At 66.3% G+C, this 55833-nt stretch carries 58 protein-coding genes, 4 tRNA genes and 1 pseudogene; 28 read left to right on the forward strand and 35 right to left on the reverse strand.

Features of this window, described 5'->3' with window-relative positions:
- The first annotated feature begins 135 nt into the window (after positions 1-135).
- Entirely contained in the window at positions 136-1752 is a 1617-nt protein-coding gene (locus A5781_RS06405; RefSeq protein ID WP_067202895.1) for an FAD-dependent oxidoreductase, read from the forward strand.
- A gap of 16 nt (positions 1753-1768) precedes the next feature.
- Here the strand turns inward: A5781_RS06405 and A5781_RS06410 are convergent, their stop codons facing one another.
- Complete coding sequence (locus tag A5781_RS06410) at positions 1769-2989, reverse strand: sensor histidine kinase (RefSeq protein WP_067203139.1); 1221 nt, start codon at positions 2987-2989, stop codon at positions 1769-1771.
- A gap of 113 nt (positions 2990-3102) precedes the next feature.
- Between A5781_RS06410 and A5781_RS06415 the strand changes: the two genes are divergently transcribed.
- Positions 3103-3756: a response regulator transcription factor gene (locus A5781_RS06415; RefSeq protein ID WP_067202898.1), complete on the forward strand. Its 654-nt coding sequence runs from the start codon at positions 3103-3105 to the stop codon at positions 3754-3756.
- Here the strand turns inward: A5781_RS06415 and A5781_RS06420 are convergent.
- The 3 genes from A5781_RS06420 to A5781_RS06430 form a co-directional block, all read right to left on the reverse strand.
- Positions 3749-4660, reverse strand: a complete 912-nt coding sequence (locus A5781_RS06420; protein ID WP_067202901.1) for a thiamine pyrophosphate-dependent enzyme — start codon at positions 4658-4660, stop codon at positions 3749-3751. The genes A5781_RS06415 and A5781_RS06420 overlap by 8 nt on opposite strands.
- Before the next feature lie 157 nt (positions 4661-4817).
- On the reverse strand, positions 4818-5696 hold the full coding sequence (gene meaB, locus A5781_RS06425) for a methylmalonyl Co-A mutase-associated GTPase MeaB (RefSeq protein ID WP_067202904.1): 879 nt from the start codon (positions 5694-5696) through the stop codon (positions 4818-4820).
- Entirely contained in the window at positions 5697-6836 is a 1140-nt protein-coding gene (locus A5781_RS06430; protein ID WP_067203142.1) for a thiolase family protein, read from the reverse strand.
- Positions 6837-7027: 191 nt separating this feature from the next.
- Between A5781_RS06430 and A5781_RS06435 the strand changes: the two genes are divergently transcribed.
- Positions 7028-7897 (forward strand): proline iminopeptidase-family hydrolase, encoded by an 870-nt coding sequence (locus A5781_RS06435; RefSeq protein ID WP_067202908.1) that lies wholly within the window; start codon positions 7028-7030, stop codon positions 7895-7897.
- A 6-nt stretch (positions 7898-7903) separates the two neighbouring features.
- On the opposite strand, the gene A5781_RS06440 is transcribed toward A5781_RS06435, so the two are convergent.
- Genes A5781_RS06440 through A5781_RS06455 form a run of 4 tightly spaced genes read right to left on the reverse strand, consistent with a single transcriptional unit; the run spans position 7904 to position 12043 of the window.
- Entirely contained in the window at positions 7904-8671 is a 768-nt protein-coding gene (locus tag A5781_RS06440; protein WP_067202911.1) for an enoyl-CoA hydratase/isomerase family protein, read from the reverse strand.
- A 1-nt stretch (position 8672) separates the two neighbouring features.
- Complete coding sequence (locus A5781_RS06445; protein WP_067202913.1) at positions 8673-9770, reverse strand: acyl-CoA dehydrogenase family protein; 1098 nt, start codon at positions 9768-9770, stop codon at positions 8673-8675.
- The gene (locus A5781_RS06450) at positions 9757-10662 is read right to left on the reverse strand and encodes an acyl-CoA dehydrogenase family protein (RefSeq protein ID WP_067202916.1); all 906 of its coding nucleotides are present in this window, start codon (positions 10660-10662) and stop codon (positions 9757-9759) included. Before A5781_RS06450 ends, A5781_RS06445 begins: the two co-directional genes overlap by 14 nt.
- Positions 10640-12043, reverse strand: coding sequence for a class I adenylate-forming enzyme family protein (locus tag A5781_RS06455; RefSeq protein WP_067202919.1), 1404 nt, complete (start codon positions 12041-12043; stop codon positions 10640-10642). Before A5781_RS06455 ends, A5781_RS06450 begins: the two co-directional genes overlap by 23 nt.
- A gap of 124 nt (positions 12044-12167) precedes the next feature.
- On the opposite strand from A5781_RS06455, the gene A5781_RS06460 reads away from it, so the two are divergent.
- From A5781_RS06460 to A5781_RS06470, 3 genes are read left to right on the forward strand one after another with little or no spacing between them, the layout of a single operon-like run.
- Positions 12168-12503, forward strand: a complete 336-nt coding sequence (locus tag A5781_RS06460) for a 2Fe-2S iron-sulfur cluster-binding protein (protein WP_067203143.1) — start codon at positions 12168-12170, stop codon at positions 12501-12503.
- Between the two features lie 23 nt (positions 12504-12526).
- A complete protein-coding gene (locus A5781_RS06465; protein ID WP_067203144.1) occupies positions 12527-12841 on the forward strand; it encodes a DUF4286 family protein in 315 nt (104 codons plus the stop codon).
- A gap of 6 nt (positions 12842-12847) precedes the next feature.
- The gene (locus A5781_RS06470) at positions 12848-14113 is read left to right on the forward strand and encodes an amidohydrolase family protein (protein WP_067202923.1); all 1266 of its coding nucleotides are present in this window, start codon (positions 12848-12850) and stop codon (positions 14111-14113) included.
- 76 nt (positions 14114-14189) lie between these two features.
- Here the strand turns inward: A5781_RS06470 and A5781_RS06475 are convergent, their stop codons facing one another.
- The 6 genes from A5781_RS06475 to A5781_RS06500 are packed head-to-tail and all read right to left on the reverse strand — an operon-like array spanning position 14190 to position 19193.
- A complete protein-coding gene (locus A5781_RS06475; protein WP_067202927.1) occupies positions 14190-14792 on the reverse strand; it encodes a carboxymuconolactone decarboxylase family protein in 603 nt (200 codons plus the stop codon).
- Positions 14789-15544, reverse strand: coding sequence for an SDR family NAD(P)-dependent oxidoreductase (locus A5781_RS06480; RefSeq protein WP_067202930.1), 756 nt, complete (start codon positions 15542-15544; stop codon positions 14789-14791). Before A5781_RS06480 ends, A5781_RS06475 begins: the two co-directional genes overlap by 4 nt.
- A gap of 4 nt (positions 15545-15548) precedes the next feature.
- Positions 15549-16826, reverse strand: a complete 1278-nt coding sequence (locus A5781_RS06485; RefSeq protein ID WP_067202933.1) for a cytochrome P450 — start codon at positions 16824-16826, stop codon at positions 15549-15551.
- On the reverse strand, positions 16823-17296 hold the full coding sequence (locus A5781_RS06490; RefSeq protein WP_082939232.1) for a hypothetical protein: 474 nt from the start codon (positions 17294-17296) through the stop codon (positions 16823-16825). The genes A5781_RS06485 and A5781_RS06490 overlap by 4 nt, the downstream gene beginning before the upstream one ends.
- Entirely contained in the window at positions 17293-17817 is a 525-nt protein-coding gene (locus A5781_RS06495; protein ID WP_067202937.1) for a hypothetical protein, read from the reverse strand. The genes A5781_RS06490 and A5781_RS06495 overlap by 4 nt, the downstream gene beginning before the upstream one ends.
- Positions 17814-19193, reverse strand: a complete 1380-nt coding sequence (locus A5781_RS06500) for an SRPBCC family protein (protein WP_067203146.1) — start codon at positions 19191-19193, stop codon at positions 17814-17816. Before A5781_RS06500 ends, A5781_RS06495 begins: the two co-directional genes overlap by 4 nt.
- 290 nt (positions 19194-19483) lie before the next feature.
- Here A5781_RS06500 and A5781_RS06505 point away from each other — a divergent pair, with 290 nt between their 5' ends.
- Positions 19484-20092 (forward strand): TetR/AcrR family transcriptional regulator, encoded by a 609-nt coding sequence (locus A5781_RS06505; RefSeq protein ID WP_067203152.1) that lies wholly within the window; start codon positions 19484-19486, stop codon positions 20090-20092.
- Here A5781_RS06505 and A5781_RS06510 read toward each other — a convergent pair whose 3' ends face one another.
- Positions 20093-20941, reverse strand: coding sequence for an LLM class flavin-dependent oxidoreductase (locus tag A5781_RS06510; RefSeq protein ID WP_082939237.1), 849 nt, complete (start codon positions 20939-20941; stop codon positions 20093-20095). It abuts the gene before it with no gap.
- 53 nt (positions 20942-20994) lie between these two features.
- Positions 20995-21888, reverse strand: a complete 894-nt coding sequence (locus A5781_RS06515) for an SDR family oxidoreductase (protein ID WP_067203154.1) — start codon at positions 21886-21888, stop codon at positions 20995-20997.
- A 167-nt stretch (positions 21889-22055) separates the two neighbouring features.
- Here A5781_RS06515 and A5781_RS06520 point away from each other — a divergent pair, with 167 nt between their 5' ends.
- Positions 22056-22961, forward strand: a complete 906-nt coding sequence (locus tag A5781_RS06520) for a LysR family transcriptional regulator (protein WP_067202942.1) — start codon at positions 22056-22058, stop codon at positions 22959-22961.
- Between the two features lie 26 nt (positions 22962-22987).
- On the opposite strand, the gene A5781_RS06525 is transcribed toward A5781_RS06520, so the two are convergent.
- The 7 genes from A5781_RS06525 to A5781_RS06555 form a co-directional block, all read right to left on the reverse strand.
- Positions 22988-24019 (reverse strand): CaiB/BaiF CoA transferase family protein, encoded by a 1032-nt coding sequence (locus tag A5781_RS06525; protein WP_369817688.1) that lies wholly within the window; start codon positions 24017-24019, stop codon positions 22988-22990.
- Positions 24020-24021: 2 nt separating this feature from the next.
- Positions 24022-24978: an LLM class F420-dependent oxidoreductase gene (locus A5781_RS06530; RefSeq protein WP_067202947.1), complete on the reverse strand. Its 957-nt coding sequence runs from the start codon at positions 24976-24978 to the stop codon at positions 24022-24024.
- Positions 24963-25388: a cobalamin-dependent protein gene (locus tag A5781_RS06535; protein ID WP_067202949.1), complete on the reverse strand. Its 426-nt coding sequence runs from the start codon at positions 25386-25388 to the stop codon at positions 24963-24965. Before A5781_RS06535 ends, A5781_RS06530 begins: the two co-directional genes overlap by 16 nt.
- Positions 25388-26965: a methylmalonyl-CoA mutase family protein gene (locus A5781_RS06540; RefSeq protein ID WP_067202952.1), complete on the reverse strand. Its 1578-nt coding sequence runs from the start codon at positions 26963-26965 to the stop codon at positions 25388-25390. Before A5781_RS06540 ends, A5781_RS06535 begins: the two co-directional genes overlap by 1 nt.
- A 110-nt stretch (positions 26966-27075) precedes the next feature.
- A complete protein-coding gene (locus A5781_RS06545; protein ID WP_067202954.1) occupies positions 27076-27888 on the reverse strand; it encodes a class I SAM-dependent methyltransferase in 813 nt (270 codons plus the stop codon).
- Between the two features lie 55 nt (positions 27889-27943).
- Positions 27944-28582 (reverse strand): M15 family metallopeptidase, encoded by a 639-nt coding sequence (locus tag A5781_RS06550; RefSeq protein WP_231990655.1) that lies wholly within the window; start codon positions 28580-28582, stop codon positions 27944-27946.
- Positions 28583-28672: 90 nt separating this feature from the next.
- The gene (locus A5781_RS06555) at positions 28673-29272 is read right to left on the reverse strand and encodes a TetR family transcriptional regulator (RefSeq protein WP_067202959.1); all 600 of its coding nucleotides are present in this window, start codon (positions 29270-29272) and stop codon (positions 28673-28675) included.
- 61 nt (positions 29273-29333) lie between these two features.
- On the opposite strand from A5781_RS06555, the gene A5781_RS06560 reads away from it, so the two are divergent.
- On the forward strand, positions 29334-31052 hold the full coding sequence (locus A5781_RS06560) for a CocE/NonD family hydrolase (RefSeq protein WP_067202962.1): 1719 nt from the start codon (positions 29334-29336) through the stop codon (positions 31050-31052).
- On the opposite strand, the pseudogene A5781_RS26090 reads toward A5781_RS06560, so the two are convergent.
- A pseudogene (locus A5781_RS26090) lies at positions 30988-31203 on the reverse strand (hypothetical protein); the annotation flags it as partial. The gene A5781_RS06560 and the pseudogene A5781_RS26090 sit on opposite strands and share 65 nt — an antisense overlap.
- Positions 31204-31219: 16 nt before the next feature.
- Here A5781_RS26090 and A5781_RS06565 point away from each other — a divergent pair.
- A complete protein-coding gene (locus tag A5781_RS06565; protein ID WP_231990650.1) occupies positions 31220-31399 on the forward strand; it encodes a hypothetical protein in 180 nt (59 codons plus the stop codon).
- A 154-nt stretch (positions 31400-31553) separates the two neighbouring features.
- Complete coding sequence (locus tag A5781_RS06570; protein ID WP_067202967.1) at positions 31554-32213, forward strand: class I SAM-dependent methyltransferase; 660 nt, start codon at positions 31554-31556, stop codon at positions 32211-32213.
- A gap of 97 nt (positions 32214-32310) precedes the next feature.
- On the opposite strand, the gene A5781_RS06575 is transcribed toward A5781_RS06570, so the two are convergent.
- The 3 genes from A5781_RS06575 to A5781_RS06585 form a co-directional block, all read right to left on the reverse strand.
- Positions 32311-32387, reverse strand: a tRNA-Phe gene (locus tag A5781_RS06575).
- A gap of 26 nt (positions 32388-32413) precedes the next feature.
- A tRNA-Asp gene (locus A5781_RS06580) sits at positions 32414-32490 on the reverse strand.
- Positions 32491-32519: 29 nt separating this feature from the next.
- Positions 32520-32592 (reverse strand) — tRNA-Glu (locus A5781_RS06585).
- Positions 32593-32716: 124 nt separating this feature from the next.
- Between A5781_RS06585 and A5781_RS06590 the strand changes: the two genes are divergently transcribed.
- Positions 32717-32792 (forward strand) — tRNA-Lys (locus tag A5781_RS06590).
- Between the two features lie 29 nt (positions 32793-32821).
- On the opposite strand, the gene A5781_RS06595 is transcribed toward A5781_RS06590, so the two are convergent.
- Complete coding sequence (locus A5781_RS06595; protein ID WP_067202970.1) at positions 32822-33721, reverse strand: class I SAM-dependent methyltransferase; 900 nt, start codon at positions 33719-33721, stop codon at positions 32822-32824.
- Between the two features lie 89 nt (positions 33722-33810).
- Here A5781_RS06595 and A5781_RS06600 point away from each other — a divergent pair, with 89 nt between their 5' ends.
- Genes A5781_RS06600 through A5781_RS06610 form a run of 3 tightly spaced genes read left to right on the forward strand, consistent with a single transcriptional unit; the run spans position 33811 to position 35007 of the window.
- The gene (locus A5781_RS06600) at positions 33811-34311 is read left to right on the forward strand and encodes a nucleoside deaminase (RefSeq protein ID WP_067202972.1); all 501 of its coding nucleotides are present in this window, start codon (positions 33811-33813) and stop codon (positions 34309-34311) included.
- Between the two features lie 46 nt (positions 34312-34357).
- On the forward strand, positions 34358-34768 hold the full coding sequence (locus A5781_RS06605) for a metalloregulator ArsR/SmtB family transcription factor (RefSeq protein ID WP_067202975.1): 411 nt from the start codon (positions 34358-34360) through the stop codon (positions 34766-34768).
- 38 nt (positions 34769-34806) lie between these two features.
- A complete protein-coding gene (locus A5781_RS06610; protein ID WP_067202976.1) occupies positions 34807-35007 on the forward strand; it encodes a zinc transporter Slc39a7 in 201 nt (66 codons plus the stop codon).
- A 6-nt stretch (positions 35008-35013) separates the two neighbouring features.
- On the opposite strand, the gene A5781_RS06615 is transcribed toward A5781_RS06610, so the two are convergent.
- On the reverse strand, positions 35014-36024 hold the full coding sequence (locus tag A5781_RS06615) for an oxygenase MpaB family protein (protein WP_067203157.1): 1011 nt from the start codon (positions 36022-36024) through the stop codon (positions 35014-35016).
- 94 nt (positions 36025-36118) lie between these two features.
- On the opposite strand from A5781_RS06615, the gene A5781_RS06620 reads away from it, so the two are divergent.
- The 5 genes from A5781_RS06620 to phoU all read left to right on the forward strand — a co-directional run bounded on the left by A5781_RS06620 (position 36119) and on the right by phoU (position 42045).
- Positions 36119-36724, forward strand: coding sequence for a TetR/AcrR family transcriptional regulator (locus tag A5781_RS06620; protein WP_067202978.1), 606 nt, complete (start codon positions 36119-36121; stop codon positions 36722-36724).
- A 184-nt stretch (positions 36725-36908) separates the two neighbouring features.
- The gene (locus A5781_RS06625) at positions 36909-37931 is read left to right on the forward strand and encodes an acyl-ACP desaturase (RefSeq protein WP_067202980.1); all 1023 of its coding nucleotides are present in this window, start codon (positions 36909-36911) and stop codon (positions 37929-37931) included.
- Between the two features lie 7 nt (positions 37932-37938).
- Positions 37939-39072, forward strand: a complete 1134-nt coding sequence (gene dusB, locus A5781_RS06630; RefSeq protein WP_067202983.1) for a tRNA dihydrouridine synthase DusB — start codon at positions 37939-37941, stop codon at positions 39070-39072.
- 218 nt (positions 39073-39290) lie between these two features.
- The gene (locus A5781_RS06635) at positions 39291-41318 is read left to right on the forward strand and encodes an LCP family protein (protein WP_067202985.1); all 2028 of its coding nucleotides are present in this window, start codon (positions 39291-39293) and stop codon (positions 41316-41318) included.
- 58 nt (positions 41319-41376) lie between these two features.
- Entirely contained in the window at positions 41377-42045 is a 669-nt protein-coding gene (gene phoU, locus A5781_RS06640; protein WP_066957929.1) for a phosphate signaling complex protein PhoU, read from the forward strand.
- 17 nt (positions 42046-42062) lie between these two features.
- Here phoU and pstB read toward each other — a convergent pair whose 3' ends face one another.
- The 6 genes from pstB to A5781_RS06670 all read right to left on the reverse strand — a co-directional run bounded on the left by pstB (position 42063) and on the right by A5781_RS06670 (position 47789).
- Complete coding sequence (gene pstB / locus A5781_RS06645; RefSeq protein ID WP_067202987.1) at positions 42063-42839, reverse strand: phosphate ABC transporter ATP-binding protein PstB; 777 nt, start codon at positions 42837-42839, stop codon at positions 42063-42065.
- Between the two features lie 13 nt (positions 42840-42852).
- On the reverse strand, positions 42853-43767 hold the full coding sequence (pstA, locus tag A5781_RS06650; RefSeq protein ID WP_067203159.1) for a phosphate ABC transporter permease PstA: 915 nt from the start codon (positions 43765-43767) through the stop codon (positions 42853-42855).
- Positions 43764-44798 carry a phosphate ABC transporter permease subunit PstC gene (gene pstC, locus A5781_RS06655; protein ID WP_369817686.1) on the reverse strand — a complete coding sequence of 345 codons (1035 nt, stop codon included), beginning with the start codon at positions 44796-44798 and terminating at the stop codon, positions 43764-43766. Before pstC ends, pstA begins: the two co-directional genes overlap by 4 nt.
- Positions 44799-44846: 48 nt before the next feature.
- Complete coding sequence (gene pstS, locus A5781_RS06660; RefSeq protein ID WP_067202989.1) at positions 44847-45977, reverse strand: phosphate ABC transporter substrate-binding protein PstS; 1131 nt, start codon at positions 45975-45977, stop codon at positions 44847-44849.
- A 127-nt stretch (positions 45978-46104) separates the two neighbouring features.
- Entirely contained in the window at positions 46105-47016 is a 912-nt protein-coding gene (gene mshD / locus A5781_RS06665; protein ID WP_067202992.1) for a mycothiol synthase, read from the reverse strand.
- Positions 47013-47789 (reverse strand): response regulator transcription factor, encoded by a 777-nt coding sequence (locus A5781_RS06670; protein ID WP_067202995.1) that lies wholly within the window; start codon positions 47787-47789, stop codon positions 47013-47015. Before A5781_RS06670 ends, mshD begins: the two co-directional genes overlap by 4 nt.
- Before the next feature lie 177 nt (positions 47790-47966).
- Here A5781_RS06670 and lmeA point away from each other — a divergent pair, with 177 nt between their 5' ends.
- The 8 genes from lmeA to A5781_RS06705 all read left to right on the forward strand — a co-directional run bounded on the left by lmeA (position 47967) and on the right by A5781_RS06705 (position 55671).
- Positions 47967-48779, forward strand: coding sequence for a mannan chain length control protein LmeA (gene lmeA, locus A5781_RS06675; RefSeq protein ID WP_067202997.1), 813 nt, complete (start codon positions 47967-47969; stop codon positions 48777-48779).
- 84 nt (positions 48780-48863) lie between these two features.
- Positions 48864-48953: an Ms5788A family Cys-rich leader peptide gene (locus tag A5781_RS26510; RefSeq protein WP_369816355.1), complete on the forward strand. Its 90-nt coding sequence runs from the start codon at positions 48864-48866 to the stop codon at positions 48951-48953.
- A gap of 102 nt (positions 48954-49055) precedes the next feature.
- Positions 49056-49523, forward strand: coding sequence for a DUF4395 domain-containing protein (locus tag A5781_RS06680; protein ID WP_067203000.1), 468 nt, complete (start codon positions 49056-49058; stop codon positions 49521-49523).
- A 35-nt stretch (positions 49524-49558) separates the two neighbouring features.
- A complete protein-coding gene (locus A5781_RS06685; RefSeq protein ID WP_067203002.1) occupies positions 49559-50392 on the forward strand; it encodes a sulfurtransferase in 834 nt (277 codons plus the stop codon).
- A gap of 1 nt (position 50393) precedes the next feature.
- Positions 50394-50696, forward strand: coding sequence for a DUF1416 domain-containing protein (locus A5781_RS06690; RefSeq protein WP_055403506.1), 303 nt, complete (start codon positions 50394-50396; stop codon positions 50694-50696).
- Positions 50697-50841: 145 nt separating this feature from the next.
- Positions 50842-51498, forward strand: coding sequence for an FABP family protein (locus A5781_RS06695; RefSeq protein ID WP_067203004.1), 657 nt, complete (start codon positions 50842-50844; stop codon positions 51496-51498).
- A gap of 129 nt (positions 51499-51627) precedes the next feature.
- Positions 51628-54003 carry a hypothetical protein gene (locus A5781_RS06700; protein ID WP_067203007.1) on the forward strand — a complete coding sequence of 792 codons (2376 nt, stop codon included), beginning with the start codon at positions 51628-51630 and terminating at the stop codon, positions 54001-54003.
- A 141-nt stretch (positions 54004-54144) separates the two neighbouring features.
- Complete coding sequence (locus A5781_RS06705) at positions 54145-55671, forward strand: sensor domain-containing protein (protein WP_067203009.1); 1527 nt, start codon at positions 54145-54147, stop codon at positions 55669-55671.
- Positions 55672-55833 lie beyond the last annotated feature (162 nt).

Below are 55833 nucleotides of genomic sequence, written 5' to 3' on the forward strand. Positions count from 1 at the left end.
GATGTGTATAAGAGACAGACCCACGTGCATCAACCTCATCTCCCACCGAGAAGACGTCGTGATGCGTGGAAAAGATGCGGTCATCAAAGCCGCGAAGCAGTTGTCCGAGCTGCTGGGCTGAAGGGATAACGATCAATGTCGTGGGACATGCAAGTCGACGTCGTCGTGCTCGGCAGTGGTGGCGCCGGGCTTACCGCCGCCCTCACCGCGGCCGCATCCGGGGCCTCGGTGGAGGTCTTCGAGAAGGCGCCGACCGTCGGGGGAACCACCGCGGTGTCGGGTGGCGTCGTGTGGATCCCCGCCCATAACCGTTCGCTCGACGGCGAATTGACGCCCGCCGACGCGTTGCGATACCTGCGCGCGCAGTCCCTGGGCTCGATGGACGACGAGTTGGTCGAGACATTCGTGCACACCGGCCCGGCGATGCTCGACTTCGTCGAGGCGCACAGCGGTTTGCGCTTCGAGATCGCCACCGGCTTCCCCGACTATCGGCCCGAATTGCCGGGAGGGCAACCGGCCGGCGGCCGTTCACTGAGTGCCGCTCCCTTCGATCTGGCGCAGTTGGGCGAATGGGCCACTCGGATCACGTCGTTTCCGGCCGACTGGTCCAACGTCGGATTCGATGCCGAGACCAGAGCCCGTCTGCACGCGGCGATCGACGAACGAACCAGCCACCTGTGCGTCGCAGGCACCGCGCTGATCGCGGGCCTCCTCAAGGGACTGCTGGATGCCGGTGTCACCCCGCACACCAACGCGCGGGCCGAACGACTCATCGCCGACGACGGAGAAATCACCGGCGTGCGGATCGGCTTGCAGGGACACAACATCAACGTTCGCGCCCGGCACGGCGTCATCCTGGGCACCGGCGGCTTCGAGTGGGATCCCGCCCTGGCGCAAGCCTTTCTGCGCGGCCCGATGCACGGCGCGGTCTCGCCGCCCAACAACACCGGTGATGGCCTGCGCATGGCGATGGCACACGGTGCGGACCTGGCCAACATGGGCGAAGCCTGGTGGGTGCCGATCGTCCAAATCCCCGGCGACACCATCGAAGGCGAGCCACGCAGCCGCAGCGTACGGCTGGAACGGACGCGGCCAAGGAGCATCATCGTCAACGCGGCGGGCAGGCGATTCGTCAACGAGGCCTGCGACTACAACTCGATGGCCGGCGCATTCCACTACCTCGATCCCCGCGGCGGGTACGTCAACGACCGCGGGTGGATGGTGTTCGATTCAATTCACCTGCAGCGCTATGGGTTCCTGGGCATCGAACCGGGGCAGCCCGTTCCAGACTGGTTCTGTGAGTCGGCGGACCTCGCCGAGTTGGCCGCCAAGACCGGCATCGATGCGGACGGCTTGATCCGCACCGTCGAGGCCTGGAACCGCCACGTGGGCGCCGGCGCCGATCCCGACTTCGGGCGCGGCTCCAGCGCGTACGACGGCTACTGGGGCGACGAGAGCGCGACGACACTGGCCGGCAAAACCCTCGGCCCGATCGACACCGCCCCCTTCTACGCGGTGCCGGTGCGCATCGGTGCGATGGGCACCAAGGGCGGTCCCCGGACCGATCGCGACGGGCGCGTGCTGCACGTGGGCGGTGAGCCGATCCCGGGTCTTTACGCCGCCGGCAATGCGATGGGCGGTGTGACCGGACGCGCCTACGGCGGTGCCGGCGGAACGTTGGGTCCCGCAATGGTTTTCGGTTACCGCGCCGGCTACGCGGCCGCCACCGGGAAGTCCATCGACCTGAAGTAGCCGTCCGCCGATCGGTCTATTTCGCGATCGGCAGCTCGACACAGATGTGAGTTCCGACCGGGACATCGAGGAAGACGAAACCTCCCCCGGCGGCGTCCACGCGCGCCCGGTGCGACGCCAATCCGATGTGTCCCTCTCCGAGGCGGCGGGCCACGGTCCCGACGTCGAATCCCACGCCATCATCGACCACGTGCAGGACGCACCTGTCGTCGGTAATTCCAAGCATGACCGAAGCGCTGCGAGCCCGTGAATGTTGCACGACGTTGGACAGCAATTCGCGCACCACACCGAACACGATCGGGTCGATCGCATTGCGAATCGGGTAATCGATGTCGGTGGAGATCTCGATGCCGGAACGCTGGGCGGCGAAGACGGCCAGCTGCTGCACCGCGGCCGCGAGGCCGACCTGCTCGAGGACGGCGGGATGCAGCTCGAAAGTCGCCTGCCGCAGGCGTTCCGACGCCATCTGAAGGCCGGTGAGCGCCCGTCCGACACGATCATCGCCGGGCAATTCCGCGCCCAACTCGACGAGTTCTTGGCGCACCGCCAAGATGTCCTGCAGCGGCCCATCGTGGATGGATTCCGAGATCCGCCGCTGCTCGACGTCGGATGCGGTCATCGTTTGAGCGAGCAACTCCTCACGCAGTGTGCTCAGGCCCGCGACTGATCGCACGTGTCGCTCCTCGATCCGGACGACGACGAATGCGGTGGCGCACAGAAACCCGTAGAGCCCGAGCAGAAATACCGTGCTCGGCCAGTGTCCCGGACTCATCAGCACCCCGTCGTGAATGCCGGCGATGGCGAAGCCGACGAGCGTGAAGGTGAGCACCACCGCCGCACGCCGCGACGACACATCCACGCCCACCAGAACCGGCAGCAGCACCATGATCAGCAGCGGCAGGATCCCAAGGGCGGACAGCAATTGAAAGCCCGTCAACGCGACCACGTCGAGGATGGTGAAAGTAAACGGCTCCAGCCGGCCGACCCCGGCCGAGCCGCCCAACCCGACCCATCGGCGCACGGGGGTGAAAGCCAGCACGAACGCGCAGAGCGCAACGAGTGCGTACGCGACGACGAGAGCGCTTTGTTGCGGCCATTCCCATCGCGGGGTGTCGACGACCATGGCGGCAACCATGAGGCCCACCACACAGATCCGGAGCACCGAAACGATTCGATACGAGCGCAACTGGTGGACGCTGCGGACCCGGTCCAGTTCTGTGTCGCTGCCTTCGGTCATCCGATCACCGTAGTAATCCGCGTCGGCCCCGCCGAAGCAAACCGGCAGATTCCCCATCAGATTGCCCGGAAATTGAGAACGGCGCTTTTGAGCAGACCGCTACACTCATCGCCATGGCCGGGCCAGCAACGCCAGAAAAGGTGCGGGTGGTTGTCGGCGACGACCACCCGCTCTTTCGCGAAGGCGTGGTGCGAGCGCTTTCGTCGAGCGGTTCGGTGCATGTCGTCGGTGAGGCGGAGGACGGCTCGGCGGCGCTGGAATTGATCAAGGAGCACCTGCCCGACATCGCTCTGCTCGACTACCGAATGCCCGGCATGGACGGTGGTCAGGTGGCGGCGGCGGTGCGGAGCCAGGAGTTGCCGACCCGCGTGCTGCTGATCTCGGCGCACGACGAGCCCGCCATCGTGTACCAGGCGCTGCAGCAGGGCGCAGCCGGATTCGTGCTCAAGGACTCGACCCGCAGCGAAATCGTCAAGGCCGTGCTCGACTGCGCGCAGGGCCGCGACGTGGTGGCACCGGCTCTGGTGGGAGGCCTTACCGCGGAGATCCGGCACCGGGCGGCGCCGACGGGTCCGGTACTCAGTGCGCGAGAACGCGAGGTGCTCAACCGGATTGCGCGTGGTCAGAGCATCCCGGTGATCGCGGGTGAGCTGTACGTGGCTCCGTCGACGGTCAAGACCCACGTGCAACGCCTGTACGAGAAGCTCGGCGTCAACGATCGCGCGGCCGCCGTTGCCGAGGCGATGCGGCAAGGTCTGCTCAGCTAGCGGCCGACCGGTGGTCGGGTCCGACCGACGCCGGCCCGTCCGCCCGCAGCAGCGCGTTCGCGAATGCCGCGGCCTCGGCCACCAGCCGGCGAGCCCGGTGTTCCACCTCGTCGAGGTGTCCGGCGCTCACCCCGGCACGGGTCAGCTGCCGCTTGGAGGAGACCAACGGATCGACCGCTGCGGGGTGGTTGGTCCGGAAGGTCACCGCTTCCACCATCGCAGGACCGCCGCCGGCGCTCGCTCGTTCCACCGCTTCGGCGACCGAGTCATGCACGGCCGCAACGCTGTTGCCATCCACCGACAGCACGGGCAGGCCGTGGTGCTCGCGCGGGCCCCGTCGCACGCCGGACGCATCGCGGATGTTTTCGACGACGAACACCACCGGGAGTCGCCAAGACAGCGCGATCTGCGCGGCCGACTTGAACTCGGCGGAGTTCACGGCTTCATCCCCGATGGCACACAGGGTCACCTTCCCTTCACCGGCATGCCGCTGCGCATACGCATCACCCAACGCGAACAAGATCGACTGCCGCACGGGGTCCGTGGTGGCGAACAACTGCTTCCATTCCGTCGCGAACGGGCTTTCCTTCGCACCGCCGGCCGCAGCCCGGCTCGGGACGATCATCTCGGCGATGGCCGGACCCAGCGGAAGGGCGAGGCCGACCCGCTGGGCGTGCTCGAAGTGGTGGATCGCGGTGCTCATGACGTCGCCCGGCCGCAGCGCCGCGACGGCGCCGACGGCCACCGCCTCCTGGCCGAATGCGGCGACCGTTGTCGCCTTGAGCAGACCGCCGATGCGCCGCTCTTCCAGCGCCATGTCGAGCAGTCGCATAACCCACATCCGGCGGTACAGCTCCAGCTGTTCACCGAGGTTTACGGCCGACAGTTCGGGTGTGCGAGCCATGTGCGGGTCTCCTAACTGATCCTGGGTGGCGGCGTCGAGGTGACCGCCGTGTTGTACACAAGATCAACGTAGGGAGAGTGACGCGCCCGGACCTCCGCCGATCGGTCCGCAAAGGGGATGAATCCCCATTCCCCCGATCGGGGGACAAGACGGATGGTCAGTCCTGCGGGCCATCGGTCGGTGACAGCAACTGCTCGGCCGCCGAGTAAGGGTCCTGTTTGCCGTCGACGACCGTCTCGGCCAGCCGGTCGAGGTCCGGCCGGCTCCGCAGCCGGGTTTGCGCCAGCGACAGGATCTGCGCGCGGGCGCGGGCCAGTCGACGGGCACGACTGTCGGCACGGTCGTGGGCCTCGATGGCGGCCATCAACTCCGCGATGCCCTCGCCGCGAGCGGCGATGAGACTGACGATCGGGGCATCAGTCTCCTCCCGCAGGTCCCGCACGGTCCGTTCGGCACCTTCGCGGTCGGCCTTGTTGACCACCACGATGTCGGCGACTTCGAGCACCCCCGCCTTCGCCGCCTGAATCGCGTCGCCCGCACCGGGATTGAGGATGACGACGGTGGGGTCGGCGACTGCGGCTATCTCGATCTCGGATTGCCCCACCCCCACGGTCTCCAGCAAGACGACGTGGTAACCGATCGCCCCCAGCAGCCGGATGGCTGCGGGGACCGCGGCGGCCAGCCCCCCGACGTGACCGCGGGTCGCCACCGACCTGATCAACACGTCGGAGTCGTTGATATGCGCGGCCATTCGTATCCGGTCGCCCAACAGCGCACCACCGCTGAACGGCGACGACGGATCCACCGCCAACACCGCCACCCGGTCCCCCCGCTCGCGGTAGGCGCCGACCAGGGCGGCGATCGTGGTGGACTTGCCCGCGCCCGGCGGCCCGGTGATGCCGATAACGCTCACCGATGAGGGCTCGATACCGGCCAGCACCTCGTCGCGGCGCTCGCCCTCGACGAGAGACAGTAGCCGACCCACCGCGCGCGGAGATCCGTTGCGCGCGCCGGCGATCAAGTCGGCGATCTCCATTTAGGGAGCTGAGACCTCGATGACCGTGGCGGACCCCATGCCGCCGCCCGCACACATGGCTGCGACCGCGATTCCGCCGCCACGGCTGCGCAATTCGTGGATCAGCGTGACGAGCATCCTCGCTCCCGTCGCCGCCACCGGGTGGCCCAGCGAGCATCCGCTGCCGCTGACATTGACCTTGTCCGGGTCGAGGTCGAGCAGCTTGACGGTGGCCACGCACATTGCGGCGAAGGCCTCGTTGATCTCGAACAGGTCCACCTCCGAGAGCGAGAGGCCGGCGCGGGCAAGAGCTTTCGGGATGGCTTCCACCGGCGCCAAACCGGTGATCGCCGGGTCCACCCCGACGGACGCCCAGGACCGCACCGTGGCCAGCGCCGGTAGCCCAAGCTCGTCGCTCGCGATCGTCAGCGCCGCCGCGCCGTCGTTGGCGCCGCAGGCATTGCCGGCGGTGATGGAAAAGCCCTCAATTTCGGGATGCAGCGGCTTGAGGGCGGCCAGCTTTTCCATGGTGGTGTCGCGGCGGGGGTGTTCGTCGACGGCGAACAGTCCGTGCGGCGTTTCGATCGGGACGATCTCTTGTTTGAAGCGGCCCTCGTCGATCGCGGCGATGGCGTTGCGGTGCGACCGCAGCGCCCACGCGTCCATCTCTTCGCGGCTCACACCGGCTTTGACCGCGGCGTTCCAGCCGACGGTGATCGACATGTCGAGGTTGGGCGCCTCGGGACTGTCTGGATGGGTCGGGGGAAACCAGTCGACCCATTCGCCGTCCACCTGCATCCGGGATCGTGGGGACGTGGAGGCGGAGTTCACACCACCGGCGATGACGAGCTGATCCATCCCGGCACGCACGCTTGCCGCCGCGCTCTGCACCGCCGCCTGCCCGGCCGCGCAGTGGCGATTGTTCGCCAGACCGGGCACCTGGGTCAGGCCGGCGGTGATGGCCGCATGCCGTGCGATCACGCCGCCGCCGAAGAGCCCCTCCCCCAGGATCACGTCGTCAACCTGTGCCGGGTCCAGGTCCTTCGCCGCTTCGGAGACCACGTGGTGTGCCAGGTCGAAGGCGCTGGTGTCGCGCAGCGTGCCCTTCCGGGCGGTGCCAATGGGAGTGCGCAGGGCGGACACGATGACGGCTTCGGGCACGGTCTTCTCCACTTCGGCGAGCGCGACGCGAGTGCTCGAGAGCCCCCGCAGCTTATGAGAACAATATTCTCTCATTGCGAGAGTCAGCGTTGCAAGGAGCGGCGAACTCGCGAACAGACGGAAAATTGCATGAACCGGCATCGTAGGCTGCGATTTTGCGTCTGCTCGCCAACCAGGAGGCATCGTCGGCAATGGAGGGAACGATCGCGGTCCCGGGTGGCACCGTGTGGTTCAAGCGGGTCGGCGCCGGAGAGGGCCTTCCCCTGCTGGTGGTGCACGGCGGTCCCGGTCTGCCCCACACCTACCTGCGTTCGCTGGAGCGGTTGGCTGACGAGCGCGAGGTCATCTACTGGGATCAGCTCGGTTGCGGCAAGTCCGAGCGCCCGTCGAACCGCGAACTGTGGACCATGCAACGGTCGGTGGCCGAAATGGATGCCGTCGTAGCTGGCCTCGGCCTCAACCGTTTCCACATCTTCGGCAATTCGTGGGGCGGGATGATGGCTCAGCAGTACGCGCTCGACGTGCCGTCGCGGGCGGTCAGCCTCACCATTTCGAACAGCATCGCGTCGATACCGCAGTTCTCGGAGATGGTGGCGCGGCTGAAATCGGAGCTCGATCCGGCAACGCAATCCGCCATCGGACGTCATGAAGCCGCGGGGACCACGTACACGGCCGAATATCAGGACGCGATCCGCACCTGGAACGAAACCTATCTGTGCCGCGTGCGCCCCTGGCCGCCAGAGCTTTTGGAAGCCTTCGCCGCGATGGGCACCGACATCTTCGAGACGATGTTCGGCCCCAGTGATTTTCACATCGTCGGAACAATCAAGGAATGGGACGTGTTCGACCGGCTGGCCGAAATCACGTTGCCCACCCTGATTCTCGCGGGCAGGTTCGACGAATGCGTACCCGAACACATGTGGGACATGCACCAGCGCATCGCCGGCTCACGGTTCGTGTTTTTTGAAGAGAGCGCTCACATGCCCTTCATTGAGGAGCCGGCCAAGTTCGACTCCGTGATGCGCGACTTCCTGCGGCAACACGATTCGTCGCACGCGTAACCGTGATCAGTTCTTGCCGGCCGCCAGCTTGGTGACGATCGACCGGAAGTCTTCGGTCAGGAACGACTGGCTCTCAGCGGAGAGCGCGTAGTCGAGGCTGGCCAAGACCGCCCGCTCCAGATGGATATTGAGCACCCGCTTGGTGCTTTCGACCGCCTGCTGGGGCAGCTCCAGAATCTTTTTGGCGCAGGCGATCGCGTCCGCGACGGGGTCGGCCGCCACGTGGTTGGCCAGCCCGAGCTCGACGGCACGCTGCGCGCTGATGCGGGTGCCCGTCAATGCGAACTCCTTGGCGAGCAGCAGGCTGATGTGCAGCGGCCAGGTCAGCGGGCCGCCGTCGGCGGCCACCAGTCCCACTTGAACGTGCGGATCGGCGAGGTAGGCCTCTTCGGCGATGTAGACGATGTCGCTCAGCGCCACCAGGCTGCAGCCCAATCCGACGGCCGGACCGTTGACCGCGGCCACCACGGGAATTCGGCAGCGCGCCATGCCCAAGACGATCTCGCGCCCGTCCCGGATGGTCTTGGCGCGCAGGTCGGCGTCGGCCGACAGCTCCTTGAGATACGAGAAATCGCCGCCGGCCGAAAACGCCCTGCCGGCCCCGGTGATCACCGCCGCGCGAGCCGCGGGGTCGTCGGTCAATCGCTGCCACAGTCGCGCGAGGCCCACGTGCAAATTGTCGTTGACCGAGTTGAGCGACTCCGGCCGGTTCAAGGTGATGATCCGCAGCGGGCCGTCGGCTTGGACGTCGATTTCGGCAGGCATGTCGTACATGTCAGACTCCCAATCCCAAGATGCGTGAAGCGATGATGTTCTTTTGAATCTGCGATGTCCCGCCCATCACGCTCTGTGCGCGGCTGTACAGATAGGCGCTGAGCAGGTCCGCATCGCGGGTGCCGGTGACCGCCAGCGCGGCGTGTCCGACGGATTGCTCGACCCAGGTCATCAGCAGCTTGTCGAGCGACCCTTCGGGTCCGTGCGACACCCCGTCGAGCTGCTCGGACAGCCGCCGCCGGACATGATGCGTCAGCATCTCCGACTGGACCGCAGCCCACGCGAGCTCCTCGGGAACCGGACCACCAGAGCTCCCGTTGCGGGCGTAGAGGCTTCGCACCAGCTTGCCGTATCGCGCCGCGTAACCGAGCGTGGACGGCTCGCGCTCATGCCCGACGACGGTCATGGCGACCGCCCAGCCGTCACCGGGCGCGCCGACCATCCGGTCGGCCGGCACCTTGGCGCCGTCGAAGAACACCTGACCGAACTCGTTGGTCACCCCGTTGATCATGCGCAGCGGGCGCTGTTGCACGCCAGGTTGTTTCATCTCCAATACGAAAGCCGACAGTCCGCGGTGGCGTTTGGCCTCTGGATCGGTGCGGGCCAGCAAAAGGCACCAGTCCGCGACATCGGAGTAGCTGGTCCAGATCTTGTGCCCGTTCACCACATAGGTGTCGCCCTCGAGACGAGCGGTGGTGGTGAGCGAGGCCAGATCGGAACCGGCGCCGGGCTCACTGAAGCCTTGGCACCAGCGCTCGGTGCCGTTGATGATGCCGGGCAGGAACCGTTGCCGCACTTCGTCATTCGCGTGGCGACCGATCCCATAGATCAAGTAACCTACGCTTGGCCGAGGCGGGGCACCGGCTCGAGCGAGTTCCTCGTCGACGATGACGTCATATACGGGCGGCAATTCCTGTCCGCCGTATTCGCGGGGAAACGACAACCCGAAGAAGCCCTCTCGGTACAAGGCCTGGTGCCATTCGGCCTGCCGGGCCCAGTACTCGTCGCCGGATCCGGAGAACCCCTTGGCGTACACGGAAAGCCAGGACTTGAGCCGCTCCCGGAAGGCTGCTTCGTCTGGCGAGTCACGAAAGTCCAAGATCGATCTCCTTCAACGCGACGGGCCACAGCTCGGTCGATGTCAGGGCGCGGCGCAGGTAGACGTGCACCAGGCAGTCCCAGGTGTTGCCGATCCCACCGTGCACCTGAATGGCCGTCTCACAGACGGTTCTCGCGGCGCGGGCGCAATACACCTTCGCTACCTGCGCGGCCCGGATGGCTTCGGGGGGCGACAGCTCGTCGACCGCCCACGCGGCGTGCCGCGATACGCTGATCGAACCTTCAATCAGCGCAAGGCTTTCGGCGAGCAGGTGGGCGATCGCCTGATGGGACCCGATCTGCTTGCCGTATTGCTCCCGGATTTTGGCGTAGTCGCACGCGACGGCATGGGCGCCCCGCGCGATGCCCACCAGGTCCGCCGTCGTGGTGACGAGCGCGAGCGCTCGCCACTGCCCCGCCACGTCGGAAGAGACTTCGCCCAGTGTCGCCGCCGTTTCCGCGATTGTGGCATCGCTCCGGGTCAAGTCCGCGCCGTCGGTCACGTCGCGCACATCGGCGGCCAGAACCCGCCCGCCCGTGAGGCTCAGGGCCCGCTGGGCGCCGCGCGCGTCGAGGGCACGATCGTCGACCGCTATCGTCGCGCCGGCGCTGTCGGCGCCGACGCGGCGGGCGAGGTCGTCGGCGAGCACCGGGCCGAGAAACGGTGTGTCGACCAGCCGGCGTCCGAATTCCTCAGCGACAATGGCGACTTCGACACCCGACGCGCCGTCGGAGCGCAGCGACCTCCAGCCGGTCCCCGCGATTTGCCTGTCCAGGCGCGCAATCCGGCCCCGGTCGTCGAGGTCTTGGACCGCCGAAGGACCAAGGTCGTCGGCCAGCTTGGCGGCCGCGTCACGCAATTGCTGTTGTTCAGCTGTCAGACGTACATCCATAGCGCTCCTTTAGGACTCGGCGCAATACCTTGCCCGACGGCAGGCGCGGAATGTCGGGCACGAACACAACCCGGCTCAGCTGTTTGTAGGAAGCCAGCCGCTGATCGACCCGGGCGGTGAGCTCGCCGGCGTCGACGGGTGCGCATGTCGCGACCGCGGCGACGACCGCTTCCCCGTTGATCCCGTCGGGTACGCCGAACACCGCGCAGTCTTTGACGGCCGGATGACCGTGCAGCACCGTCTCGATTTCGGCGGGCGCAACCTGAAAGCCGCGCACCTTGATCATTTCTTTGAGTCGGTCGGTGATTCGCAGCCAGCCTCCGGTGTCGATCCACCCGACGTCGCCGGTCCGGTACCAGCCATCGCGAATCACCTCGGCGGTCGCTTCGGCCGGGAGGTAGCCGGCCATCAGCGACGACGACCGGGCCTGGATCTCACCGATCTCTCCAGGACAGACCAGCTCACCGGTCTCCAGCGAGACCACCCGCAGGTCGACGCCCGGTACTGGACGCCCGACGGCGTCCAACCGGGCGCCTTCGATCGGATTGCATGCGATGACAGGCAGTTCCGTGGTCCCGTACGCCGGCACCCAGCCGACGCCGGTGCGCCGGGTGACGGTCTCCGCGACGTCGGCACTGACCGGCGTCGCCCCCCACATGATGTAGCGCAGCGAGGACAGGTCGTAGGACTCGAGCCTGGGATGCGAGGCGATGGCCAGCGCGATGGGCGCGACCGCCATTTCAACTGTGATGCGGTCGCTTTCGATGTGATGCAGCATCCGGTCAATGTCGAACCGGGTATGCAGACGCACGCAGGCACCCGTGCGCAGCGCCGTGACAATGTTGAGCAGCCCGAGGATGTGCGAAGGCGGCGTGGCGATTTGAATCCGATCGCGCGGCGTCAGCCGCAGCGCTCCGCACCAGTGCCGCACGGCCTCTTCCAGCGCCGCGTGGGTATGCCGGACCGCCTTGGGCAGCCCGGTGGTGCCGGAGCTGAACACCAGCACCGCGTCGGACCGGGGCGGTGGCGGGCCGGCCATCGGTTCCCCCGGCCCGGTCGGTTCGTCGAGGTGCAGCATCGGCATGGCGCCGGCCAGTACGGGATGGTCCCCGACGGCGTGGGCGGGATCGGTCAGCGCGAGCGCGTGGTCGACCTCGTCACGCTTGTATGCCGGGCTGATGAGTACCGCCGTTGCGGCCAGGCGCCAGATCCCAAGCAAGGCGGCGACGAATTCCGGGCGGTTGGACGCCATCAGAGCGACCCGCTGACCGGCTGAGACACCCTTTTTTGCCAGGGTCGCGGCCCAGCCGTCGGCCAGCGCGTCGAGCTGGGGCAGGCTCAGTCGCCGCTCCTCGAACACGACCGCGGCCGGCTCGGTCACGTCCCGTCCTTCCCTGACAGGCCGGGCCGACCTGACATCCGCGCAAACTTGAGAAGATCCTATCGCTCTGTGAGAATAGTATTCTCTACAGTGAAGAATGCAAGTACGGGAGGGGGCGGTGGCAGTGACAATCGCCCGAAGCATCGAGGAGACCCCACGGGTGACAAATCCGTCAAACGGCTCCGAGGCGGGCACGGTGACCATCCACATGGACCGGAAGAAGGTCTCGGTGCCGCTGGTCCCCGGCGAAACGCTATTGCAGAGCGCGCGGCGGGCCGGACTGGAACCGCCGTTCAGTTGCGAGGCGGGCAACTGCGGCACGTGCATGGCCAAGCTCGAAGAAGGCCATGCCACCATGCGGGTAAACGACGCTCTTGAAGAAGACGAGGTCGCCGAGGGCTACATTCTGACGTGCCAGGGCGTGCCGGACACGGTTTCGGTAACGGTGCGTTACGAATAGCAGCCCGAAGAGAGGTGACGGCGATGGCCAAGGGAATCATGTACGTCGAAAGTCGGCCCAGTTCGCCCGATCGCGAACAGGAGTACAACACCTGGTACGACGAAGTCCACATACCCGAACTGCTGGCGCTCGACGGAATCGTCGCCGCTCGCCGGCTGCGCCCGATTGACGGGCAGGGTCCCTATGTCGCCATCTACGAACTCGAAGGCGACGATCTGCAGGCCATCTTGGACAACATGATCGCCAACGCCGGCCAGCTGCACATGTCCGATGCGTTGCTGTTAGATCCCGCGCCCATCCCCCGATTGCTCGAGACGACCAGCGAGCAGAGCCGCTGAGTCTGCATGAATGTCGATGACCTGATCCTGGTGAGCATTGACGACCACGTCGTCGAGCCGCCGGACATGTTCCTGCGCCACGTGCCCGCCAAATACAAGGCAGAGGCCCCGATCGTCGTGGTCGACGACAAGGGCGTCGACCAGTGGATGTACCAGGGCAGGCCGCAGGGTGTGAGCGGGCTGAACGCGGTGGTGTCGTGGCCGCCCGAAGAATGGGGGCGCGACCCGGCCGGTTTCGCCGAAATGCGCCCGGGCGTCTACGACGTCCATGAACGCGTCCGGGATATGAACCGCAACGGCATCCTGGCCTCGATGTGCTTCCCCACCTTCACCGGCTTCTCCGCGCGCCACCTCAACATGCACCGCGAGGAGGCGACCCTGGTGATGGTCTCGGCATACAACGACTGGCACATCGACGAGTGGGCCGGCTCCTACCCGGATCGGTTCATTCCGATCGCCATCCTGCCGACGTGGAACCCGGAGGCGATGTGTGCCGAAATCCGCCGGGTGGCGGCCAAGGGCTGCCGGGCGGTGACCATGCCGGAACTGCCGCACCTGGAAGGACTTCCGAGCTATCACGACGACGAGTACTGGGGACCGGTGTTCCGCACCCTGTCCGAGCAGAACGTGGTGATGTGCCTGCACATCGGCACCGGATTCGGGGCTATCAGCATGGCCCCCGACGCGCCGATCGACAACCTGATCATCCTGGCCACCCAGGTCTCGGCGATGTGCGCGCAGGACCTGCTCTGGGGGCCCGCCATGCGCAAGTACCCCGACCTGAAGTTCGCGTTCTCCGAAGGCGGCATCGGCTGGATCCCCTTCTATCTGGACCGCAGCGACCGCCACTACACCAATCAGAAATGGCTGCGCCGCGACTTCGGGGACAAGCTGCCCAGCGAGGTCTTCCGCGAACACTCGCTGGCCTGCTATGTCACCGACAAGACGTCGTTGAAGCTGCGTCACGAGATCGGCATCGACATCATCGCCTGGGAGTGTGACTACCCGCACTCGGACTGCTTCTGGCCGGACGCGCCCGAGCAGGTGCTGGCCGAGCTGAATGCCGCCGGCGCCGACGACAACGACATCAACAAGATCACCTGGGGCAACGCCTGCCGGTTCTTCACTTGGGATCCGTTCGCGCGAACCCCTCGCGACAGGGCGACCGTGAAAGCCTTGCGCGCCAATGCGGTTGACGTGGACGTGTCGATTCGGTCACGCGCCGAATGGGCCCGGCGCTATCAGGAGAAGCAACTCGCCAAGCGGCCGTAGCCGGGCGGCTACCCACGCGCAGGTGACGCCGAGTGTGCGGCTAGCTTCACACTCGCGCGGTGGCGGCCTTTTTGGTTCAGGGCAGCGGCGCGCTGCCAGGCGGGGGTGCGAGGCCCCAGGTCTGGAAGGCCATGGCCAACATGGCGTATGTGCCGACGACGAAGATCAATTCCATTGCGGCGTGGGTATCGAGTATGGCGACCAGCCGCTCCCACGTCCCGCCGTCAACACGGCCGCCGGCGAGCATTTCGTCGGTAGCTTGCAGGACAAGCAAGTCGGCACCGGAGAACCCCGCGTTGCCTTCGGCGAGCCTCGCGATGTCCTCCTCCGGGACACCGCTGTCGATGGCGAGTCTGGCGTGCTCGCCCCAGAAGAAGGCCGAGCGGCGATTGTTGGCGACACGAAGGATCGCCAACTCACGTAGGCGCGGCGACAGCTCGCCGCGCCGCAACAGGAAGCCGTTGAAAGTCAGGAAGGCTTGAGCCATCGCGGGATGGCGGGCGAGCAGCCCGATGATGTCGAATTTCAACGGGTCCATGGCGTGACCCGACCCGGCACGCGGAACCCTGTCCCCCGGAATGCCCAGCAGCACACCGAAAGCCGAATACTCGGCATCCCCCCACTGGTCGGCGGCCAGGGGCGTCAGCGTTTGCCGCAGGCCGCTGTCCTCGTCGGTCATGTTCTCCGCCCTCCGTTGACGCCGATGACTTGTCCGGTGATGTACGACGATTCGTCTTGACAGAGGAACACCGCCGCGTTGGCGATATCCTCCGGCCGGCCGGCCCGGCGCACTGGCGTGATGCTCGCGAAGTGCTCCAGGCTAGCGGTAAACCTGCCCTCGGCGATCGCCTTCTCGAGCATCGGTGTCACCACCATGCCGGGCGGAATCGTGTTGACGGTGATGCCCTTCGGGCCTAGTTCCAAGGCCAAACTCTTCGTCAGTCCAATCACACCGGCCTTGGAGCTGACGTAGGCAGCCATCCGGGCCTGACCGCCCTGGGCGCTGGACGACGAGATGTTGACGATGCGGCCCCATCGAGCGTCGACCATATCGGGCAGCACCTCCTGCGTGCAGATGAACGGGCCACGCAGGTTCACCGCCATGACGCGGTCCCACTGCTCGTCCGAGATCTCCGCGAACTTGCCGAATTGCTCAATGCCGGCGTTGTTCACCAGGATCAGCACCGGCCCAAGCTCGGTGCGGACCTTGGACACCGCGGACTCGACCTGCGCGCGGTCGGACACGTCGACGACGTAGCCTCTGACGTCGGCGCCGTTTCGATTCAGCCGAGCCGCTTGCGTCTGCACCGACTCGGCGGCGACGTCGAACATCGCAACCTTGGTTCCGCGCGCGGCGAGTGCCTCCGTGATGGCCAAGCCCAGTCCCATGGCCCCGCCGGTCACGATTGCGGTTGTCCCCTGAAACGGCATCGCACTACTCGAATCGGATGTGCAGCCGGGTGAGCCCCCGCAATATGAACGTGGGCAAGTACCGGTACCGGCGGTCGCCGGGAGGGCCGTGCTTTTCCTCGTCGATTCGAATGTGCTTGGTGCGGACGAGCATTCGCTCCAGACTGACCCGTGCCTCGGTGCGCGCCAGCGGCGCTCCGGGACAGGCATGCGGACCGCGGCCGAACGCGACATGACTGCGCGCGTTAGGACGGTGGATGTCGAACACATCGGGCTCGGGGAATTTGCGAGGGTCACGGTTGAGCGCCGCATTGACGAGCATCACGGTGGTGCCCGCCGGAAGGTCGACCCCGCCGACAGCCACCGGGCACTTGGACAAACGAAAGTCACCGCGGACCGGACTCTCGTAGCGCAAGGCCTCCTCGATGAAATCGGGAACGAGTTCGCGGTTGGCCCGTAACTTGTCTTGCAGTTGCGCGCTTTCGGCGATCATCATCGCTGCGGCGCTGAGCAGGCGCACCGTCGTTTCCTGCCCGGCCGCGAACAGATTGGCCGCTACGCGCACCGCGTCTATCACTTCCGGCGTGCTGCCGTCCGGGAAGGTGGCGGACGCGACCCCGGTCAGCACGTCGCCGCGCGGATTTCGCCGCCTGTCCTCGATGTAGGCGGTGAACTTGCCATAGAGGTATTCCAGCGGAGAACGACGCATGGTGTCACCCTCGCTGCTACCGATCGTGCCCGCTTCGGTGAGCAGCGCGGCACGGAATTCCTCGTGATCCGACTCGGGAACACCCAGCAAGTCCGCGATCACCAGCATCGCGAATGGGGAGGCGAAATCCCCGATGAATTCGCACCGTTCGCCGCTCAGAGCGACGTCCAGCTGACGATCGGCGAGGCGCCACATGAACTCTTCGTTCTCCTTGAGCCGCTTGGGAGTGATCATCCGGGACAGCAACGCGCGGTGCGCCGTGTGCACCGGTGGATCGAAGGTGGGCAACTGGTCGTTGAACGGCAATTCGTCACGCCGCGCCGCGATCAGCTCGCCGATGTCGTCGTCACCCCGGTCGTCCAGCGCCACGGGGAACCCGGGGAACGGGCCCGTCACCGAGTTGCATGACGAGAACCTCTTGGTGTCGTTGTAGATCGCGACGCCCTCGTCGTATCCGGTGACCATCACCACGTCGTGGTGTTGCTCGCGCCGCAGCGGACAATCCTCGCGCATCGCGGCGAGATAGCCGTATGGATCGGCCAGCAACTCGTTGTCGGTGAAGAAGTCCCTCGTGTCGATGTCGTCGGCCTTCACTGCGGCAGTTCCACTCCCTCAAAGCTTTTGAACATCTCCGGTTGCGGCGGCGTCATCTGCAGGTAGAGGTCGATGTGCCGAATCCTGTCATCGTCGGTGAACTCGTATACCGACAGCGAGTTGACCACGCTGCTGAAATCGTCTACTTCGCTGCGCTCCTCCAGCTCGAGGAACACCCGGCCGCCGGACTCCGTGATGTGTTTGAACGAGCACTCCCACTTCGACGACGTCGCCCAGTTGGTGAGGAATTCGACATAGTCCGGCCAGTTCATCACCTCTTTGAAGGCGCCGACTCGTTCGAACTCGCCGACGGCGACCAGTTCAGCCAGCGGCCCCCAACTGTCTGCCGAGAACCCCGGCTTCTTCGCCTCGTCGACAAGACGTTTCGTGACTTTGCAGTACTGCAGTACCGCGCGCGGTCGACCGGTGTGCGCGCCGATGACGTCCTCGACCTTGAGCAACACCTTCACACCGACACCCCGGCCTTCGCCAGGCAACGTTCGAGCGCCTCGACGTACTCCCCGGTGCCGTGGAAAGGACCATGCACTCCGATGGCGACGTCCAAGAAGGCGTTGTATTCGTCATTGACGTGGGTCTCCCAGCGCGTCAACTCCCCCACCTCGTTGGTCTCGATGAAGCTGTATGAGTAGAAGCCCATCCGGACACCGTCCTTGGTGTGGCCTTCCCATCGGGTCTTCATCACCACACCGTTTTCGGCCGGCCAGTAGTTGAAGTCGGCGGGTTTCCAGTCCGGGAAGGTCAGCGAGTAGGCCTTGGCCTCCATCGTCGACGCGCGTGCGGTGTCCTCGGGGAACTCACTGAACTTGAACACCTGATCGCCGGTGAAATACGGCGATACGTAAATGCCGTCGACGGCGAATTTCCAAGCGTCGGCGAATGCTTCGCCGTCCTGGACTCCCTGGCGCAGGTAGGCGTCGCGGTAAGCCTCGGCCATCCGGCGGTGGTGGGCGATGCGTTCGTCGATGTTCATTGGACTTCCTCCCGGTTCACCGCACCATTGGCCATGTAGCGATCCACCACGGAGTGGTAGTGGCCGATGACGACTTCCTCTTTGACCAGCGACATGTGGTCGAGTCTGCTGTTGCGCAGTCCGAGTTGCTGTCGTGGCATCTGCTCGTAATCCTGTTGCAGAGCTTCGAAGTACTTGTAGCTGCCGGGCTCCTCGACTTCGGTCAGCGGGACCCTGAAGGCGTCACGGTGTTCCTGCGGCAGGTACATATAACTGCTGACGTGCCAGATGCACCGGTTCGGGTCGCCGTCCGGATGGGGCACCGCCATGATGACGTGACATTCGCCGGCGCGGATCGTCATGAAGTAGTTGGGGAACAGCACCCAGCCCTGGTTGTCGCTCATCTGGTCGTCGGTAAGGCCACTGACGTCGAGACCCATGCCGGTCAGGGTGTCGCGGGTCGCCCGCTGAAGCAGCTTGCGCGCGGTGACGCCCTCAGGAAACTCGACCGAGCCGTCCGGCGCGCGGTATTCGTCGACCAGCTCCTGGAAGCGCGGGATGACCGCGACGGTCGAAGGAAAGGTGTCAGGCAGGTTCAGAATGCCCTCGATCTGCTTCTCTGCACTGGCACCCTTCACTTCGAACGGAGCAACCGCGACGCTGTGGTTTTCGAAGAACCGGTATCGGGCCGTCGTCGGATCGATCACGAGCACGGTGAGGAGTTGCGGGTGGATGCCGTTGATGTGGTAGCCCTCTTCGAAGGCGTCCATGACGACCTTCCAGTTGCACTCCAGGGGCTCTCGGACATTCATCACGGTGACCATGTCGTTGAGGTGGTATGGGGTGAGCAGTTCAATGACGTCGGGGCCAAGGAAGTCGCTGAGCGGCTGAGCATCTGGGTCCGGGTTGACGAAGATGAATCCACCGAAGGTGTCGACCGGCACTTCCAGGAGGGAGTTCTCGTTCTTGTCGATCGGGCCGGCGAGGTTCTCCCGCAGCATCCCGCGCAGCTTGCCATCCAGGTCGTATGACCAAAGGTGGTACTGGCACAGGAAGCCGCGCTTGGCGTTCCCGGCGGCGGCGTTGCACAGGATGTTTCCGCGATGACGACAGGCGTTGACGAATCCGCGCAGTTTCTCGTCCTTGCCGCGGACGATCACGAACGATTGGTTGAGGATCCGATATTGCTTCCAGTCACCCGCGTTCGGAAGCTCGTCGACTCGCCCGGCGATCTGCCATACCCGCATCCAGATGCGTTCGTGCTCCTGCTGGGCGTAGTCGCGCGACGTGTAGCGGTCGGTCGAGATGGACATGTTGAAGGCTTCGAGGTCGTGTTGGTGGAGCCCCACACCTGCGTCGCGCTCCACCCACTGCCCCGGTCGTGTCACTTGGCTCATGCCGATCTCCTCATCGTGGCGACAGTCGGACGCGAGCGGACTGCGGCACGGCATCCTGTGACGGGTGTCACCATATACATCACTGTATTAGATATACAAGAGTGTATTAAAGTGGCTCATGTCACACGTCGGGGCTCGCACCCCGCGGCCACTCGATCGAGACGTGGCGGCGGTAGGAGGGTGTTCCGGATCGTGGACGAGCGGTCAATACTGTTGTGCAACAGATCTTTTAGGTAGACCGCGCGGTATAAAAGGGCCGCAGGCGTGCTGCCGTGTGGGAGGATGAGCGGGTGGCGGAACGGTGGACGAGGGAACGACGCCTCGAACACACCCGCGGCCTGCTGTTGGATGCCGCGGAGGAGATCTTCGCGCGCAAGGGCCTGAGCGGCGCCGCGCTCGAGGACATCGCCGACGCGGCCGGATACACGCGCGGCGCGATCTACTCCCACTTCGGCGCGAAGGAAGAGTTGTTCCTTGCGGTCACTGACCGTCAACGGCAGCGGTTTCTCGACGGCTTCACCGAGGTCATCCAGTCCTTCCATCGGCTCGGCGACATCGATATCGACGAACTCGCCGAGCGGTGGAGCCAAGCCAGCAACGACCCGAACCGTGCCGCGCTCAACTACGAACTCACGTTGTTCTTGCTGCGAAGCCCGGAGGCCCGCGACCGGCTCGCCGCACAGCGATTGGAGACCGTCCGCTCGCTGGCCGATTTCATCGCCAAAAACGTAGCCAGACTGGGGGCGTCGCTCACGATGCCGGCCGATGCGCTGGCCCGCGTCATCCTTGCCGTCAACGACGGCGTCACCCTCGGCAGCCAACTCGACGGAGTGAATCTCTACCGCCCGTATCTGCAGCTGGTGGTGTCGGCGGTTGTGCCCGCCGGTGACTCGTCGTAACTAGAGTTCGGCCAGCGCGGGGCCCAGCTGTTCGAGTTGTTCGATGCTCGTGGCGAACTCGCCACCGATGGGCGGTAGCAGCGTGACGTGGTCCGCGCCCGCAGTCAGGTGCTCGTAGGCGCTGGCCGCGATATCCGCCGGATCGCCGTGAGCGACAAGCGCATTGACCAGCCGGTCGCTCACCCCTTCGATGTCGCCGGCCGAGTAACCGAGCTCCGCCAGCCGAGCCGCATAAGAGGGCGCGCCGAGCCGGGCCGACACCGCCTCCCGCGCGGCCTGGCTGTCGCGGGCCACAGACATCCCGACGACCAGAAGCTTGCCCGGTCCGAGCAACCGCCGGGCCCGCGCGGTGAAAACCGGTGGCAGTCCAGCCGGAAACGCCCCATCGGCGAGTTCGCCCGCCAGCGCAAGCATTTTCGGGCCGTTCGCGGCGACGATGCGGGCGTAAGTCGCATCGGGTGCCGGTGGCCAGGTCGGGCGGTACATCCGGTCCAGGTAGTCGCGCATCGTGACCAGCGCGCTGCCGAACTGTTGGCCGACGCTGGTTGCCTGCTGGGGATAACCCACGCCGAGTCCGAGCACGATGCGGCCCGGATACGCCTGTGCCAGTTGGGCGGCCGCGGAATGCATGGTCTGGGCCGCCCGAGCCCAGATGTTGGCGATACAGGTGCCGAACACCACCCGCTCACTGTCGGCCAGCAGTGTGGCGAGTTGTACCAAGGCGTCCTTACCGATGACCTCGTTGGTCCATACGGTGCGGTATCCGGCCCGCTCCAGCCGGCCAACCGCCTCTCGTTGCATCTCAATGGACGGCGGGCTGGTGAATGAGGCCGGCAAGCAAACGCCCATCGGCCCCAGCACCTTTCGTGCTTCATCGACCACAAATCCAGCCACGGCGTCGCTCACTCGCCGAAGTAATGGCCGGCGTCGAGGTCCTCGATCAACCCTGCGTGCTCGGGGTGCCAGTCGAGCACCTTCTGCGTCAGTGCGTTCGACGTCGGGTTGTCCAAGGCGGCGAAAAGCGCGAGGAACCCGAAATGGCCGGCTTCTTCGGCCGGAATGCTCACTGCGGGCAGACCCAGATGACGGCCGATCACGGCGGCGATGTCGCGGAGCGACACACCCTCATCGGCCACCCCGTGCAAACGCGTTCCCGCGGGCGCGTTTTCGAGAGCCAGCCGGTAGAGGTGCGCGGCGTCGAGCGTGTGCACCGCGGGCCAGCGGTTGGCGCCGTCACCGATGTAGCCCGACACCCCGGTGTCGCGGGCGGTGTCGATCAGGTGGTTGGTGAAGCCGTGATGATCCAAGTTGCTGTGCACCAGCGGGGATAGGCGAACGACCGACGATCGCACACCGCGTTCGGCCAGCGCGATCACGGCGTTCTCCGAGTCGGCCCGCGGTCCGCCGGGCACCGTGTCCTGTTCGGTTCCGAGTCCGCCCTGCCCCAAGAGCGAGAGCAGGAGCGTCCCCGACGTGCTGACCAACGGCCGGTCGGACCCCACAAGTTCTTCGCCTATCGCTTGCACGGCGCGGAGATCCGTCTCGGCGGCGGCCGCGAAGTCGTCGAAATCGTGCCGGAAGGCGAGGTGGATGACACCGTCGGACGCAGCAGCGGCGGCCCGCAGGCCGTCGGGGTCGTCGAGGTCGCCCCGGTGCACGCCGACGCCCTTGGCCACGAGCGCCGCGGCGGACTCGTCGGAGCGGGCCAGGCCGGTGACGTGATGCCCGGCCTTCAAGAGTTCGTCGACGACTGCCGAACCGATGTGTCCGGTCGCGCCGGTCACAAAGACATGCATGGGTGGTCCCTTCACTTGCGTTGACTTTCGCGGTATCCAGTCAATGACCAAGCCGGGCCAGACGTCCAAGACCTATTCCGGATGGCGCGATACCAAAGACGCATCACGGCACTTCAGCCGGTAAACCAGAGCGCGGAGCGGGCTTCTTGGCGGTTACACTGTTCGGCATGACCGAATCTGCATCGCAGGTGATCGACCTGGACCTGCGACTGGTCGGATACTTCGTGGTCGTGGCCGAGCAGCGGCACTTCGGTCGTGCCGCGAACGCGCTGCGAGTCGCGCAGCCGTCGCTGAGCAGGCAGATCCGCCGCCTCGAGCAGCAGCTCGGGGTCCGGCTGCTCGATCGCACACCGCAGGGCACTGGGCTCACGGGGGCCGGCGAGGTGTTCCTGCCCAGGGCCAAGGCGCTGCTGCGCTCGGCCGCGCAAGCGGCCGCGCAGGCCCGGGCCGCCGCCGAACCGAGCCGCATCACGATCGGGTACACGACGGGCATGATCGTCACTCCGGCGGTGCGCGAGATGCGCCGCGAGCACCCGGACGCTGAAGTGCAAGTCTCACACCTGAATTGGGGCGAGGCCCTTGACGCCTTGCTCGGCCATCGGGTGGACGCGGTAGTAACCCGGCTACCGTTTCCGACCGACGGGCTGCACGTGACTATCCTCTACGACGAGCCGCGAGTGCTGGCGCTATCCGTCGACCACCCCCTTGCGGGCCGGGATTTCGTGACACTCGACGACATCGCCGACGAGCCCATGCCGCGCGTGCGGAACTCCGACCCGGCGTGGAGTGCCTATTGGCGGATCGATCCTAGGCCCGGCGGTCGGCGCGCGCCCGATGGACCATTCATCGACGCACTCGAGGACAAGTTCGAAGTCATCGCCTCCGGGCAGGCGGTTGCCATCACGGCCGGCTTCCACGGCAGTGCCCTGCGGCCCGACATCACGACGGTCCCGCTGCAAGGCGTCGAGCCCTGCCATGTGGTTTTGGCGACTCGTGCCGGGGACCGCGGCCGGTTGGTAGCGGCCTTCCGCAAGCTCGCCGAGGCGCACCTCACGGGCCCGGTCAAGGCGTAGTCGCCGCCGGCAGGCTCCGGAGCGGCCTATTCGCTCAGCTCAGGCGGTGGCCGGTACTCGGGCTCGTAACCCGAAACGTGGATCGGACTCCCGACGAGGCGGAAATCGCCCGCAGCCACAACGATTTCGGGGGTCGCTTCTAGCGCCTCGGGCAGCGTCCTGACCGCAGCCGCCGGTACCCCCAGTGGACGCAGCCTACGTTCCCAATCGGCGGCGGTGTCGGTCGCCAGCATTGCGGTGACCACCGCGAGCACCTCGTCACGGCGGGACACCCGTTCGGCCATCGTCTCGAAGCCGCCGATACCCGCCTCGGTCGCGAACGATTTCCAGAAGCCGTCGTGCGTGATGAACAGCGCCAGATACCCGTCGGCGGTCGGGAAGAGTTGCGCCGGAACATAATACGAATGGGCACCGTAGGGCCTTCGCTGTGGTTCGACACCCTCGTTGAGGTAGGCGGAGGCGTGATAGTTGAGCTGCGACAGCATGACGTCGCGCAGCGAGACGTCCACTTGCCCGCCGGTGCCGGAGACGATTTTGGCCAACAGTCCCAGGGCCGCAGACATTCCGGTGGAGTTGTCGGCCGAGGAGTAACCGGGCAGCGTCGGCGGGCCATCCGGGTCACCGGTCAGTGCGGCGATCCCGAAGCCCGCCTGCACCACGTAGTCGAAAGCGGGATCGTCGCCGCCGTGCAGGCCGAACCCCGTGATCGCCACGCAGACGATCCGCTCGTTGTACCGGCGCAGCTGCTCATAGGTCAAGCCCAGCCGGCGGATCGCCGACGGCTTCAGGTTCACCAGCAGCGCATGGGATTCCGCTACCAGCTCACCCAGCCGTTGCTGTCCCATTTCGGAGTTGAGGTCCAGACAGATGCTGGCTTTGTTGCGGTTGAGGCTGGCGAAATAGCTGGGCCCTACCCCGCGCGAGATCTCCCCGCCGCGGGGCTCGATCTTGGTGACCTCGGCGCCCAGGTCGGCGAGCAACATCGTGGCGTACGGGCCCGCCAGCATGGTACCGACCTCGAGGATGCGTATCCCCTCGAGCGGTGCGGCGGATGTCAGCGTCAACGCAATTCCGTTGCGAGCGAGGCTATCATCTCGCGTGTCCGCCGTTTGGAGGCGACGAGCTCGTCACGGTTGTCGCCGATGGGCAGCAGCCGCACCGACAGATCGGTGACGCCGGCATCGGCGAAACGGCGCATCCGGGTAAGAATTGCCTCCGGGTCGCCGGCCGCGCACAGATCGCCGACATCGCGGGCGTCGCCGCGTTCGAGCAGGCGCTGGTAGTTGGGCGACACCTCGGCCTCGCCCAAGATGCGGTTTGCCCGCTCCTTGGCTTCGTCGACTTGCCCAGGCGCGCAGAGGCATACCGGGATGCCCGCGACGATTCGCGGCGCGGGCCGCCCGGCATCCGCGGCGGCCTTGGTGATCTTGGGTGCGATGTGGTCACCGATGGCCCGCTCGTCGGCCATCCACAACACGGTGCCGTCGGCGAGTTCACCGGCGATCTGCAGCATCACCGGCCCCAACGCAGCGACCAGAACCGGCATCGGGGTATCGGCCCCGATCGCCAGCGGATTGTGCACCGTGAACGAATCATTTTCGACGTCAACCGGTCCCGGTCCGGCGATTGCGGCGTTGAGCACCTGCAGGTAGTCGCGGGTGTAGGCGGCCGGCTTCTCATACGGGAGGCCGAGCATGTCCCGGATGATCCAGTGGTGCGACGGTCCGATACCCAGCGCCAACCGTCCGCCGGCCACGGCGTGCGTCGAGAGCGCTTGGCGGGCAAGGGCGATCGGATGCTGGGCCTGCAGCGGCACCACCGCGGTGCCCAGCTCGATGCGCGAGCTGTGCGCGGCCATCAGCGACACCATGGTCAGGCAGTCGAAGTCGTCGGGCACCTGCGGCATCCATGCGGTGTCCAGGCCCGCGGATTCGGCCCATTCGATGTCCGAGGCCAGCTTGTCCACCTTGCGGGCCATGTCGCCACGTTCGGCGCCGATCATTACTCCGACGCGCACTGATCCTCCACAACGGGTTCGGGGGTGCCGGTCAATGCGCGGATCTCACGCACGAGGACGTCGAGCGATGTCCCGGTCGGGAATACCGCGGCGGCACCGGTGGCAAGCAGCTTGGGCACGTCGGCGTGCGGGATCGTTCCCCCGACCACGACCGCGATGTCCGCGGCGTCGGCGGCACGCAGTGCCTCGACGGTGCGCGCGGTGAGCGCCAGGTGAGCACCGGACAGGATGCTCAGGCCGACGACCGCCACGTCCTCCTGTACGGCGATCGAAGCGATGTCCTCGATGCGCTGCCGGATGCCGGTGTAGATCACCTCGAAGCCGGCATCGCGCAGCGTGCGGGCGACGATCTTGGCGCCGCGGTCGTGTCCGTCCAGGCCCGGCTTGGCGACCAGAATTCGGGCGGCCACTAGAACACCACCGGTTGCTGGAATTCGCCCCACACCGCCTTGAGCGCGGAGACCATTTCACCGACCGTGCAGTATGCGTTGGCGCAGTCGACCAGCCTGTGCATCAGATTGTCGTCTCCTTCGGCGGCCCGCGATAGTGCCGCGAGACTGGATTTGACAGCGGCCGAATCCCTTTCGGCCTTCACCTTCGAGAGTCGCTTGAGCTGGAGATCGCGGCCCTCGGCGTCCAGTTCGTACGTCACGACATCCGGTTCGGGCTCCTCGGTGACGAACCGGTTGACCCCGACGACGGGCCGGGCACCGGATTCGATGTCCTGATGCACCCGGTAGGCCTCGTCGGCGATCAGGCCCTGCAGGTAGCCGTCCTCGATGGCATGGACCATTCCGCCGTGCCGCTCCAGGTCATCCATGATCTCGATGATGCGAGCCTCGGTGGCGTCGGTCAGCGCCTCGACAAAGTAGGAGCCGCCGAGCGGGTCCGCGACGCTGGCCACGCCGGTCTCGTGGGCCAGGATCTGCTGGGTGCGCAGAGCCAGTGTCGTGGTTTCCTCGGTGGGCAAGGCGAACGGCTCATCCCAGGCCGCGGTGAACATCGACTGGACGCCGCCCAGCACCGCGGCCATCGCCTCGTAGGCCACCCGAACGATGTTGTTGTGGGCCTGCGGCGCGTACAGCGATGCGCCACCACACACGCAGCCGAAGCGGAACATCGCCGCCTTGGCCGTCGTCGCCCCGTAACGGTCCTGCACGATCGTTGCCCAACGCCTCCGCCCCGCACGGTATTTGGCGATCTCCTCGAAGAAGTCCCCATGGGTGTAGAAGAAGAACGAGATCTGCGGTGCGAACTGGTCGATGGTCATCCGGCCGCGTTCCACCACGGTGTCGCAGTAGGTCACCCCGTCGGCCAGGGTGAACGCCATCTCTTGCACCGCGTTGGCCCCAGCGTCGCGAAAGTGCGCGCCCGCCACCGAAATCGCGTTGAATCGCGGCACCTCGGCCGCGCAGAATTCGATGGTGTCGGCAATCAGCCGCAGCGACGGCTCCGGCGGCCAAATCCACGTGCCGCGGGACGCGTACTCCTTGAGGATGTCGTTCTGGATGGTCCCGGTGAGCTTCGCCCGCGGTATCCCTTTTTTCTCGGCCGCGGCGACGTAGAACGCCAGCAGGATCGCCGCCGTCCCGTTGATCGTCATGCTCGTGCTGAGCTTGTCCAACGGAATGCCGTCGAACAGGATCTCGAAGTCGGCCAGGGTATCCACCGCGACGCCGACCCGGCCGACCTCCTCGCCGAACTCGGGATCGTCGGAGTCGTATCCGCACTGCGTCGGCAGGTCCAGCGCGACCGACAGCCCGGTCCCGCCTTGCTCCAGCAGGTAGCGGTACCGGCGGTTGGATTCCTCGGCGGTGCCGAATCCCGAGTACTGCCTGAAGGTCCAGAGCTTGCCGCGGTAGCCGGACGCGAAGTTACCCCGGGTGAATGGGAACTCACCGGGCGCCGGAGGCGACGCCTTAACGTCCCCCGGGCCGTACACCGGCGCAAGCGGAATGCCGGATGGTGTCTGAGCAGCGTTATCCATCGATGAATAACGTACTTGCAAAAAAAGAGAATGCCAATACCACATACCTGAGCTGGGGAAACAAGCGCAGATCGGCGGTGTTCCGGGGCCCCGATCGGGCTTTGACCCGCCTATGGCCGGCAGAGAATTTCGCCGTGTGGGATCGACAGCCAGCCATCGGGCGCCGCGGCCCATGCGCGCCACGCCGCGGAGATCTCCTCGAGTTGCGCCGCCGTGGCCAGAGCCAGATCCAGCAGGTCTTGCGCGACCCGCGAGTGCAGTATCCGATCGGCCCACATGCCACCCCACCATTCGCGCGTCGCCGGCGTCGCGTAGCACCACACGCTGCCCGTCGGCGTCACGTCGGCGAAGCCCGCCTGCTGGGCCCAAGACAGCAACCGCCGCCCCGCATCGGGTTCGCCGCGGTTCGCACGAGCGGCGCGCTGGTACAGCTCGCGCCACAGCTCCAGCGCCGGCAACTGCGGGAACCAGATGAATCCCGCGTAGTCGGCGTCCCGGACCGCCACGACACCGCCGGGTGCGCACACCCGTTTCATCTCCCGCAGTGCCCCTACCGGGTCGGCGACATGTTGCAGCACCTGGTGTGCGTGCACGATGTCGAATGCGCCGTCCGGAAAGTCGAGCCGGTGCACGTCGGCGGTCGCGAACGACACGTTCGACAGGCCACGCTGCTGGACCTCGGTGCGGGCGACGTCAAGCACGTCGGCCGACTGGTCGACGGCCGTCACCTGTCCCGGTGCGACGCGGGCGGCCAGGTCAGCGGTGATCGTCCCGGGCCCGCAGCCGATATCCAGCACCGACGAGCCGGACTTCAGGTGGGGCAGCAGGTACGCCGCCGAGTCCTCCGCGGTGCGCCGCTGGTGGCTGCGGAGCACCGACTCGTGGTGCCCGTGGGTGTAGGTGGCCCCGCGTTCGTCGGTCATGCCTGAAGCGTAGCCGGTAATCCATAATATGGAATCACTATCTCACTATATGAGATCAATCCACTGGAACGTTGAGGATCGAGCGGTCGACCGCGGCGCCGGGACCATCGAAGTGCCACCACTCTCCGGAGTACGGGGCGAGCCCGCCGTACTTCATGGCGTCCCGCAGCGCCGCCCGGTTCGCCTGGGCGTCTGTGCTGACCCCCTGAGTTGCGAACGCGTTTGCACGCGAAGAGAAATCATCGAAGTCGGTGCCCATGTCCGCCAAGCAGAGCCCGTCCGCGTGCAGCCCGGACGCGCACGGCTGCTGAGTCGTCGTCAACGTCACGTCGACTGAGCGCCCCGACTCGTGGCTGTGCGCATACTGCCCGGGCCGGGCGACCCACGCCGGGTTGGGCACGACGTTGAACATCTTGACCTGGACGTCGTGTGGCCGGTAGCAGTCCCAGAACACGAGCAGGTGCCCCTGCGGGCGCAGCGCCGTGGCGGCCGCCGCCAGCCCGGGGGCCATCGATTGATGCACCAGGCATCGGGCGTCGGAGGGGTACAGCTGTGTGCGCGTGAAGTTGTTGGTCGTCGCGTAGCGCAGGTCGATGACGGCGTCCGAGACGACGCTGCGGACGTCGACGAATCCCGCCGCGCGCGCCGCATCGCTTACCGGCGGGACATCGGGACTCGCGTGGGCGGTCCCCATCCCGGAGACCGCGACCGCTAGCGCAAGGGCGGAGCGCAAATGACGCATCTGGTCATTGTCGCGGTTGGCCGCGCCGAGTCGCGTTATCTGCTAGGAGATGTCGTCCTCGACGTAGCGTTGCAAGTTCGGCGCCATCGCCGCCACCACCTCGTCCTCGGGCATCGACGCGATCGGCTCCATCCTCCAGACGTAGCGCAATAATGCGAAGCCGATCAGCTGGGTGGCGATCAAGCCGCTGCGCCGCAATCGTTCGTCCTCGTCGGCGCCCAGCGTGGAACCGCCGATCAGTCCGCGTTCGACGATCAGCCGCAGCTTGTCTCGGGTCTTGTCTTCATGGGCGGCGGTCAGCACCACCGCCCGCAGGATCGGCCCGACTTCCTCATCGGTCCAGGTGTCCAGCACGGTGCGGATCAATTGCCGACCCAGGTCGGCCTTGGGCGTCGCCCACGTCGCGGCCACCGCATCGAGCCACTTCTGCGGCGGCGTGGTGGCGGCATCGAGCAAACCCTCCTTGGAGCCGAAATAGTGATAGATCAGCGCCGGGTCGACGTCCGCGGTCCGGGCGACGGCACGGATGGCCGTGCCGGCCCAGCCATGTTCGGCGAATTCGTCGCGGGCAGCAGCCAGGATGCGCGCCGCCAGCACGCCGCGCTCGTCGCGCGGGCCGGGGGTGATCGATCGCTGCGGCACCGTCCCACCATACCCGAAGTTTCATCTTGCGTTGAGACTAGTTTCAACGTAGCGTGAAACTATGACCACGCTCAACGGCCCGCAGACCACCGGTCGGGAATACCGGAACCTCAGCGAGCCGCGGTACGCGTTGCGCACCGACATCAATACCGCGATCAGAATGCGGGACGGCGCAATCGTTTTGGCCGACGTTCACCGGCCCGATGCCGACGGCCGGTTCCCGGCGCTGTTGGCCGCCTCGCCCTATCCGCGGCAGATGCAGGACCTCGGCGCCCCGGCGGGTTTCATCGAGGCCGGTAAAACGGACTTCTGGGTGCCACGCGGCTACGTGCACGTCATCGCCAACCTCCGCGGCACCTGCGGCTCCGAGGGCACATTCAACTTCTTCGACGCGCAGGAGCGCCAGGATGTGCATGACCTGGTGGAGTGGACCGCGGCTCAGCCGTGGTGCGACGGAAACGTCGGCATGATCGGCATCAGTTATTTCGCGATGACCCAGCTCGAGGCGGCCGTCGAGCGGCCGCCACACCTCAAAGCGATCTTTCCCCTTGCCGTGACGAGTGACCTGTACGAGGGCGCCAACCACCACGGGCTGTTGAGTTCGTCGTTCATCACCCCGTTTCTCGCCATGATGGGCCTGACCTCCGACCGCAGCGACAAGCTGTGGCGCAGCAAGCCAGTCGGGTTGGCGCGGCGGGTCCTCAACAGTCCGGGCGTACACAAGAAGTTCGAAACCATGAACGGCGAGGCGGCGGTCACCATGCTGCGCCAATTGCTCAGGCTGCCACACAATCCCCACCCGTGGGACGAACTATGGCAAGAGGCGGTGGTCAAGCACCCGACGCGCGACGAGTGGTGGGAAGAACGAAACCTCTTGCCACTGCTCAAGAAAATCGACATCCCGGTCTACTTGGGGTGTGACTGGCAGAACGTGCCGCTGCACCTCCTATCGACCTTCGCCGCCTGGAACGCGTTGTCGGACAACGCGTGTGTGCGAATGGGGATGCTCGGCGAGTTCGGGCTGACCTGGCCATGGGAAAGCATGCACACCGAGGCATTGGCCTGGTATGACCACTGGTTGAAGGGCCGCGACACCGGGATCACCGAAGGGCCGGCGATCCGCTACTTCTTGCCCGGCGCCGACGAGTGGCGAACAGCCAACTCCTGGCCGCCGACACCAGCATTGCATCGTGAGCTGGCCCTGCGCGCAGACGGCGGTTTGGACGTCGACGAGGGCGAGCCGGGCGGTCGCGAGTTTATGGTGCTGGGGTCGGGCCTGGGCCGCGTCAAAGCCAGCGAGATCGATCCGCCGTCGCTGTTGGTGTGGACCAGCGCGCCGCTGAGCCAGGACGTCGATGTGGTCGGCGATATCGAGCTGCGGCTGGTGGCCTCGGCGACGGCGATGGATACCGCCTGGATCGCGACGCTGCAGGACGTGGCGCCCGACGGGAAAACGACCGACGTGACCGCGGGCTGGTTGCGCGCCAGCTTGCGGGAGGTCGACGACGCGTCCAGCCGGCCCGGTGCGCCGGTGCTACCCTGCCGCACGCCGCAAGCGGTGCCCCCGGGAGAGGATGTCGAGTATCGAATCCCGTTGGTTCCCAATGCACGCCGGTTCAAGGCGGACCACCGCATTCGGCTGACGCTCACCAGCGACGACCAAAACCCCTCGACGCCGGCAATCATGAACTTCCGGCATGCCAGCGTCGGCACCTCTAGCCTGAACACCGTGCGCTCGTCGTCGCGGTTGTTGATTCCGGTGCTCGGTCCACCGGGGTGAATTCGATGTGCAACTCGGTAAGCCCGCGCAGCAGGAAGATGGGCTCATAGCGGTGCTGGCCGTGGCCCGCGGGGCCGTGCTTGGCCGAACTGATCACCATGTCGCGCGTCCGGTCGAGGAGACGGCTGATGGTGATCCGTCGCTCCACGCGCCGCGCACGACCGGTCATGCCTGACTGCGACGAACACTTCGCGGAGGATCTGGGTCTCATCTTGACCGGTGTCGTGTACGGGGCGTTGGGTCAGTTTGCGGCTGCGTCCATCGAGATCACCGACATCGTGCCGTCGATCGAGCGGGCCGTGTACTGGCTGACCAAGGCGCACCAAAGCGCCTGCAGTCACCAGTAATGGCCGTAGCGCGGCAGGTATCGAACTTGATCCGGCACATCCCTTTTGGAGTAGGAGATATCAGCGGAGACTGCGAATGATCGGTTGATTGTGCATGGCGGCCAGGGCCGGGATCGAACCCCAGGCTTGCGCATGTCAGGTGAGAGGACAACCCATGGCACTTACGTTGGACCAAGCCCGCTGGGTCTACGACCGGATCGGCCGCATGCAGGATTGGCAAGGGTTCTATGAAGACGCGACCACCGAACGGTTGGTGGCCGAGGCGGCCCTGGCTGGAGACCAGACAATTTTCGAGTTCGGCTGCGGCACTGGCCGGTTCGCTGCGAACCTCCTGACCTCGCTGCCCAACAGTGTCAATTACCTCGGCGTGGACATCAGCCCGGTCATGGTCAACCTAGCTACCCGTCGGCTCCGAGCCTGGGCCGATCGGGCCGAGGTAGTGTTGGTCGACGGTCCACTGCCGTTACCGGCTGATGACGGGTTCGCCGACCGTGTGTTTTCCGCCTTCGTATTCGACCTCCTCGACGTGCACTATGCCCGCGAAGTGCTTCATGACCTGCGGCGCATCCTCACCCCCGAAGGCCGGCTTTGCCTCGCCAGCCTCGCCCACGGCGATCGGCCGCTCGAACGCGCCGTATCACAAGTTTGGACCGGCCTCTGGCGCTTGGCACCGCAAGTAGTTGGCGGGTGTCGCCCTATCAGCCTGTCCACCCTGCTGGGCGACGAATGGCAGGTCCAGCATCACTCACGTGTGCATCGCTTCGGGCTCGTCACCGACGTCGTGATCGCAGCACGCAACTCAGAACAACCGTGATCGCGTGTCCGCGCGACGGCGCGAAGACGTGTGAAGCAGGATCGGGCGCTCTTCTAGCTGCTTGTGATGGCCGAAATAGTGCCGCGAAGCTCAAGATTGGTGGCCAGGGGCGGGATCGAACCGCCGACCTTCCGCTTTTCAGGCGGACGCTCGTACCGACTGAGCTACCTGGCCGGAAGGCATGTAGTGCCTCGCCGAGTTGGCGACCCTGACGGGACTCGAACCCGCGACCTCCGCCGTGACAGGGCGGCGCGCTAACCAACTGCGCCACAGGGCCTTGCTGCTGCTCCGCGTCACCGCGTCGCGTACCCCCAACGGGATTCGAACCCGTGCTACCGCCGTGAAAGGGCGGCGTCCTAGGCCACTAGACGATGGGGGCCAGAACCGAATCACTCCGGGGTACTCGCAACGTGGTTTCGTTAGGAGCCACGTCAGCTTAGGTCACTGTGTGCCCAATCCTCAAACGAGCCGGCTTTCGGGCCCAAGTATCCTGAATCTCCGCGGCCCCTATAGCTCAGTTGGTAGAGCTACGGACTTTTAATCCGCAGGTCCTAGGTTCGAGTCCTAGTGGGGGCACCAAAGCGTTTGTTGGCCGCGGTCGACGGCGCTCAGCGCCCGAGCACCGCGCTGCTGTAGGTGACATCGGCAAAGGCTTGGGCGACCTCATCGTCGGCGTAGACAAAGCCGTTGGCCGCGTGCAAGTCCGCGACCGTCTGCGACGACGTCCGCCAGCCGCGCTGGTCGAGGTGGTCGACGATGTGGCTGCGCTCGCCGTGATAGACGAGGTCGTTGAAGTCGACCTCGAAGCCGAGCTCGCTCATCCGGTCGTGGTGTGCCCGCCAGCGCGGGTCGGCGAAAACGGCGGTGTCAGGAACGAAGTCGAAGGCCAGGCGGCTGCCGGGGGCGCTCAGCGCGGTGATGTTGTCGAACAGCGCGTCCTGGGCCGCTTCGGGCAAATACACCAACAGACCCTCGGCACTCCACGCGGAGGGAGCCTGCGGATCGAATCCGGCATCGCGCAACGCGGTGGCCCAATCGTCACGCAGATCGATGGCCACGGTGCGCCGCTCGGCGGTCGGCTCGGCGCCCAGATCGTCCAGGGTCAGCGTCTTGAACTCGATGACCTCCGGCATGTCGACCTCGTAGACGACGGTGCCCGCCGGCCACGGCAGGCGGTAGGCGCGCGCGTCCAGCCCCGACGCGAGGATCACCGCCTGGCCGATTCCGCTCCGCGTTGCGTCCAGGAAGAAGTCATCGTAAAACCTTGTGCGACAAGCCATCCCTCGGGCCATCCGGTGCGGATCGAACTCGGAAGACCCGCCGGCCGGGATTTCGCCGTTCACCAGCCGGACGTAGACGTCGATCCCGACGGCCCGTACGAGCGGCGCCGCATAGGGGTCGTCGATCAGCTTCGCGCCGGAGGACAGGGCCCGCTGGGCGGCGACCATCGTCGCCGTCGCGCCCACGCTCGTCGCCAGATCCCAACGATCACGATCGGTGCGCGCCATGGTGCTCCCTCATCCCGACCAATTAAATAGACAATCTAGTCAGTATCACAGGACCGATCCCCAAGGCCCGCGGGACTACCCTCCGGCCTATGACCGACTTCGCCCAGCGGACGATCGACCTGGCCCGGCGCAACGTCGCGGAGGGTGGTCGCCCGTTCGCGACCGTGATCGTCAAAGACTCCGAAGTCCTCGCCGAGAGCGCCAACAAAGTGGCACAGACGAGCGACCCGACCGCCCACGCGGAAATCCTGGCCATCCGGGAGGCGTGCATGAAGCTGGGCACCGAGCACCTGGTCGACTGCACGATCTACGTGATGGCGCATCCGTGTCCGATGTGCCTCGGCTCGCTGTACTACTGCTCACCCAAGGAAGTCGTCTTCCTTATCACCCGCGAGGCCTACGAGCGGTACTACCTCGACGACCGGAGGTACTTCGAGGTGTCCACCTTCTACGACGAATTCGCCAAGAGTTGGGACCGGCGACGCCTGCCCATGCGCTACCAGCCACAAGAGAGCGCGGTGGACGTCTACCGGCTCTGGAACGAGCGCAACGGGGGTCAGCGCCGGTCCACGGTTGTCCCGTCACCCTAGAAAGGCAGCCGTTGGCAGCGCCGCCGAACTTGAATATTATTTGCGTATGCATGCAGATAGTAGCGAAGGCCGGCTGCCGGACGATCAGGCGAGTCTGGTGGTCGAGGTCTTCCGGATGCTGGCCGACGCCACCCGCGTGCAGGTGCTCTGGTCGCTGACCGACCGCGAGATGTCGGTCAACGAACTCGCCGAGCACGTGGGCAAGCCGGCGCCGTCGGTCTCCCAGCACCTGGCGAAGCTGCGGATGGCGCGCCTGGTCCGCACCCGCCGGGAGGGAACGACCATCTTCTACAGCCTCGAGAACGACCACGTCCGTCAGCTCGTCATGGACGCGGTCTTCAACGCCGAGCACGCGGGTCCGGGCGTGCCCGGTCATCACCGCACGGACGGCGGGCTGAAGGCCGTCGCCGAATCAGCGCCCCACCAGGCCGGCGGGACAGCGGCACCAAGTGAATAAGAGATCGGCACACCGCATTTGACCCAAGGAGTAGCACCATGACCGAGCAGCACACCCATGAAGCGCCGCACGCGCACGAACACGAGCACGGCGACGTCACTCATGCGCACGCGCACACCGCGCACGAGCACGAGCACGTCCAGCACGAGCACTCCCACGGCCACGCCGACGGCACCGAGCACAGTCATAAGCACGCGCACCAGGCGGGCCTGGAGGACGTTCACGGTCACCCGCACTAGAGGGCACTAAACCCGAGGGCAGTAGTGCTTTGGATCGCCGCGCAATTCCTGCGGCGGCAGATTGCGTGCCGGTGTCTGCGGCAGCGGCGCGTCGGGGGGGATGCGCCCGGATGCGCGGTCGAGGCCGGCGCGGGCCCGCGGGTGCTTGCGATACCTGGGCGGTACAAACGCGAAGATCAGCCGCACCAGGTTGCCGAAGCGCCGGTGCAACCACTCGTCGCGGTCGGTCCACTGAAAGCCCAACCGTTCGCGAACGGCTGGGTGATACAAGCCGACTGTGAGCCAGACGAAGAACGGCCGCGACAGCTTGGTCAGGCCGCCCCACAGCCAATCGGGGAGCCACGGAGCGATCGGCAGCTTGTCATATATGGTCAGATCGAGCACGGCCCGCGTCGCGTAATTGTCCTCTAACACGTTGCGGCACATGTGGTCCCAGTAGACCTGAAACGCTTCCCAGGTCTCTGGCACCGGACGCATGCTCATGCCGTACATCCGGTACCACTGAATGTGTTCGTCGAAGAGTTGGCGCTTTTCTGCTTCGGTCAGACCACCGCCGAACCGTTCGGCCACCAGGATTGTGCCCATGAAGAACGTGCTGTGTGCCCAATAAAAGACGTCGGGATTGAGTGCGTGGTACCGCCGCCCTTGGTCATCCACACCCTTGATGTCGGTGTGGTAGTCGCGGACCTCGGCGCCCGTCGTCGGAGCGCGGTCTCCATCGAAGACCACCCCGCCGATCGGGTACAGCGACCGCATCACCCGCGGCAACGGTTCGGTGAAGAACGTCGAGTGTTGCTCCACAGCGGCGCCCAACTGCGGGTGCATGTTCTGCATGGATCCCGCGAACGGGCCCTGCAGCATGCCGCGCCAGTCGCCGAAGTACCGCCAGGTCAGCGATTCGGGGCCGAGCGGGACTGGTGGCGCGTCGTAACCGAGGGGCGACACCGGGCAGCCGCCGGCTACACCCGCCGACGCGTCCGCGGTGGTTGAAGCGCCGCGCGCGACGTCGCTGTTCAGCGGGCGGGGTCCGGACGTATGTTGAGGCACTGGGTTCCTGTAGGTATCTGTAAAACTGACTACATGCGTTGTCAGTTTCAAGCTTAGGAGCGATGTGCAGTCCGGTCAACGACGGGGCCGGTGGACCGGCGTTCCCCTGGGGGATCGCCTTGCCCGCCGCCGCGACGACCTCATCGCCGCCGGTGTGCAATTGCTCGGCAGCGACAGTCGACCGGCGTTGACCGTGCGTGCCGTGTGCCGCAAGGCGGCGCTGACCGAACGCTACTTCTACGAAAGCTTCTCGGATCGAGACGAATTCGTGCGCGCGGTCTACGACGACGTATGTACGCGCGCAATGAATACGCTCACCTCGGCGAACACCCCGCGGGAGGCCGTCGAAAAGTTCGTCGAGCTGATGGTCGACGACCCGGTCCGCGGGCGGGTGTTGTTGCTGGCACCGGCGGTCGAGCCGGTGTTGACGCGCTCGGGTGCGGAGTGGATGCCCAACTTCATCGAACTGCTGCAGCGCAAGTTGTCGCGGATCGGCGATCCCGTGCTGCAGAAGATGATCGCCACCAGCCTGGTCGGTGGCCTGTCCAGCCTGTTCACCGCATACCTGAACGGACAGCTCGGCGCGACGCGCAAACAATTCATCGATTACTGCGTCGACATCCTGTACACCACGGCGGCCCCGTACGTGCCCGCGCCGGACCTGGGGTAAGTGCGACTAACTGTTTATCGGCCGTGGCGCGGCGGCAACTCAATAAAACGTGAACTTGATGGCCGCGAGAAGAGCAAAATATGGCATCTAACCGTTACCGCGGGGAGCGGCCAGGCAGCTTGATGCTACTGATGTACACAGATATATTGACTGCTACCCGTCGACACAGATAACTGGAGGCCTTATGTCAGCCGAGCTGACACACCTACAGCTGCTGCACGAGCTCGAACCGTTCGTCGAGACCTACCTCAACCGGCACGAGAGCATGCATAAGGACTGGAACCCGCACGACTACATCCCGTGGTCAGACGGCAAGAACTTCTACGCGCTCGGGGGTCAGGACTGGGAACCCGAGCAGAGCAAGCTATCCGACCTCGCCCAGGTGGCGATGGTGCAGAACCTGATGACGGAAGACAACCTCCCCTCGTACCACCGCGAGATCGCGATGAACTTCGGCCTGGACGGCCCCTGGGGCCAGTGGGTCAACCGGTGGACCGCCGAGGAGAACCGGCACGGGATCGCGCTGCGCGATTACCTGGTGGTGACTCGCGCGGTGGATCCGATCGAGCTGGAGAAGCTGCGCGTCGAGGTGGTGAACCGGGGCTTCAGCCCGGGCCAGAACCAGCAGATTCGAGCCGACCTGTTTGCCGAAAGCCTGTTCGACTCGGTCATCTACGTGACGTTCCAGGAGCTGGCCACCCGGATCTCCCACCGCAACACCGGCAAGGCGTGCAACGAGACGATCGCCGACCAGCTGCTGGCCAAGATCTCGGCCGACGAAAACCTGCACATGATCTTCTACCGCGATGTCAGCGACGCCGGGTTCAGCGCAGCGCCCAACCAGGCGATGAAGTCGCTGCACAAGGTGCTGCGCAACTTCCAGATGCCGGGCTACCAGGTACCCGAGTTCCGCCGGAAGGCTGTCCTCATCGCCGTCGGCGGCGTGTACGACCCGCGCATCCACCTCGACGACGTGGTCATGCCGGTGCTGAAGAAGTGGCGCATCTTCGAGCGTGAGGACTTCACCGGAGAGGCGGCCGCCATGCGCGACGACCTTGCGCTGCTGATCAAGGAGCTCGAGCAAACCTGCGAGAAGTTCGAGATCTCGAAGCAGCGCCAGCTCGACCGGGAAGCCCGCACCGGCAAGAGGACCACAGCGTTCGAGCTGCACCAGACCGCGGGCACGCTGAGCATGAGCCGGCGGTAACCACGCCGTGCGCATCGGGCCCATCGCACTTGCCAGCCCGGTGGTGCTGGCACCGATGGCGGGCGTAACCAACGTCGCCTTTCGGACCCTGTGTCGTGAACTAGAGCAGTCGAAGGTCGGCACGGTCAGCGGCCTCTATGTCTGCGAGATGGTGACGGCGCGCGCGCTTGTCGAGCGGCATCCGGTCACCATGCACATGACCACCTTCGCGCCCGACGAGTCGCCACGCTCGTTGCAGCTCTACACCGTCGATCCGGCGACCACGTACGCCGCGGCCAAGATGATCGCCGACGAGGGCTTGGCCGACCACATCGACATGAACTTCGGCTGTCCGGTGCCCAAGGTCACCAAACGCGGCGGCGGGGCCGCCCTGCCGTACAAGCGGCGGCTGTTCGGGCAGATCGTCGCGGCGGCCGTGCGCGCAACCGAAGGCACCGACATCCCGGTGACCGTCAAATTCCGCGTCGGCATCGACGACGAGCACCACACGCACCTCGATGCCGGCCGCATCGCCGAAATGGAGGGTGCCGCCGCGGTCGCGCTGCACGCCCGCACGGCGGCGCAGCGCTACTCGGGCATCGCAGATTGGGAGCAGATCGCCCTGCTCAAGCAACACGTGCGGACGATTCCAGTGCTGGGCAACGGCGACATCTATGACGCCAGCGACGCCCTGACGATGATGGCCAGCACCGGATGCGACGGCGTCGTGATCGGGCGCGGCTGCCTGGGCCGGCCCTGGCTTTTCGCCGAGCTGTCGGCCGCGTTCACCGACAGCCCAGCCCCCATGCCGCCCACGTTGGGCGAGGTTGCCGACATCGTCCGCCGACACGGGCAGCTGCTGGCCGCGCACTTCGGCGAGGACAAGGGGATGCGCGACATCCGCAAGCACATCGGCTGGTACCTGCACGGCTTCCCGGCCGGCTCGGAGCTGCGCCGAGCCCTGGCGATGGTCAAGACGCTCGACGAACTCGATTCGCTGCTAAGCCAATTGGACGGCACCGTGCCCTTCCCGGACGCGGCGAGCGGCCCGCGGGGCAGGCAGGGCTCACCCGCCCGGGTGGCGCTGCCCGAAGGCTGGCTCACCGACCCGGACGACTGCACCGTGCCGGCCGGCGCCGACGTGATGCACTCCGGAGGCTGATCGACCGCGCGAAATCGCGTCCGGACAGATAACTCAGTACGATGTGGACCTTGCTGCATTGCGCGTTGCTGCGGCGGATCGGTAACGCGCCGCCGCCCGAGCGCGACAAAGGAGTGCGCCCACGGGTGGCACGGGCCGCAGCGCTGATACGCCAAGCGGGCCGATATTGCGCACGGATACGCTGACATCCGCATCAGAGCTTCGGAGGCCGGTAAGACATGAGTGACGCCGAGGACGACGCCACTCGCGACGCCCGACGCGCTGCGCTTGGCGCCGCCCCCTGGGAGCGGTTCTCGGAGCCACCGGCTGACTACAGTCGCCATCTCTGGCAGGCCGAGACCGCAGTCGAGCCCATCGAGTCCCGAGCCGCCGACGACGAAGAATCCGGATCCCATACGGCGGGCGGAGTGAGCGTCGCCGACCTGATCGCGAAACTCGGTGCCCCTTCGACCGCCCGGTCCACTCACCGTCGCGCCGAGTCGGACGTCGAACCCGTCGAGGCCGAATCGGCCCTGCCGGTGGAGCTGCAGAAAACGCAGGTGATCGAGGACCTGGCCTATTCGCTCGACGCGGTCTCGGAGCTCCCCGACCTCGACGCCGCCGACCATCCGAGCGGCCAGGGATCCGTATCCGACGACGATCCCGACGCTCAGCGGCGGACATCCCGGCGCCGCCGCCGGCCGATGCTGCTGGCCGCGCGCTCGGTGGCGGCGGTGCTCGCGGCGCTTACCCTGGCCATGACCGGCGGGGCGTGGCAATGGAGTACGTCGAAGAATGCCCGGCTCAACACCATCAATGCCCTCGACCAGGACTCCAGCGACATCCGCGACCGCAACGGCCAATACGGGGACGAAGACTTCTTGATCGTCGGCCTTGACTCCCGTGCCGGCGACAACGCCAACATGGGCGCCGGTAACACCGACGACGCGGACGGCGCCCGGTCGGACACCGTGATGCTGGTCAACATTCCGGCCAACCGCAAACGCGTCGTGGCGGTGTCGTTCCCGCGCGACCTGGCGATCACCCCGATGCAATGCGAGGCGTGGAACCCGGAGACGGGTAAGTACGGGCCCCTCTACGACGCAAAGACCAAATCCTGGGGTCCGAAGATGGTCTACACCGAGACCAAACTGAACTCGGCATTCGCCTTCGGCGGGCCGAAGTGTCTGGTCAAAGAGATCCAGAAGCTATCCGGTTTGAGCATCAATCGCTTCATCGCCGTCGACTTCGCGGGGTTCGCCAGAATGGTCGACGCCCTGGGCGGTGTGGAGGTGTGCTCGAAAACCGCGCTGCATGACTACGAGCTGGGCACGGTGCTCGACCACGGCGGCCGGCAAGTCCTGGACGGCTCGACCGCCCTGAATTACGTGCGAGCCCGCCAGGTCACCACCGAAACCAACGGGGACTACGGCCGCATCAAACGTCAGCAGCTGTTCTTGTCCTCGCTGCTGCGCTCGCTGATCTCCGAGGACACGCTGCTCGACCTGAACAAGCTCAACAATGTCGTCAACATGTTCATCAGCGACACCGTCGTCGACAACGTGCAGTCGAAGGACTTGATCCAACTCGGTCAGTCGTTGCAGGGCATGGCGGCCGGGCACGTCACGTTCGTCACCGTGCCGACCGGCGTCACCGACCAGAACGGCGACGAACCGCCGCGCATGGCCGACATGCGGGCGCTGTTCGACGCCATCATCAACGACGATCCGCTGCCCGAGGAAAACGACCAGAACGCAAAGAATCTCGAGACCTCCGACGACAAGTCCGGGCAGACGAAGGCACCCGCCACCAAGAAGGCGCCGGCCCCTACCGCGGCTCCCGAGGCCCGGCACGAGCAGGTCACCACGACCACGCCGGGCGATGTCACGGTGCGCGTCTCCAACGCGACGACGCAGAGCGGCCTGGCGGCCACCGCGACCAGCCAGCTCAAGCATGACGGCTTCAACGTGATGACGCCGGACGACTACCCGAGCTCGGTGAACACCACGACGGTGTTGTTCTCGCCCGGCAACGAGCAGGCGGCGGCGACCGTGGCGTCTTCCTTCGCCAACGCGAAGGTGCAGCGAGTGTCCGGCTACGGGCAGGTCGTTCAGGTGGTACTCGGACCCGACTTCAAGTCGGTCGCCACTCCCCAACCGAGCGGCTCGTCGATCAGCTTGCAGATCGAACGCGGCTCGAGCAGCGCCCCGGCCAAGCTGCCCGAGGACTTGACCGTTACCAACGCCGCCGACACCACCTGCGAGTAAGCGCCTTTGGCGGCGCTCCACCGCTCTTTTTCTCTGCCGAGAACGTAGGCTTGGCGATATGCGGACCGCCTACCACGAGCAGCTCTCGGAGTTGTCCGAGCGGCTCGGCGAGATGTGCGGGCTGGCGGGCATCGCCATGGAGCGGGCCACCCAAGCCCTGCTGCAGGCCGATCTGGTGCTGGCCGAACAGGTGATCTCGGACCACGAGAAGATCGCCACCCTGAGCGCCCGCGCCGAGGAAAGCGCCTTCGTGCTGCTGGCCTTGCAGGCGCCGGTCGCCGGTGATCTGCGGTCCATCGTGAGCGCTATTCAAATGGTGGCCGACATCGACCGGATGGGCGCGCTGGCCCTGCACGTCGCGAAGATCGCCCGCCGCCGGCATCCCCAGCACGCGCTGCCCGAAGAGGTCAATGGTTACTTCGCCGAAATGGGCAGGGTCGCAGTCGAATTGGGGAACAGCGCGCAAGAAGTGGTGATGTCACGCGATCCGGAGAAAGCCGCCCGGATCCGCGAAGAAGACGACGCCATGGACGATCTGCACCGCCATCTGTTCTCGGTGCTGATGGACCGCGAGTGGAAGTACGGTGTGGCGGCCGCCGTCGACGTGACGCTCCTGGGCCGGTTCTACGAGCGCTTCGCCGACCACGCGGTCGAAGTAGCCAGGCGCGTCATCTTCCAGGCGACCGGCAAGCTGCCCGAGGAAGAAACGAAACCCACCTCGCAGTAAGCCAAAGCAGGGCCGGGCTAGCCGAAGCGCCCGGAGATGTAATCCTCTGTCGCCTTCTGGCTCGGGTTGGAGAAGATCTTTTCGGTGTCGTCGACCTCGATCAGTCGCCCCGGCTTTCCGACGGCTTCCAGGTTGAAGAACGCGGTGTAGTCGCTGACTCGCGCCGCCTGCTGCATGTTGTGGGTGACGATGACGATCGTGTAGTCCTGCTTCAGCTCGCTGATCAACTCCTCGATGGCCATCGTCGAGATCGGGTCCAGCGCAGAGCACGGCTCGTCCATGAGCAGCACGTCGGGCTGCACAGCGATCGCCCGCGCGATGCACAGGCGCTGCTGCTGGCCGCCGGACAATCCGCCGCCCGGCCTGTCCAGCCGGTCCTTGACCTCATCCCACAAGTTCGCGCCGCGCAGCGAGTATTCAGCGGTCTCGTCGAGCACCTTGCGATTGCGCACGCCCTGCAGCTTCAAACCCGCCACCACGTTGTCGCGAATCGACATGGCGGGGAACGGGTTCGGCCGCTGGAACACCATTCCGATCGCCCGGCGCACGCCGACGGGGTCGACCCCGGCGCCGTAGATGTCCTCGTCGTCGAGGAGCACGCTGCCCTCGACCCGGCCGCCGGGGACCACCTCGTGCATCCGGTTGAGCGTGCGGAGCACCGTCGTCTTGCCGCAGCCTGACGGGCCGATGAACGCGGTCACACTGCGGGGCAGGATCGACAGCGTCACATCCCCTACCGCGTGAAACGCACCGTAGTAGATGTTGACGGCTTTGAGGTCCAACCGCTTTGCCACTTAGTGCTCCTGCCTATGACTTTCTGGCGCCAAGAAACTTCGCTGTCACTCGGGCCCCGATGTTGATGGTGGCGATCACCAGGATGAGGGTTAGGGCGGCACCCCACAACCGATCCGTGGGGACCGGGTTCACGCCGGCACCGGCGCTGGTCTGGTTGTACATCATGCCGGGTAGCGTCCCCATGAATCCACTGAAGATGTCGAAGCTCATAGATTGCGAGTAACCGACGAGAATCAGCAATGGGGCCGTCTCGCCCATCACCCTGGCCACCGCCAGCATGATGCCCGTGATGATGCCGGAGACCCCGGTGGGAAGCACGACCCTGACGATCGTCTTCCATTTCGGGATGCCCAGCGCGTAACTGGCCTCGCGAAGATCCACCGGGACGATCCGCAGCATCTCCTCGGTGGCTCGCACGATCACCGGAAGCATCAACAGGACCAGCGCGAGGGACACCGCGAACTCGGAGCGAGGAAGTCCCAACGTCGCCACGAACAGCGCGTAAATGAACAACGCCGCCACGATCGAGGGCACTCCGCTCAGGACGTCCACCATGAACGTGGCCAGCCTGCCCAGCGGGGTACCGCCACCATATTCGGCCAGATAGATGGCGAGCATGAGGCCGATCGGGATGGAGATCAGCGCGCACACCACTCCTTGCAACACGGTGCCGACGATCGCGTGATAGGCGCCGCCGCCGGCCACGAACGCCGTCATGCCCGCTTGCGAATGCGTCCACCAAACGGTCGACGCGATCGCCTTGAAGCCCTTGGCGATCACCGAGTAGAGCACCAACAGCAGGGGCGTCACCGCAATCACCATCGACAGCGAAACCAGCACCGTCGCAACATGATCCGCGACCCGGCGGCGCCGGCTCGGCCGAGAGAACGTGCGCGGCTTCAGCGGGCGGTCCAACATCGAGGTCATCGCCCGGCGCTCCACCTGGTTTTGGAGGCGGCGCCGCGCGCCAGGGCGTCGACCAGGAAGGTGAGCACGAAGAGTGCCAGCCCCGCGGCGATGTACGCGCCGGCCTTGTATTGGTCATTGAACTGCGCCACGGTGCCCGCGATCTTGGTCGCGACCGTGGAGCCGCCGTCGAACAGCGACCAGCCGAACGCCGCCTGGGTTCCGCGCAAGATGATCAGCAACGCGACCGTCTCACCCATCGCGCGGCCCAGTCCCAGCACCGCTGCGCTGATGTATCCCGACCGCCCGAACGGCAGCACGATCGTCTTCACCACCTCCCAACGGGTGGCACCGAGGGCCAGCGCGGCCTCGACCTGATCCTGTGGTGTCTGGACGAACACCTCGCGGGTCACGGCGGTGATGATCGGCAGGATCATCACCGCCAGGACGATGCCGCCGGTGAAGATGGTGCCGCCGCCGGCCACCGACGCGTTGCCGTCGGCGAAAAGAAAGCACCAGCCCAGGTTGTGGTTCAGCCAGGTGGCCAGGGGTCGCAGCTGCGGCGCCAGCACATGCAGGCCCCACGCGCCGTAAATGATGGACGGGACCCCCGCCAGCAGATCGACGGCGTAGGCCAGGGAGGCGGCGGCGCGGCGCGGCGAGTACTGCGTGACGAAGATGGCGACGCCCAGCGCGACGGGCATGGCCAGGATCAACGCGAACGCCGACACGAACATGGTGACCTTCAGCAGGTCGGAGATGCCGAAGTGCATGGCCGAGGTGTCGGTGGTGATCCAATTGCCGCCGTAGCTGAAGAAGTTCTCCCGATCGCGCCTCAGGGCCGGGATGGCCCGCAGCAGCAGGAATCCGCCAATTGCCCCGATGACGACGACGATCAGCAAGCCTGAGCCTTTGGCCAGCAAACGGAACGCGCGATCCCCGACGTGGGGACGCGCATCTCCCCACGGGTTGATCGGTATCACCGGCGCTTCCGGGAAGGGCGCGGCGACGGTCGCGCCCGAGCCGGCGTCGATCGGGTTTGGCGTGGTCACTGTGATCCCAGCACAGTTCACTCGCTCCTTAAGCGCGGGGCCACTTGGTCACTGCAGAGCGTTGATCGCGGCAACCAGTCGCTCTTTGACCCTATCGGGCAGCGGGATATAGCCGGCCGAGGGAAGCTCGGTCTGCCCGCTGCCGGCGGCGACCGTGAGGAACGACTTGATCGCGCCGGAGGTGTCCGGGTCGGAGCCCTTCGAGCACACGATCTCGTACGTCGCCAGGACCAGCGGGTAGACACTCGGTTCTTGGGAGCGGTACATCGCGTTGAGGTCCAGCACCAGGTCGTTGCCGTCGGCCACGAAGTTGGCCGCCTTCACCGCATTCCCGGCCGTCTCGTTGGTGAGCGGGACCGCGACGCCCTTATTGGTGGCGATCTGGGCGTACGGCATACCGCCCTGGTCGGCGAAGCCCTTCTCGACGTATCCGATTGCGCCCGGCGTCGCCCGCACGGCCTGGACGACGCCGGCCGACTTCATGGCGCCCTCACCCACCCCGCCCTGAAATTCGGTGCCCACGCCTTTGGTCCAGCTCTGCGGCGCGGCGGCCGTCAGATATTTCTGCATGTTGTCGGTCGTTCCGGACGAGTCCGTCCGGTAGATCGGTGCGATCTTGGTGTCGGGCAGCACGACACCGGGATTGAGGGCCGCCAGGATGGGGTCATTCCAGGCGGTGATCCGTCCGCTGAAGATCTTGGCCAACGCGTCACTGCTCACCACCAATGCCGGCACTCCGGCCAGGTTGTAGACCAACGCGATCGGCCCGAACACCAGCGGCAAGTCCCACGCCGGGTTTCCCTCGCATCGTGCGGCGGCCGGACCGATCTGGTCGGCGGCCAGCGGCGAGTCGGCGCCCGCGAAGTCGACATGGCCGGCGATGAACTGCTCGCGGCCGGCGCCCGAACCGGTCGGGTTGTACGACACGCTCTTGCCCGGGCAGTACTGGCCCCAGACCTGGTTGAACAACGCCATCGCGTTTTGTTGGGCCGTCGAGCCTTCCGCCGTCAGCTTGTTCTTGCCGCCGCATCCCGCCGTGCCCGTGGGCCCGGAGGCCGCTGCCGCCGACGCGTCGCGGCGGTTCTGGTCGCTGCCACAGCCGGTCAATGCGCCGATACCCACTGCCACCGCCACCGCCAGCACCGCCAGCGCTCTGCCACCACCCCTGTCGAGCCTCACCGATCTAGCTTCCTGCCCCCTACGGGCCCGCGTGTGCCCCGCCGGCCATCTCCCAACAGGTTGCCAGGTCGTCGCGAAAATATGCCCTGTCGCATCCCGCGCACCCGGTTTCGCGCGTGCGCGTCTGTCAGCCGGAGGCGACGGCGTAGGCGGTGTCCACGCTGTAGGTGGTGAAGCCCAAGCGCTGGTAGGTGCGCACCGCGGCGACGTTGTCCGACTCCACGTAGAGCAGCACGGTCGGTTCGGCCGCCCCGGCCAGCCGCCGCGCCAACGACTCGATCCCGATGGCCGTCAGCATCTGCCCCAGACCCCGCCCCTGCGCCGACGGGTCGACGCCCACGACGTAGACCTCCCCCAGGCCGGGTTGATCGGGATGCACCTTGGTCCAGTGGAAGCCCAGCAGCTTGCCCGGCTGATCGGGTTCGGACACGCCGAAAGCGAGGAACAAGCCGTCCGGGTCGAACCACGGCTCGTTGCGCCGCTCGGCCAGCTGCACTTCGGTCCAGCCGCCCTGTTCGGGATGGTCGGCGAAGGCGGCGTTGTTGACGCGCAGCAGCTCAGCGTCGTCGGCGGTTCCCGCGTAGGTGCAGACCCGTACGCCGGGCACGGGGCGGACCAAGTCGTGGGTGTCACGCAGCGTGCGGCGCATCTGCAGCAATTCGCGTACCGGGACCAGGCCCAGCGCGTCGGCGGTTGCCCGGGCCGGCTCGAGTGTGCCGTGCGCCCAGAACCGGTTCCGTCCGCCGGTCTCGGCCAGGGCCGCACGCGCCAGCGCCGTCCCGAAGCCGTGCCGGCGGACCCGCGGATGCACGACGAGTTCCGCCATCGCGGCTTCTGCGTCGTGCGAGAGATTGAGGTACCCCACGGTCTCGTCGGTCTCGGTGATGAGCAGATGCCCGGTGCGATCGTGCGCGAGCTCGCGCAGCACCTGTTCACCGACGGGCGCCACCCCATCGAATTCCGTTGTCGCCGTGATTAGTTCGCGCACTTGCCGCTGCTCGTCCGCGGTCAGCGCCGAGCGCCACTCAGGCGCGGTCACTGACTGCGCAACGGGTCGCCCAGGGGCTCTTGCATTTCCTCGGAGTCGGACTCGGCGTCGTCGGCGGCTTCGTCGTCCATGGTGTCGGCGATCGGGGCGCGGCCACGTGCAGGCCGGACGGCTTTGTAGCCGACGTTGCGCACCGTGCCGATCAGCGCCTCGTATTCGGGGCCGAGTTTGGCGCGCAGCCGACGCACGTGCACGTCCACGGTGCGGGTGCCGCCGAAGAAGTCGTATCCCCAGACTTCGTGCAGGAGCTGCGCGCGGGTGAAGACGCGTCCGGCATGCTGGGCGAGGTACTTGAGCAACTCGAACTCTTTGTAGGTCAGGTCGAGCGGGCGTCCCCGCAGTCTCGCGGTGTAGGTGCCCTCGTCGATCACCAGCTCACCCAGGCTCACCTTGCCGGCGCTTTCCTGGTCGGCCAGCCCGCCGCGACGCCCGACCACCAGCCGCAGCCTGGCGTCGATCTCGGCGGGTCCGGTGCTCGGCAGCAGGATCTCGTCCAGCCCCCAGTCGGCGCTGACCGCCACCAGACCACCTTCGCTCACGACAGCCAAGACGGGGACCGACCGGCCCGCCGTGCTCAACAGCCGGCAAAGGCCACGGGCCGACGACAAATCGGTGCGCGCGTCCACCAGCACGGCGTCCGCAGTCCCAGCCTCGAGCAACGAGGACGGTTCCGCCGGTGCCGTCCGGACGGTGTGGGGAAGGAGCGACAACGACGGCAGGACCGGGTCGGGATGCAGCTCCGAGGTAAGCAGTAATAGCTCCAACTAGCCCCTCCAGCTCGGGGGAACGGCATCTTCCACAATTCGCAACGCAACAACGCGTTAGTTGCCAGGCCACCTAACGATAACTTGCCACCTGCCATTTTTGCGTGGTGACGATGCAGTGTGAGCCCCGCCACCCGGGCGGTCCGCGACACGGCGCGCAGGGGGTTACGCGACAATATGCGGGTGCGCAAGGTCCTGATCGGGGTGGCGGCAGCGGCGATCGCCGTGGCCGCGGCTGTGCTCGGTGCGGTTGTTGTCGACTACGGAAGCAGCATCTACGCCGAATACCGGCTGTCCTGCACCGTGCGCAAGGCGGCCAATCTGAGGTCCGACCCGTTCGTGGCCATCGTGGCGTTTCCCTTCATCCCGCAGGCCATGCGCCACCACTACAACCAGGTGGAGATCAAAGCCAACGCCGTCGACCATGCAACGGTCGGCAAGGCCACCCTCGAAGCCACGATGTACGCGGTCGATCTGACCCACGCGTCTTGGCTGATCGAACCCGCTGCGAAGCTGCCGGTGGGCAAACTGGAGAGCCGCATCATCATCGGCTCGACCCACCTGGGCCGTTATATGGGCATCAGCGACCTGATGGTCGAGGCGCCGCCGAAGGAGACCAACACCGCCACCGGCGGCGTCACCGCGTCGGGCATCTCCGACAGCCACGGTCTGGTGTTCAGCGGCACCCCCCACTCGGCCAACTTCGAGCACCGGGTGAGCGTCTCGGTGGACCTTTCCATCGCCCCGGACGACCAGTCGACGCTGGTGATCACGCCGACCGGCGTCTTGACCGGGGCGGACACCGCGGATCAAGCCGTTCCGGATGACAAGCGGGATGCGGTGCTGCGCGCCTTCACCACCAGGGTGCCCAACCAGCGGCTCCCGTTCGGGGTGGCACCGAAGACCGAGGGCGCGCGCGGCTCAGACGTGATCATCGAGGGCATCAGTTATGGAGCGACCGTCGATCTGGACGGTTTCAAGCAGTCGTGACCCCGGCATCGCCGACGGCTTTCGGTCCGCGGGGCAACCGCCGCTGGATTTGATCGCTGAACGTCATTCGGTAAGCTAGCCGACGTGCTAGCCCGCATTGAGCCCCTGCTCACCCAACGCCGCGCAGTCGATCTGTGCCGCACCGCGGGCTGTTGCTGTCGCTGTAGCTGCTGAGTCGCCGCGCACTTTCGCGTCGCACTCGGAGCAGCCCCGGAACGTTACCGTGGCCCGTCTCCCGTCGTTCCCTCAGCAACAGGCGTATCCAGGAGTAGCACCGTGCCGATCAGCAACACCACCCAGCCAGACACCGTCGACGTGCGCGGTCCGCGGTTTGCAGCCTGGGTTACCACCGCAGTCCTGGTGATCACCCTCGCCGTGTCCGCCGCCAGTCCCCTGGCGGCGGCGGTCATTCTGGGGGTGCAGGCCATTGTCTTCGCCGTCGGCGCCGCGGGCGGCCCGCGCAAGCATCCCTATGGGCGGATATTCGCCCTAGTCGTGGCACCCCGGCTCGGCCCCGTCACCGAGCGGGAACCGGTCGCACCGCTGAAGTTCGCGCAACTCGTCGGCCTGATCTTCGCGCTCGTGGGCGTCGTCGCGTTCGCCGCGGGCGCCTTCTTGGTCGGCGTCATCGCCACCGCCGGGGCGCTCGTCGCCGCCTTCCTGAATGCCGCCTTCGGCATCTGCCTGGGTTGCCAGCTCTACCCACTGGTTGCGCGTTTCCGAGGAGCCGCGCGCACCACATGACCTGTTCATAGAAAGCGATCGAAAGGATCCCCCGCATGGCACGCTCCGACGTCCTGGTCTCCGTGGACTGGGCCGAGAGCAATCTCGACGCAGCCGGCGTCGTCTTCGTCGAAGTCGACGAGGACACCAGCGCCTACGACACCGGCCACATCCCCGGCGCGATCAGGCTGGACTGGCGTTCCGACTTGCAGGACCCGGTGAAGCGGGACTTCGTCGACGCGCAGCAATTCTCGAAACTGCTCAGCGAACGCGGCATCTCCAACGACGACACCGTGATCCTCTACGGCGGCAACAACAACTGGTTCGCCGCCTACGCCTACTGGTACTTCAAGCTGTACGGCCACGACAAGGTCAAGCTGCTCGACGGCGGCCGCAAGAAGTGGGAACTCGATGGGCGCGCACTGTCCAGCGACACGGTCACCCGGCCGGCAACCTCTTACACCGCCGCCGCGCCGGACAACAGCATCCGGGCGTTCCGCGACGAGGTCATCGCTGCCATCAACGCCACGAACCTGGTCGACGTGCGTTCACCCGACGAGTTCTCCGGCAAGATCCTGGCGCCGGCGCATCTGCCGCAGGAGCAGAGCCAGCGGCCCGGCCATATTCCCGGCGCGATCAACGTGCCGTGGAGCAAGGCCGCCAACGAGGACGGGACCTTCAAATCCGACGAGGAGCTGGCCAAGCTCTACGCCGACGCCGGACTGGACGGCACCAAGGAAACGATCGCGTACTGCCGCATCGGGGAGCGTTCGTCGCACACCTGGTTCGTGCTCCGGGAATTACTCGGCCACAAAAACGTCAAGAACTACGACGGAAGTTGGACGGAATACGGCTCCCTGGTGGGTGCCCCGATTGAGTTGGGAAGCTGATATGTGCTCTGCCCCGAAGCAAGGAGTGACGTTGCCCGCCAGCGTCGACTTGGAGAAGGAAACGGTGATCACCGGCCGGGTCGTGGACAGCGACGGCCAGGCGGTGGGTGGCGCGTTCGTCCGCTTGCTCGACTCGTCGGACGAGTTCACCGCCGAGGTCGTCGCGTCGGCCACGGGCGACTTCCGGTTCTTCGCGGCGCCGGGGTCCTGGACGCTGCGGGCGTTGTCGGCCGCCGGCAACGGGAATGCCGTGGTGAGCCCGTCGGGCGCGGGGATCCACGAGGTGGACGTCAAGATCGCCTGAGACCCCGACTGCCCTGACCGCGACCTCCCGCGGCGAATAGACTTGTCCCCGTGGTGCTCTTCTTCGAGATCATGCTGGTCGTCGCCGTCGTGGTGATCTCATGGTTCGCGCTGTACACGCTGTACCGGCTCATCACCGACGAATCGTGACCTCTGACGAACCGGGTTCTTCTGCGAGCTCCGGCGATCGCGCGGTGGCCGCCGCCGCTGAGCGCGCCAAGCTGACCGCCGGCCGCAACATTCCCGCCTTCGACGACCTGCCGTTTCCCGCCGACACCGCCAACCTGCGTGAAGGCGCCAACCTGAATGACGCATTGCTGGCGCTGCTGCCGCTCGTTGGTGTGTGGCGCGGAGAAGGCGAGGGTCGAGGACATGACGGGGACTACCGGTTCGGGCAGCAGATCGTCGTCTCGCACGACGGCGGCGACTACCTGAATTGGGAATCCCGCTCGTGGCGCCTCAGCGACACGGGCGAATACCAGGAGCACGCCTTGCGGGAAACGGGCTTCTGGCGCTTCGTCAGCGACCCCGATGACCCGAGCGAATCACAGGCCATCGAGTTGCTGTTGGCCCACTCCGCCGGGTACGTCGAACTGTTCTACGGACGGCCCCGCACCCAGTCGTCGTGGGAGCTGGTGACCGATGCGCTGGCCCGCAGCCGATCGGGTGTGCTGGTCGGCGGCGCCAAACGGCTCTACGGAATCGTCGAGGGCGGCGACCTGGCCTACGTCGAGGAACGTGTGGACGCTGACGGCGGCCTCGTTCCACACCTTTCGGCGCGGCTCTCGCGGTACGCCGGATAGCCGCCGACCTGTTGCCCGCCTGGGTAACTCGGCGGTGCGCACCGGCCCGCAATCATTGCTTTCGGCCTACCTTTTGCGTGTACTGTTCGACGTCCGAACAGCCGATACCGCGCGAAGGGAGATCGGCGGATGCGTCCCACGAGGGCACCCTCGCCCACGTTGCGCTGGGGCCTAACCGCGGTCGGTGTGCTGCTCATCGTGTACCTAAGTGTCCTGGACCTGTGGCCCTCGATCACCGACGCGCTGCCACCGGCCCTCGGCTGGTTCGGCCGACCCGGATCGATGCCCACGCTCGCGATCGTCGTGGCCGTGCTGATCGCGGCGTGCGTACTGACCTTCCGCTCCGACAACAGCCACCGAGTGGTGGGCGTTTCGTTCACCGTGATCGCCGTCCTCATCGGCATGAGCGCGATCCTGGGCCTGACCTCGTATTGGGGATGCCACGACGCCAACCATCCCGCTTTCTTCACGCCACTGATGGCGACGGCCAGTCTGGTCAAGGGCGGCACCGGCGACTTCTCGGTGAGTGGGCGAACCTGCCCGAGCCCCACGCCGGTCGGCCTGGAACTGGCCCGCATTGCAGCACTTTCGGCGATCTTCACCGGATTGGGGGGCGTCGTGGTGGGGGTCTTCCGGGCCCAGGTGGACCGGATGCGGGCAAACCTCGCTGACTCCGTCACCGCCATCGTCGGCATCGACGGCGACACCCAGTCAATCGTCAGCGGGGTCGCGCGGACGCTGGACCGGCGCAGCACGCTGGTCGTCATCACCGGCGCCAGCGATGACCGGGTGCAGCGGGCACGCAGGCAGGGCGCCCGGGTCGTCCTGGTGGACTTCAACAACCCGTCCACCCTGGTGTCGCTGCGGCTGTGGCGCCACCTGTCCCGCCTCTACCTGATGGCGCCCGATCCGGCGATCAACCTGTTGTGGCTGGAGCTGATCGGCCGCCGGCTCGACGAGGTCGCCCACAAACGGCGGTTGCCGCTGATCGTGCGGATGGACGACCCCTGGCTGGCCCAGGCCTGGCGGGCCCAGCAGTTCGGCGGGTCGGACATTCGGTGGGCGGCCGACGTGGTCGGCAAGTATGAGGTGACCGCGGCCAGGCTACTCGACGGCATCATCGCAACTGGGCGAACGAAGCGGGTATTCGTCTGCGGCACTTCACAATTGACCCTGGCACTGTGCGCGGACCTGACCCAACGCGCCCTGGAACGCGACTTCTACACGCCGCCGGGCGCGGTGCCGTTGCCCGCGCTCACCCTGGTCGAAAGGGACGCCCCGGAGTACTTGGCGGATCACGAGTTCTACCGGCAGCAGGCCGGATTCATGTCGGAGGGGCCGACCATCGATGCCACCGCCGAGGCGCCGACGGTGCCGACCATGCTGAAGCTGATCGGTGACGTCGACCACGCGACCAGCGCCGTGATCTTCGTGGACTCCCATGCCGCCACGACCGCGGCGAGGCTGGCGGCCCGCTTCCCCGAGATGCCGATCTACGCCTCGGACCTCAACACCAGCATCACTGACGACTCGGTTCAGGTCGTCGGCCGGTTGCAGTCCTACTCGCTGGTGCTGGACACCCAGGAGGGGCAGGTGCAGGACGCCTGGGAGCGAGCGGCGAGGTTGATCCACGAGCGGTATGTCTCGACGATCGACGCGGACGCGCCACGGTCTCCGGCCGCCATGCCCTGGGCCGAGCTCAACGAGTTTTATCGGGGGTCCAACCGGCGTCAGGTGCGCAACGCGCTGTGGATGGTGGAGCAGATCGCGGGGCACACCTGGAATACGTGGGGCAGCTTGCCCGCCCAGCTGTCCGGCAACGAAATGGCGGGACTGCCTCCCTTGGAGCAGCTGGCCCTGATGGGCTTCGACCAGTATTCGGCGATGAGCATGGCCCGCGCCGAGCACGAGGATTGGTGCCGCTACTACCGCCGCAACGGCTGGAAATTCGGTTCGCCGCGCGACGATTCGCGCAAGATCCACAACAAGCTGGTCGACTGGGTGGTCGTCGAGAGCGATCCGGAGCTGCTCAATGCCGCGGTGCGCAGCCTGGCGGCCACGTTGTGGAGCCTGCGCCGGCTTGGCTTCCGGTCGCGCCCGCTCTGGCGGTCCTTCACCCGGGTGGGGACGGTGGCCGCCGAACAACGAAGCGCCCCATGGACGTGGACGTCGGATTCGGGGCACACCATGCGCGCCGACGCCGGCGACTGGGCGATCCAGGAAGACGGCAGGGTGTGGTCGGTTCGCGACGACATCTTCAGGGATTCCTACGAACCGGCCGGTGACGGGCGCTGGCAGCGCAAAGGGCGGGTCCAGGCCCGTCCTGCCTACCCGGGCGAGACGGTAAACACCTTGGAAGGGCCGACAACCGCGGCGGAGGGCGACTGGGTCATCCGGGGATCCACCGGCGAGCAGTGGCCGGTTCCCGGTACCGAATTCGCGCGTCGCTATGCCGAGTTCCACCCTCCCGAGGACGCTTCGGCGGTTGGCGGCGCCCAAGGTTAAGTTTTAGCCGTCGCACCCCGAATAGCCGTGAATTTGCGCCGTCTGACATCGTCCGACACTGATACGGTATCGGCGCATGCCCAATAGCCGCGTGCGCCGATTTCGCCGTTCGTTTGCTACGCCTCCCCGTAGGAGACCGTGATGCCGCTGTTCATCAGCTACTCGAGCCAAGACAGGGCGGCGGTGGACGCCCTGACGGCCGCGCTTCGGCGCGCGCAGCAACAAGTTTGGTTCGACCAAGAGCTCGGCGGCGGCGAGTCGTGGTGGAACAAGATCCTCGAGCAGGTCCGCTCGTGTGACGTGTTCATCGTTGCGCTGTCCAACAACTGGCTGCAGTCCAAGCCCAGCCAGGCCGAGTTGCGCTACGCGAGGGCGCTGAACCGGCCGATCCTTCCCGTGCGCATCGGTGACGTCGACAGCATGCGCGTGAATCCCCTTGCCGCATTGCAGATCATCGACTACCGGGAACCGACCGTCGACGCCGGCATCCAACTCGTTACCGCGGTACACGCGCTGCAAAGCAAGCCGGTGCCGTTGCCGGACCCGCTGCCCGAAGAACCGCCCGTCCCGTTCGGGTACATCACCCGGTTGGGCGACACTCTCGCCGAAAAAGAACTCAGCCCGCAGGCGCAGACCCAGCTTTTGATCGAACTCAGGCAGGGACTCGACGAGGACGGCGACGATCCCAGCGCCCGCGGCGACATCGGGCAACTGTTGCGCATGCTGCGCCTGCGCCACGACGTCACCTACCGCACCCGCACCGAAATCGACAACGTGCTGGCCGAGATCGAGGCCAAGGACGGCAAGCCCGACGCCGCGATCACGACCGAGGCGCAGGCCGCGGCCGCAGCGCAGCCCGCCGCCGCGGCCCCAGCCGGCGGCCCGGCCGCCAGGGCCGCGGCGCCAGAGCCGGTGGGCGGATCCAGCAAGCGGCTGCTCATCATCGGCGGCGCCGCCGTGGCGGTGATCGCGGCGATCGCGATCGTCTTCGTACTCACCACGCAGGGCGGCAAGACCAAATCCGCCCCGAAGGCCGGCACCGGCCCGAATTCGACTCAGACCGCCGCCAACCCAGCGCCAAGTGTCCCGGATTCCGGGAATGCCTCGAAGCTGGACTCCTATCTCCTCGGCCCCGCGGAGGTCGGTGCGGTCGTGGGCGACCCGAACCTGGTGGTTTCCGACAAGGCCGCGCAGCTGCGCAACTTCCGGCCGGCGCTGTCCAACCCGGATTGCAAGGGCGTGTTCGAACCCATCGAAGAATCGGCCTATAAGGGTGCGGACGGTTACACCGGGCTGAGTGGCCAAGCCGTGCACACCCCCGGCGAGAACCAGGCTCACCGCGTCTACGAAGCGGTCGTACAGTTTTCGTCGCCCGACAAGGCGACCGCGTTCGTGCAGGCGTCCGCGGATAGGTGGAAGGCCTGCGCGGGCCAATCGATCACGTTGACCTTCAACGGCAAGTCCAGCGAGTGGAAGTTCGGTGACGTCACCGGGGCCGTGCCGAAAATCTATCAAGGGCGGACGCAGGCGGACGGAACCCGCGCCTGCCATCACGCGCTGCACGCGGCGTCGAGTGTGGTCGTGGACCTCTTGGTGTGCGGGCCCGACGCCGAGAACGGTCAGGCGGGCAAACTCGCCGGCCAGATAGCCGCGAAGGTGAGCGAGTAACGGCTCCAGACATGGAGCGGCCCCCGAGCAAGGCTCCTGGTTGGACAGACCGGAAGCTCGGGGGCCGGGTGGCTACGGGGAATTCGCCAGCGCGCGTAAATCGCCGGCTCTTCGAAAGCCACTGCTGCTAGCGCGCAGCCACCTCACATGTCCATGAAGCTA

The sequence above is a fragment of the Mycobacterium sp. 852002-30065_SCH5024008 genome (assembly GCF_001665645.1).
In the GTDB taxonomy this organism is placed as follows: Bacteria; Actinomycetota; Actinomycetes; order Mycobacteriales; family Mycobacteriaceae; genus Mycobacterium; species Mycobacterium paraffinicum.

Bases quoted from the DNA above. Each gene is read 5' to 3' on its own strand.
- A5781_RS06405 (WP_067202895.1), top strand. From the start codon at position 136: ATGTCGTGGGACATGCAAGTCGACGTCGTCGTGCTCGGCAGTGGTGGC.
- A5781_RS06410 (WP_067203139.1), bottom strand. From the start codon at position 2,989: ATGACCGAAGGCAGCGACACAGAACTGGACCGGGTCCGCAGCGTCCAC.
- A5781_RS06415 (WP_067202898.1), top strand. From the start codon at position 3,103: ATGGCCGGGCCAGCAACGCCAGAAAAGGTGCGGGTGGTTGTCGGCGAC.
- A5781_RS06420 (WP_067202901.1), bottom strand. From the start codon at position 4,660: ATGGCTCGCACACCCGAACTGTCGGCCGTAAACCTCGGTGAACAGCTG.
- meaB (WP_067202904.1), bottom strand. From the start codon at position 5,696: ATGGAGATCGCCGACTTGATCGCCGGCGCGCGCAACGGATCTCCGCGC.
- A5781_RS06435 (WP_067202908.1), top strand. From the start codon at position 7,028: ATGGAGGGAACGATCGCGGTCCCGGGTGGCACCGTGTGGTTCAAGCGG.
- A5781_RS06440 (WP_067202911.1), bottom strand. From the start codon at position 8,671: ATGTACGACATGCCTGCCGAAATCGACGTCCAAGCCGACGGCCCGCTG.
- A5781_RS06450 (WP_067202916.1), bottom strand. From the start codon at position 10,662: ATGGATGTACGTCTGACAGCTGAACAACAGCAATTGCGTGACGCGGCC.
- A5781_RS06465 (WP_067203144.1), top strand. From the start codon at position 12,527: ATGGCCAAGGGAATCATGTACGTCGAAAGTCGGCCCAGTTCGCCCGAT.
- A5781_RS06470 (WP_067202923.1), top strand. From the start codon at position 12,848: ATGAATGTCGATGACCTGATCCTGGTGAGCATTGACGACCACGTCGTC.
- A5781_RS06475 (WP_067202927.1), bottom strand. From the start codon at position 14,792: ATGACCGACGAGGACAGCGGCCTGCGGCAAACGCTGACGCCCCTGGCC.
- A5781_RS06480 (WP_067202930.1), bottom strand. From the start codon at position 15,544: ATGCCGTTTCAGGGGACAACCGCAATCGTGACCGGCGGGGCCATGGGA.
- A5781_RS06495 (WP_067202937.1), bottom strand. From the start codon at position 17,817: ATGAACATCGACGAACGCATCGCCCACCACCGCCGGATGGCCGAGGCT.
- A5781_RS06500 (WP_067203146.1), bottom strand. From the start codon at position 19,193: ATGAGCCAAGTGACACGACCGGGGCAGTGGGTGGAGCGCGACGCAGGT.
- A5781_RS06510 (WP_082939237.1), bottom strand. From the start codon at position 20,941: ATGGGCGTTTGCTTGCCGGCCTCATTCACCAGCCCGCCGTCCATTGAG.
- A5781_RS06515 (WP_067203154.1), bottom strand. From the start codon at position 21,888: ATGCATGTCTTTGTGACCGGCGCGACCGGACACATCGGTTCGGCAGTC.
- A5781_RS06520 (WP_067202942.1), top strand. From the start codon at position 22,056: ATGACCGAATCTGCATCGCAGGTGATCGACCTGGACCTGCGACTGGTC.
- A5781_RS06540 (WP_067202952.1), bottom strand. From the start codon at position 26,965: ATGGATAACGCTGCTCAGACACCATCCGGCATTCCGCTTGCGCCGGTG.
- A5781_RS06545 (WP_067202954.1), bottom strand. From the start codon at position 27,888: ATGACCGACGAACGCGGGGCCACCTACACCCACGGGCACCACGAGTCG.
- A5781_RS06550 (WP_231990655.1), bottom strand. From the start codon at position 28,582: ATGGGGACCGCCCACGCGAGTCCCGATGTCCCGCCGGTAAGCGATGCG.
- A5781_RS06560 (WP_067202962.1), top strand. From the start codon at position 29,334: ATGACCACGCTCAACGGCCCGCAGACCACCGGTCGGGAATACCGGAAC.
- A5781_RS06565 (WP_231990650.1), top strand. From the start codon at position 31,220: ATGCCTGACTGCGACGAACACTTCGCGGAGGATCTGGGTCTCATCTTG.
- A5781_RS06570 (WP_067202967.1), top strand. From the start codon at position 31,554: ATGGCACTTACGTTGGACCAAGCCCGCTGGGTCTACGACCGGATCGGC.
- A5781_RS06595 (WP_067202970.1), bottom strand. From the start codon at position 33,721: ATGGCGCGCACCGATCGTGATCGTTGGGATCTGGCGACGAGCGTGGGC.
- A5781_RS06600 (WP_067202972.1), top strand. From the start codon at position 33,811: ATGACCGACTTCGCCCAGCGGACGATCGACCTGGCCCGGCGCAACGTC.
- A5781_RS06605 (WP_067202975.1), top strand. From the start codon at position 34,358: ATGCATGCAGATAGTAGCGAAGGCCGGCTGCCGGACGATCAGGCGAGT.
- A5781_RS06610 (WP_067202976.1), top strand. From the start codon at position 34,807: ATGACCGAGCAGCACACCCATGAAGCGCCGCACGCGCACGAACACGAG.
- A5781_RS06625 (WP_067202980.1), top strand. From the start codon at position 36,909: ATGTCAGCCGAGCTGACACACCTACAGCTGCTGCACGAGCTCGAACCG.
- A5781_RS06635 (WP_067202985.1), top strand. From the start codon at position 39,291: ATGAGTGACGCCGAGGACGACGCCACTCGCGACGCCCGACGCGCTGCG.
- phoU (WP_066957929.1), top strand. From the start codon at position 41,377: ATGCGGACCGCCTACCACGAGCAGCTCTCGGAGTTGTCCGAGCGGCTC.
- pstA (WP_067203159.1), bottom strand. From the start codon at position 43,767: ATGACCTCGATGTTGGACCGCCCGCTGAAGCCGCGCACGTTCTCTCGG.
- lmeA (WP_067202997.1), top strand. From the start codon at position 47,967: ATGCGGGTGCGCAAGGTCCTGATCGGGGTGGCGGCAGCGGCGATCGCC.
- A5781_RS06685 (WP_067203002.1), top strand. From the start codon at position 49,559: ATGGCACGCTCCGACGTCCTGGTCTCCGTGGACTGGGCCGAGAGCAAT.
- A5781_RS06690 (WP_055403506.1), top strand. From the start codon at position 50,394: ATGTGCTCTGCCCCGAAGCAAGGAGTGACGTTGCCCGCCAGCGTCGAC.
- A5781_RS06700 (WP_067203007.1), top strand. From the start codon at position 51,628: ATGCGTCCCACGAGGGCACCCTCGCCCACGTTGCGCTGGGGCCTAACC.
- A5781_RS06705 (WP_067203009.1), top strand. From the start codon at position 54,145: ATGCCGCTGTTCATCAGCTACTCGAGCCAAGACAGGGCGGCGGTGGAC.